Raw genomic sequence first — 57,671 nt, 5'->3', positions numbered from 1 at the left:
GGAATCTTCCAGATTCTCCCATGATGTAATATGGTTCTCATGTTTCTGAACGCTTTCCAGTGTCATATCAAAGAAATAAGCAAACTCTGTCCCTTCGGGGATATAATCCCGTGATTTCAGAAGAACTTCCCGGGCACTGTTCATGGTGAAGGCGAGGGAACTGAGTACCGCACTGTGAATTCCTCCATAGATACCGTTGGTTTCATGGGATATAGAACTGTCCATAAATGCATATTTTGCTGCCCTGAGCGGATCTCCCGGAGCCAGGTAACCGCATACCATGGTCCTCATCTGGGCGCCGATCCATTCGGAGAAGAAATTGCCCAGTTTTCCCGATAGGGGGGGATAGAATCCTCTTCTCAGGTTCTCAAGAGCAAAATATTCGGCAGACCATCCAAAAGGGATATATTGGAGCCACATATCAGCAATATCTTCGGCTGTCATATCTGATCCGGCCTTCTCTGCTGCCTTCAGAACAGCCAATTCAAAAGTAATATCATCGTTTAAGGTTTCGGGCTCCTTAATATACCCATTCAATCTCTCTCCATAGACCTTGCGAAGTGTTTTCCCCGTATACCCTTCCAGGGCCGTACCGTAAGATCCTCCGGCAATCTGACCGTTCCACCCCCGCCATATTTTCTCATTCAGGTTTTCCACGACCCCCGGGGAGGCGTTGCCAACCCGGAATGCAGAGCGGATTTCTTCCCATATTTCCGGCCGTTTGAACCGGTGAGTCGGGTGATTCGGATCAAGGGGGGCTTCTGTAAGGCGCTTCAGGATCTGACCGGTCAAGCGCTCTAAGAGGGAGAAATTCCTGTTTTTGTGTTCCTTCAACGCCGGTTCAATCAGCTTTTCAGCTTCTGTAACATCATATCCTCTGTTGTTCCAGGCTTGAATCATGGCCAGATAGAGGGATTCGGGTGCACGGGAGCCGGGAACCTGACTTGCCCAGAAAAGATCCAGAAGTCCCTGCCGGCTTTTCAGTATTTCATCCACACCGGTCCAGTCACTGGGATTCTTTTCGAAATCCACTGGTGAGGCGGTATGTAGTTTTTTATGTTCATATTCCCATGCTTTCATATGTGTCTCCCGGGATAAATATCGTTAGGAAATGAATCATCCATTCCAATGACTGAAAGAAATGATATCATGACAGACAGCAACGGTCAAAGAAGTTGTTTTTTTAATTTCTGGATATTTCTGGATATTTCTGGATATTTCAAGATATTTCAGACATCCTGAGAATTGTCTCTGAGGCCCCGGTTCCTGTTCGGAAAAATCATGGAATTCTCTGGAAATGTTCTTTATCCTAGAAGTAGTGTCATTGCCTTCGGAGAATTGGAGAAGGAATGACCATAGGGGAGGTCTATAAGATGAAAAAGATACTGATTGCCGGTGAATCCTGGATGAGTTATACCACCCATGTAAAAGGATTCGACAGTTTTACTACCTCTACATATGAAGAGGGAGTCGATGCTTTAAGGAATGCCTTTCTTAAGGGCAACTATGAAGTCGATTTTATCCCCAATCATCTGGCTCCAACCCAGTTTCCTATGACCCTGGAAGAGATGATCCCTTTCAGCTGCATTGTTTTGTCTGATATCGGTTCCAATACTCTGCTCCTGTCGGATACTGTTTTTCCAAAGGCCAACGGGAGAGCAACAGGTTGGAACTTATCCGGGAGTATGTAGCTCAGGGCGGGAGTTTTCTAATGATAGGCGGCTATATGTCTTTTACAGGGATAGATGCAAAAACACGTTATGGTGAAACCGCCATTGCCGACATCCTCCCCATAAAGATGCTGCCCTATGATGACCGGGTGGAGAAGCCTGAAGGTGTGAATCCTGCCATACTGCATCCTGAACATCCTGTTTTCGAGGGTATCGATGAAGAGTGGCCCCATTTTCTGGGTTACAATAAAACCCTTCCCCAAAGTGATTCAGGAGAGATTCTGGCGATAATTAATGGTGATCCTTTTGTGGGGATTAGAGAGTATGGGAAGGGACGGACCGGAATTTTCTCTTCCGACTGTGCTCCCCACTGGGGACCTGTCGAGTTCACATCCTGGAAATATTATGATCTGTTCTGGAAAAATCTGATGGACTGGCTTGTAGAAAGGCCGGAGGGGTGATCCTATGAAAAAACTGACCCCCCTTCAGAGGCGGGATCTGGTTGATGCCGCAATGGGACGTCGGCCATTTGATCTGCTGATCAGGAATATAAATCTGGTTAATATCTTTTCCGGAGAGATTTATCCGGCTGAGATTGGGATTTGTCATGGATATATTGCCTACATCCATGGGGGAGACCCCGATCAATTGCCTGATTCCCCTCTACCGGATAATCAAGGGATACACATTATAGATGGAGAGGGTCTCTATGCTGTCCCGGGTTATATTGATTCACATATGCATATAGAGAGCAGCATGCTCACTCCCGGTAACTTTGCCCGGGTTGTGGTACCCCGGGGAACAACGGCTATTGTGACGGATCCCCATGAAATCGCTAATGTGATGGGTATCCGGGGAGTAAAGTATATGATGGAAGCTGCACAGGGGCTTCCCATGTATCAGTTTGCACTGGCTCCTTCCTGTGTCCCCGCCGCACCGGGGTTGGAATCATCGGGTGCAGTCTTCGGCCGTGATGAGATTGAACAGCTTCTGGATATGGAGGATATCCTCGGTGTGGCCGAGGTGATGGATTACTACGGTGTTATTAATAATTCCTCCAGAATGCGCGATATTCTGGATCTGGCTCTTGAAAGGGATGTATTTATTCAGGGCCATTTCTTCAGTGAAAGTCCACGGGAACTTGCTGCTTATCTATGTGGCGGTCCCCGAAGTAATCATGAGTTTATGAAGGGGGCAGATGCCCTTCGGGCTATTCGGGCAGGTATGACTGTGGATGCCAGAGACAGCTCTTTTGAACGAAATACCCGGAGCATTGTTGAGGCCCTGGGACCCTTGGGACCTCTTCGGAACTTTACTCTATGCACCGATGACAGGGAACCGGAGGAAATCCGGGCCAAAGGGCATATTGATGATTGCATCAGGATTGCGGTTGATGCAGGGATGGCTCCCATTGAAGCTCTTAAAGCTGCTACAATCAATACGGCCGGTCTCTATGGTCTAAGAACCCTGGGTGCTCTGGCACCAGGTTACATTGCCAATATAAATCTGATTGATAATCTTGAAGATCTCAGGGTTCAAAAAGTGTTCTTTGAGGGTCAGCTGGTAGCCGAGAATGGATCGCTTACCGGAGAAGTACATCTTCTCAGTTCTGATATAGAGAAAGAGAATACTGTTTTTCTGGAAGGGTTTTCTGAAGACTTTCTATGTATTCGGGCCCCTGTGCAGGAAGGAGAGGTGAAGGTCCGTGTTATCAAACATCTTAATCTTAAGACATCCCTGACAGAAGAGAGCATCGAGTCAATTCCTGTTGAACATGGATTTCTCTCCCTGAGGAACAATAAGGATTTGAACTATATTGCTATCTTTAACCGGCATAGAGGAAATAAGGATTTCTCGACAGGGCTGATTAGAAATTTCCATCTGAAAGAGGGTGCTTTGGCTGGCACAGTCTGCCATGATTCTCACAATCTGGCTTTGGTTTATACAAATCAGGCTGATGCGCTTAGAGCAATTGAAGAGATCCGGCGGATTGGGGGAGGAATTGTCTATGTGTGCGGTGATAGAGTGGAATCTCTCGAGTTACCTATAGCGGGACTGATGTCCTGTTCTCCGGCAGAAGAGCTGACACCTCAGGTGGAAAGGATGAATCGTATTCTCGCAATGGCGGGGCTTGAAGCGGATAATCCTGTGATGCGGCTGGCAACAACATCCTTACCTGTTATTCCGGATCTTAAGATCACCGATAAAGGCCTTGTTGATACGAAAAATCAGACTTTTCTGGATCTCTTTGTTTCCTGAGTCCTGTAATTGGGAAGTCTTAGTACTTTCCACAGGTGTTACGGATAATCATGGAGTTGGGAAGGATAATCTCCTGAGGGGCAGCCTTTCGTTTGTTGATTAAATCCAGAAGGAGGAGAACAGCATTCTGGCCCATCTGATATGCTGGTTGGGAAACCGTCGTCAGAGAGAGGAGGTCAGAGAACGGGAGGTCATCGTATCCCATTACCGAAATATCTTCTGGACATCTTAATTTCTTTTGTTTGAGAGCCTTGAGAACACCGTAGGCCATCAGGTCGTCTGAAGCGAATATTGCTGTTACCTTTCTACTCTTATCCAGCCAGGAATTAACCTTTTTAAAGGCGATCTCATATGAATATCCGCAGGACAGGATATAGTCTTCATCAATATTTATATTTTCTTCATCCATAGCCCGTTTAAAGCCGGCATACCGCTCTTTTTCAGTACTGAGGACTCCCTCACCTGCCAGATAAAGAATATCCCGGTGTCCCAGGCTGAGTAAGTATCGGGTGGCATTATAAGCGCCTTCTGAATTTTCAGAGCCCACATAATTGATGATGTCAGAGTTGATTTTACGATCCAGGAACACCACAGGAATTGGGAGTTTTACCAGTTTTTCTCCTAATCCAGAATCTTCTGATGATGGGATATAAATGAGACCTCTTATATGACTGATCATCAGTTGGCGTAGTTGTGCTTCAGCCACGGATGTATCATTTTCTGAGTCACACAGGATGATATTATAATCCTGAAAATGGGCTGTGTTCTGAATTCCTTTTATAAGAGCGGGGAAAAAAGGATTCATTATATCAGGAATGATGAGACCAATCACATTATTTTCGGGTGCTTCGGTATTCTGTTTCTGAACCTTCTGATATCCCAGCTCGCCGGCAGCCTGTATTACCTTATCCCGAATCCCCTGTTTGACATTTTCTGAGTTGTTCAGAACTCTGGAAATAGTGGATGGAGACACTCCTGTGACAGCAGCAATATCCTGTAATGTGGGAGATTTTCCATTTGGAATTTTGCTGCTCATTTCTAAGTTCTCCTTTGTCAGGTTTGTAAGATATAGGGTTTTTATTGTAATACCGTTCTGAAACGGAGTAAAGAAATTTCAGAAAATTTCAGAATAAGAATGAAATTTTCAAAATATTTTTGACGCATTTTAGGGGCCATGCTATGATTATTTTTACACAACTTCAAATCTTAAAGGAGAAAATATGAAAAAGACTCTTTCTATTCTTATGACAGTTCTTCTGATCCTGTCTCTGGGACTGGTCGGCTGCAGTAAAAAGGAAGCACCCGCAGCTGCCGCTGCCGAAGAAAAAGCAGTTGAAGCTGAACCTTTGAAAGTGGTTCTTATTCTAAACGGAGTACTGGGGGATAAGTCCTTCTTTGATTCCGCTGATAACGGTATGAAAATGATCGCCAAAAAATACGGCGACAAGGTTTCAGTTAAAACAATTGAAATGACTTATGACCAGACGAAATGGGAGCCGACTCTTCAGGATGTTTCCGAAGAAGACTGGGATATCGTTATATGTGGTACCTGGCAGATGGTCGAAATGCTCCAGGATATCGCCCCCGATTATCCCGAAAAACGCTATGTTATTTTCGATTCCGGCGTAGATTACTCCCTGGGCAACCTGGGTAATGTTTACTCCATCGGATACAAACAGAATGAAGCTTCCTTTATAGCAGGCGCTCTGGCTGCCAGAATGACTTCCGGTCAAGCCCTGTCCAACGATGAGAAAATGGTCGGATTCCTGGGTGGAATGGATATTCCTGTAATCAATGACTTCCTTATCGGTTACATCGAAGGTGCTCAGTATGTTGATGCCGCCACCAAAGTGGCCATCTCCTATATCGGATCTTTCAGTGATTCCGCTAAAGGTAAAGAAATGGCTCTGGCTCAGTACAACCTGGGTGTCGACATCGGATACAATGTTGCCGGACAGGCCGGTCTCGGTCAGCTGGATGCTGCCAAGGACGTCAATCGCTACGCTATCGGTGTAGATTCTGATCAGGCTGCCATTTTTGTAGATTCTGATGCTGCCAAGGCAGAACTGATCACCACTTCAGTACTTAAAAGAGTAGATAACTCCCTTATGAGAGCTATTGATCTTCATATGGAAGGTAAGGTTCCCTATGGAGAGATGGAAGTCCTCGGATTTTCTGAAGACTGTGTCGGTCTTGCGGAAAATGACATCTATGAAAGAGTTGTCCCCGCAGATATTCGATCTGAATTAGCGGAGATTGAGAAGAAAATAGTCAGCGGAGATATTGTTGTCGGCAGTGCTTTCGGTATGACTACAGAAGATATGAACAGCCTGAGAAATGCTGTAAAACCCTGATAGTTGCATGTAATAGGAGCAGGGGTATCCGAAAGGATATCCCTGCTCTTTAAATTTCAGGAAGAGAATGAATCGGGAGTTCTTTATGCAGGAAGATTTACTGAGAATGGATAAGATTGTAAAGGTCTATCCCAACGGTATCGTCGCCAATAACAGTGTAGACTTTTCCATCAGAAAGGGAGAAATCCATGCGCTGGTGGGTGAAAATGGTGCCGGAAAGTCAACATTGATGAAAATCCTATTCGGACTGGAAAAAGCCGAAGAAGGGACAATCTCTCTGAATGGAGAGGCTATACAAATCACATCACCTAATTCTGCTATTGAGCAGGGCATCGGAATGGTGCATCAGCACTTTATGCTGGTACCGTCTCTGACTGTGGCTGAAAATATGATTCTGGGAGTCGAACCTAAAAAAGGTCTCTCAGTAGATATGAATAAAGCGGTGAAAGTGACAGAAGAACTGGCCCGAAAATATAACCTGGATGTGGATCCCAAATCCAAAGTGATGGATCTGCCTGTAGGTATCAAGCAGAAAGTTGAAATTTTAAAAGCCCTGCACAGAGGGGCGGAAATCCTGATTCTGGATGAACCCACTGCGGTATTAACTCCTCAGGAAACAAGAGAATTATTTGAGGAACTCCACCTTTTAAAGGATAAAGGGAATACCATAATTTTTATTTCCCACAAACTGCATGAGGTGAAAGAGCTGTGTGACCGCCTGACAATTATGCGGAATGGAACTCATCAGGGTGTCTTTAATACGGCGGATGTTTCCGAAGCGGACATTTCCCGGCTGATGGTAGGACGGGATGTTATTCTGACTGTCGAAAAAGAAAAAGCGGTACCCAAGAACAAATTCCTTCAGGTGAAAGACCTGACAATCGTAAACGATTTTGGTAAACCTGCTGTTAACAATATATCTTTTGATCTCCGAAAAGGAGAGATCCTGGGAATCGCCGGTGTGGAAGGGAACGGCCAGGGAGAACTGGTTGAAGCCATCACGGGGCTTAAAAAGTTTATTTACGGTGATATAGAAATAAACGGGCAGAGTATCAAGAATCTGAGTATCAAAGATATCCGGAACCTGAAAACCTGTCATATTCCCGAAGACCGCATGACCTACGGTGTGGCAGAGTCACTGAGCATTGAACAGAATCTGATGTCTGATAAACATGATTCACCGGAATTCACAGGAAAAATTCTGACTCGTGCGGCTGCCATCAAAGAAAATGGTGAAAAACTTGTCAAAGAGTACAAGATTAAATGTGATACCCCATTGCAGGATGTCAAAATGCTGTCGGGTGGAAATATCCAGAAAGTTGTCGTCGCCCGGGAATTTTCTTCAAGCCCGGAACTGATAATAGCCGACCAGCCCACAAGGGGTATCGATGTGGGTGCCACAGAGTTTATCAGGAAGCGGCTGGTGGAATTGCGGGATGACAACAGTGCCGTCCTGCTTATATCAGCAGATCTGAATGAAGTCATGGAACTGTCGGACAGCCTGATTGTTATGTATGGCGGGCAGATTACGGCGTTTATTAAGGATGCCTCCACCATATCCGAAGAGGAACTCGGATTATATATGCTGGGAGTCAAGAAACAGACCCCTGAAGAGATTGCAGGAGTTGTGTATGCGTAATCAGAAAACTATATTTGAATTTATCAGAACCTTCCTGGCAATCCTTATTGCCCTGACAGTTGCTTTGATCACAATCCTTCTGGTCAGTGATGAGCCGGGACAGGCCTTGAGTAAATTCCTGTTCGGACCCATAACCAGTGTGCGCCACTTCGGTAATGTCATTGAGATGATGATTCCTCTGATTTTTACGGGTTTGGCTATAAGCATTATGTTTTCAGCTGCCCAGTTCAATCTCGGAGCCGAAGGAGCTTTTTTCATGGGAGGTGTGGCTGCCTCGTTTATTGCTTGTAACTGGACACTCCCTCTTGTGATTCATCCAATTTTTGCCATATTGGCAGGTGGTTTAACCGGTGCGGTATTCTGCGGGATACCTGCCTTTTTAAAAACAAAATGGGGTGCATCGGAGCTCGTTTCTTCTCTAATGTTCAATTACATGGCGTTTTTTCTGGGACTCTATCTGATCAACTATTTCCTCAGGGATGTTAATGCGGGAGCCATGGTATCCTATAAATTTGCCCCCTCCGCCAAGTTGATCAAGATCATCCCTAAAACCAGAATCCACTTCGGTCTGATTGTGGCCATTGTCATGATTGTAATCTGTTATTTTTATATGTCCCGGACCCGCTGGGGCTATCGGACCAGACTAACCGGTCTGAATTCCAGCTTCGCCCGGTATTCAGGAATCCAAACGACCTCAGTCATTATTTCGTCTCAGGTACTGGGAGGAATGATTGCCGGTATGGGCGGTTCCATTGAAGTCCTGGGTATGTACCGCCGGTTTTCCTGGCAGCTCCTGCCCGGATACGGCTGGGACGGTGTTATTGTAGCCATTCTGGCCCGGAACAAACCTGCCCTGGTTCCTGTAGCAGCCTTCTTCCTGGCCTATCTGCGGATTGGTGCGGACCTGATGGCCCGGACCAGCGATGTACAGAGTGAAGTTGTGGCAATTATACAGGGTGTCATGATCGTTTTGATTGCGGCGGATAGTTTCCTTGCCACATACAGACATAAAATCGTCTTCAAGGCTGCCCGGAAGAGCAGCGCAGTGGCGGAATAAAGGATTTTTATATGCAGGGATTTTTTGATATTATCTTTTCTGTGGAATTCGGATACGCCGTTTTAAGGGTTGCAACTCCGATTCTTTTTGCAGCCATGGGCGCTTTGATATCCGATAAAGCAGGTGTGATCAACATCGCTCTTGAAGGTATCATGCTGTTTGCCGCACTGACGGGAGTTATTTTCAGCGCCCTTACTCAGAGCGCTCTTGTGGGTCTGTTGTGTGCCGTTTTTGTGGGAGCATTAGTGGGCATGGTTCTGGCGTATTTTGCCCTTAACCTGAAAACGGATGTGATCCTGTCTGCCATCGCCATCAACTTGATGGCCATGGGCGGAACTGTCTTTATCATGTTTCTGGTAGCCGGTGACAAGGGAATCTCCTCCTCATTAGCGAGTATGGTTCTGCCTAAGCTTAACCTTCCATTGATTCAGGATATACCCATTCTGGGTTCCATTCTGTCGGGACATAATGTTCTGACCTATGTGGCTATCCTGGCTGTTGTTGCGCTACAGTATTTTCTCTATAAAACCCCTCTGGGTCTGCAGATCCGGGCGGTGGGTGAAAATCCTGAAGCCGCAGATTCTGTTGGTATCAGCGTTATTAAGACCCAGTATATTGCTCTGACTCTGAGCGGCCTCCTGGCCGGTTTCGGTGGAGCCTACATGTCTATGGGGTATGTTTCCTGGTTCAGTCAGAATATGACAGCCGGCCGTGGATTTATTGCTCTGGCAGCGAATGCCATGGGCGGTGCCACTCCCATCGGGGTATTTCTGACCTCAATGCTTTTCGGATTTTTCGATGCTCTGTCCAATTCTCTCCAGTCCCTCAGGATACCGGGGGAATTCGTTCAGATGATCCCCTATGCTGCTACGGTCATCGGGCTGGTGGTCTATGCTATCAATAAATCCAATAAGATTAAGAGGATTCATTCAATGCATAATCTGGCAGGGAAAAAAGAATCAGAGGAAACTGTATGAAAAAACCAGTCATAATGGATTGCGATCCCGGGCATGATGATGCTATTGCCCTGATTCTGGCTTATGCCAGTGATGAGCTTGAGATTAAAGCAGTCACAACCGTTGCAGGCAACCAGACTGTGGAAAAAACCACCTTGAACGCCTTGAAGGTTCTGAGCTTTATCGGGGCGAAAGTGCCGGTGGCAAAGGGATGTTCCGGCCCCCTTTTCCGGGATCTGATTACAGCGGGTGAAGTACACGGAGAGTCCGGACTGGATGGTCCGGAGCTGCCGGATCCTACTTTCGCACCGGTTGCCATGAGTGCTGTGGAACTGATGGTGAAAACCATCCGGGAATCTGATGTTCCCGTAACCCTGATTCCAACGGGAGCCCTCAGCAATGTGGGACTCCTGCTTTTAACTCATCCGGAGCTGAAAGACCGGATTGAGCGGATATCCCTGATGGGCGGAGCCTGTTACGGAGGAAACTGGACTCCCGCAGCGGAGTTCAATATCCTGGTGGATCCCGAGGCGGCGGATATAGTCTTCAGTTCGGGAATCCCTATCACCATGAGCGGACTGGACGTTACCCACAAGGCTCTTATCAAAAAAGAAGATACAGAACGTTTTCGAAGCATTGGAAAAAAGACAGCTGTAATGGTTGCGGAACTTCTGGACTTCTTTGGAAAATTTCATGATGAAAATTTCGATTTCGGGGGCAGTCCCATGCACGATCCCTGTGCTGTAGCCTGGCTCCTCAAGCCATCCATGTTTACATCAAAGAAGTGTTATGTTGCAATAGAAACAGCGGGACGGTTTACTAGCGGATGTACTGTGGTGGATACCTTGGGAATACTGGGGAAAGAGCCCAATACGGATGTCCTTTTTGATATAGACCGGGATGGATTTATTGACCTTCTGGCGGATAGCCTTGAACGGCTTGACTGAATAGAGGAGCGAATGTTGAAACGACAAATTGTGATCGATTGCGATCCCGGAATAGATGATGCTCTGGCCCTGATGATGGCCTTTGCCTCTGATAAACTGAATGTGCGAGCCATAACCACAGTAGCCGGGAATGTTTCCGTTGAAAATACTGCCCGGAATGCCCTGGATCTGGCCGCTCTGGCCGGGGTGGATATAGAAGTGGCTGCGGGGGCGGCGAAACCTCTTTATGTTCCGCCGAAGCATGCGGAAAGTGTGCACGGTGCCAACGGTCTTGGAGGAGTTGTTCTTCCAAAGGGCAAATCTCTCAGCAGCCGCAGTGCCGTCGATTTGCTGCGGGATGAGGCTGGAAAGGCTGCGGGTGAGCTGGAAATTATCGCCCTGGGACCTCTGACAAATATTGCAGAATTACTGATGGTCTATCCGGATACAGCAAAACAAATTAAAAGTATTATTATGATGGGTGGAGCCGTTAACGGAGGAAATGCCACTCCCGCTGCTGAATTCAATTTCTATGCCGATCCTCATGCGGCCGCTGTGGTATTCAGGTCGGGTGTGCCCCTTTTTATGTATGGACTGGATGTGACCAACAGGGCTCTGCTCTATCCCGAAGAGGTCAGGAACATGGAACAGCTGGGAGGACCGGTTATTGAATCCCTGACGGGGATGATGGAATGGTATATGGATTTTTACCGTAGCATAGGGCATCCCGGACTGGGGATGCATGATCCCTTTGCTGTGGCCTGTGCTATCGATCCTTCTCTGGCAGGCATGGAATCTTATCATGTGGAGATTGAGACCGAAGGTTCGTTGACTCGGGGGAAATCAGTTGCGGATGTTCTGAAAGTGACAGGGAAAAAGCCGAACGCACAAGTTGCGATGACCCTGGACCGGGAGAGATTTGTAAAGCTATTTATGGACCTTATGAGAACCTATGCCTGATCTGATTCTTAAAAATGCCTCTCTTATAGACGAAACAGGTCAGATTCTTCCTGAAAGCAATGTGTCTGTTGAGAACGGTCTGATTACTCATATTTTCCGGTCAGCCGAGCATGAATCATCGATTAACATTCCTCAGGAGGGTGAAGAGATTATAGACTGCCGGGGGCTTTTTGTGTCCCCCGGGTTCGTGAATCTCCACTCCCATTCTCCCATGGCCATCTTTCGTGGTATCGCCGAGGATGTGGACGCCGACACCTGGTTCAACCGGGATATCTGGCCCTATGAGAGTAAAATGACCGCCCAGGATGTGGAGGCAGGAGCAATGCTTGCCATCATGGAGATGCTGGATAATGGTGTCTGTGCTTTTGCAGATCACTATTTTATGAGTGATCGAATCTGCCAGGCTGTTCTGAATACGGGAATAAGGGCTGATATCGCACCGACCCTCTTTGGGATGACCGGTGGATTTGAAGAACAGCTGGATGCTGCTGCCGGATTGATTGATCAATGGAACAATCAATCCCAGCGCCTGGCTCTTCGGATGGGACCCCATTCTCCCTATACCTGTTCTCCGCAGCAGCTGAAGCAAACGGCAGAGAGAGCCGCGTCTCTGGGAGTGGGCCTGCATATGCATGTGTCAGAAACAGCAGAACAGGTAAAAAAGAGCCTGATCGAATACGGTCAAACCCCATTCCAAATTTTGAAGGACGCTGGCTGTCTGGATCTACCTCTGATTGTGGCTCATGGTTTATGGATACGGGATGAAGAGAGGGCACTTATTGAAAAGGATACCCATTTTGCGGTCTGTCCTAAAACCTATATGAAACTCTCCTGCGGGCAGGGAACCCTCTGGCAGAATCCCAGAGAACTCCCCTTATGTATCGGAACAGACGGCGCTGCCAGTTCCAATTCTTTGAGTCCTCTGGAACAGGCTTCCTTATTTGCTCTGGCTGGAAAGTTTATCACCGGAGATCCCGAATCCTTTCCTCTTCGTGAAGTATGGCAGATGCTCATGAAAGGTCATGAGGCACTGGGATTTAATTCAGGCCGAATCGCCGAAGGTGCCGCTGCTGATCTATTAATATGGGACCTGAATGATATCCACACCATGCCTCTTTATAATCCCCTTGCATCAATTCTCTACAGTGCCGGAAAACAGAATATCAGGGATTCCCTGATTGCCGGGAGTTTTGTGAAACGGAACGGTAAGGTACTGGCTGATACTGATGCTGTCCGCAGGGAGGCTCAGTATCGTGCAAAGGATATTTTGAAAAGAGGAAGAGGAGAGACTCGTCTGGTGTTTTAATACCGGAACGATGTTCAAAAATTGTACAGAGCCGCCTGTTTGGTGGTTCGAAAGTAACAAATACTGGAGGAAGTATAAATGAGTACAGCACACATGGAAGCAAAGAAAGGGGATATCGCAGAATCTGTCCTTCTCCCCGGAGATCCTTTAAGAGCTAAATACATAGCTGAGAATTTTCTGGAAGATGCGGTTTGTTACAATCAGGTTCGGGGGATGCTCGGTTATACGGGTACCTATAAGGGAAAGAAAGTTTCCATACAGGGCACCGGAATGGGCATGCCCTCAATTTCTATTTACGTTAATGAGTTACTCACTGTCTATGGAGTTAAAAATCTGATCAGAATCGGTACCTGTGGTTCTATGCAGGAAGATGTAAAAATCAGGGATGTTGTTATGGCCATGAGCGCCTCAACCGATTCCTCTATGAACAGCCTCCGTTTCGGGGGCATGGATTTTGCTCCTACTGCTAATTTCGATCTCCTTCGGCGGGCCTGGGAGAAAGGTGTGGAACTGGGTGTCTCCGCCAAGGTCGGGAATGTTCTCACATCGGACACTTTTTATGCGGATGACCCCGATGGGTGGAAGAAATGGGCGGAGTACGGCGTGTTGACGGCGGAAATGGAGACTTCTGCTCTCTACACTCTGGCGGCGAAGTTTAAGGCTAATGCCCTGTCTCTTCTTACAGTGAGTGACAGTATTGTCACCAGTGAGCAGTGCAGCCCTGAAGAGAGGCAGACCACATTCAACCAGATGATCCAGATCGCTCTTGAAATCGTCTGAATCTGTGCAATATGATGTGCTTGTGCTGGGCTCCGGTCCTGCGGGCTTTTACTCTGCCTTAAGCTGTGGCAGAAATGGACTCAAGACTGCTCTTGTAGAGCGGGACATACAGGGAGGAACGGGTCTGGCAACAGGCTGTCTCCCTGTTAAGATGATCCTGGATCGCATTAAGCTTCTTCGTGAAACCGGAGTTCCTGAAAGGCTGCCCCAGGTTCTGAATGATAGCCGGGAGAGAATGAATCATCTGGGGCCGTTGATGAATCGTCGTCTGATGTCTGCGGGAGTTGATCTTTATACGGGAGAAGGTTTTTTTCTCTCTGCTGATAGCTTTAAAGTTGATGATACCATCCTCTCAGCCCGTTCTATTATTCTGGCAACGGGAACCGAACCCGGGAGTCTCCCCGGAGTATCTGACCATCCCAACTGTATTTCTCATAAAGAGGCTGTTTCACTTTCCCGGCCACCCGGTTCTCTGACGATTGTCGGGGGGGATGTGGAGGGGATCGAGTTTGCCTCACTTTTTTCTGAGTTGGGAACATCCGTAACAGTCCTTGAACAGCAGAGTGAAATTCTGACCGGGTACGATAGAGATCTTGTACAGCCTATAGCGGATCGCCTGAAGGACAATGGAGTCTCCTTCAAAATGGATACCAGGGTGACCGGTTCTGGAGAGAAGGGCGAGTTATTAACAGATTCCCAATCTATAAATCCTTCCGGGCCTGTTCTGATCACAGGCATCCGTCGTCCCTCATTTCCCGAAGGCCTTGCGGCTGCCGGGGTAGAGTGTCTGAAGGATCGAATTCCCGTCAATGGATCTCTAAGAACCAACGTTCCCCATATTTTTGCTGTGGGAGATATCAACGGTTTATTAGGGATGGGAAGTGCTGCGGTTCAGCAGGGGATGCAGATGGGAGACTTTCTGAAAGATAATATCCCCATAACCCTGGACCAGGGTGGACTTCCCAGGGCAGTCTTTTCTCTTCCTGAAATTGCCGGAGCCGGACAGCAGGAGAAAGACCTGATTGCCGCGGGAATTCCCTATGGTTCAGGACAGTTCCCTTTTAACCATACCTGGCGTGGAATGGGCAAGTGGGAAACTGGTTTTGTGAAAGTTCTTGTAACAGATAAAGATCGGCTGGCAGGTCTCTGGATGAGCGGTCAGACTGTATCAGAAACAGCAGGTTTCTGCGGACCTGTATTGGATGCCGGGATAGGACTCTCCAGCCTGAGGAAATCATTGATGATTCACCCTGTTCTGGGCGAAGCTGTTCTGGAAGCCTGTAATCAAATACATTGGGAGTAAAATGAATGAAACAACCTCATATCCTTTGCGACAAAAAAGATGTGGCCGAAAATATTCTCCTGCCGGGAGATCCTGCCCGGGTTCTCAGGGCTGCGGAGTATCTTGATTCCTGGAGTGAAATTGCATTCAACCGGGAGTTTAGAACCCTTACAGGGTCCTATAAAGGTATGCCCGTAACCATCTGTTCTACCGGTATCGGCGGTCCCTCCATGGTTATTGCTCTGGAAGAACTGATTGCCTGCGGGGCTAAGAACTTTATCCGCATAGGCAGCGCCGGTGCCAGCCGATCCGGAATTGCTCTGGGCGATTTAATCATTCCCACAGCCACGGTCCGGGAAGATGGAGCATCCAGGATGTATGCGGAAGAGGGCTATCCGGCAGCTCCCGATTATTATCTCCTGTCAGCTCTTATCGAAACCTGTAGAAAACAAAGTCTTCAATTTCATGTGGGAATTACCCGCAGTCATGATTCTTTCTATATCGATGATGAGGCTGAGCGAATGAAAAAGGCCAACAGCATGAATGTACTGGGTTCCGACATGGAGACCGCTACACTTTTCACTCTGGCCTCCCTGCGGGGGGTGAGAGCCGCAGCCGTTTTGAATAATGTGGTTCTTTATGAGAGGGATGTCAAAGAGGGAATTGGAGACTATGTGGATCAGAGTTCTCTAACCGCCAGGGGTGAGGAACTGGAAATCCAGGTTGCTCTTGAAGCACTGAAGGAGGTTCTTTTTTGAACGGGAAGACCGCATCTATACTGAACATGATCAAAGAAATGGTCCACATTCCCACCCAGGGAGGGATCGATGATACAGAGCCTATGCTCAGGTATCTGACCGACTGGTATGCCTCCCGGGGGATGAAAGGAAATATCCTGAAGGATGAAAATGGGAAAAACTGTGCCTTCATCTTTATCCTTGGAGAAGGTGATGGCCCTCTTTACTGTCTGAATGCCTGTGGCGATACCGCCGATATCGGCAATCCGGCAGAGTGGAGTCGAGACCCTTTCAGTGCGGAAGAAGAAGAGGGATGGCTCTATGGCAGAGGAAGTTGTGATTCAAGGGCGGGGGTGGCGATCTTCTCTCATATTCTCCATGATCTGTTCCTTGAGAAGAGCCTAACATCAGGCCGGCTTGCGGTCATGTTCGATGTGGATGAGCATACCGGGAATTTCGGCGGTGTCAAAGCACTGGTTCGAGAGAATCCTGATTTGGCTGGTGTGATGATCGGTTATCCGGGATTTGATGAAGTGGTCTGCGGAGCCAGGGGTTTCTACCGGGTAGAGCTGGTCGTTTCAGGTAAAAGCGGGCATACGGGAATGGCCGGAGACAATGAGCAAAACGCACTGCGTAAAGGGGCTGCTCTCATTGAAGAGCTCTACAGCCGGGAGCTCTCTGCCCTGGAGGATAAGGATTTTCCCTTCGGTCCAAAACTGACAGTTACTAAAATGAGAGGGGGAAATGGATTCTCTGTGGTTCCAGATGATTGCCGTATCCTGGTGGATGTGCGGCTGACAAATACCTTCGATGCCCAAAAGGCTTCAGGGCTGTTATGTGATGCTGCCGCTGCAGTGGATGAACGTTTTCCTTCACCCCATCCTACGGCTGTGAATGAAAAAGGGAGCTGGCCTCCTTATGTGCTGCCTTCCTCCTCAGTCGTGGCTTCCGCTCTCCATAAAGGGGCATCCTCCATCACAGGCCGGGACATTCCCCGGGTTGTCTGCGGTCCCTCCAATATCGGTAACTATCTGTTTTCCCTGGGTATTGAAGCCACCTGCGGCTTCGGTGTTAAGAACAGGAACTTTCATGGTATCGATGAATGCATCGAGATTGTTACTATTGATCCTGTCTACAGATCTTACAGGGAGGCTGTTGATATTTTATTCGGCCTTTAATCTTTTGCAGCTTTGACGTGATTTCAATACCCAAGGGTCATTTCCCTTTTCTTTTCAGAAACCCCTTGAATGAATTCAGAGTGCGCTTTGAAATATTGTTTACAGGATTACTGATTATTTTCTGTGATATATGAGTTGCTTCAAACTCCCATATACATAAATTCAGATTTCCATTCTTATCAAAAATAGGAGTGCAAATCTCAGCAGAGTTTGTCTCTCCCCTCCATATCTCCCGGTTCTTTTCCAGAAAAACCAGTATTTCAGCCAGTTTAAGATCAGGAAATATATCATTTATTTTAAGATCACTTCCAATACTCAGGTTCAGCTTGTCTGAGAGTTTCTGGCTTATACCCAGAATGCTCCCCATGGTATCAGTAATTAAGAGAGGTTCAGGGTACTCTTCACATACAATTTTTAAAACTTTGTTGAAGGCTGTTATTCGATTCAGTCTCAATTCAAGAAGCTTGTTGAAATCATTCAATATACTATAGATAACCTGTCCTATCTCATCCAGCTGATCAAGAATCTTTGCAGATTGAGGATGGTTCAAATCTTTATAGCTGGCAATCTTTTTCAAATCGGATACCAGTTTTCTCTGATCAATGAACAGGGAGAGGAAAACAAGGGTCTGGAACAGGATGGTCACGACTCCCCAGTAAACAACCTGTTGTTTCTCTATACTTATATTGAGGGGGGCTTCAGAAAATGAATCAATGCTGATCAGTAGAAAAAGAACCAAAGACCCCAATATCATCAGAAATGAAATTATTAGCCGCTTTCGTTTGACTAAAATCATGGTTGACTCCCGCTTTTCTGGAAAGACTCAAGTTTACTCTCGTCACCTACCATTATGAGTATGTCTCCTTCTTCCAGTTTTTCATCTGCCTCAGGAAAGAGTAGAACTTCTTTACGTAGACTCAATCCTTCAGCATCCATCTGGTTCAAACTTCTGCGTATAGCAACAAGCCTGATATTAAATCGGGTTTCAAACTCCATTTCCTTCACTGAGTTTTTCACAAAAGCCTGGGGTAGATAGAGCTCTGAGAGTATTATTTCTTTTGATAACTGAACTTTTTCCATTACCGAGGGAGCTACCAGGTTTAAAGCAATCCTGGTCCCCTGATCCTCTTCTATGTTGATGATTTCGTCGGCTCCGACCTTCTTTAAAACCTGATAGTGAATCTTATTTACGGATCTGGCAATTATATATTGGACGCCAAGCTGTTTTAATAGTGCGGTTGTCAGTATGCTTGCTTCAATATTATCACCAATAGCAACAATCGCTGCATCAACCGAATCCAGAGACGCTTCTGATAATGATTCTTCATCCGTTGAATCAAGCAGCACAGCCTGGCTGACAATATCTTTCACCCGGTTCACTTGTTCTGCCGTATTATCTATGGCAATCACATCCGCACCTTTGGTTGATAGTACTTCACAGACTTTTCTACCAAAAACTCCTAATCCGATGACCGCATATGTTTTATCCATGGTTCTTCCTTAATTCTTTTTTTTCAACCAATCATTATTGAAGCTTCGGGGTAGGATATCCGGCTCTGTTTTTCTTTGCCCGAAGAAGCTGTTAACAGGGTTAAAGGTCCCAGTCTCCCTAAAAACATTAGAAATATGATTCCTATCTTTCCAATTGGGGAGAGAGATCCTGTTATTCCGGCAGTTAATCCTACAGTTGCAAATGCTGAGACAGTTTCAAATAGTATTTTAATGGGTGGTGCATCTTCTGTGATAACTAATACTGAGCTGACAATGAATATTGATAGAACAGCAAATGCTATGACCGTAAATGCCTGTAGGATATTATCTTTAGGGATCTGTTGTCTGTAGAGTAGAATCTCCTGTTCCCCTCTTCTGAAAGAACGAATATAAGCCCATACGACCCCCAATGTATTGACCTTTATTCCTCCTGCAGTACTTCCGGAGGCTCCGCCAATAAACATTAAGCCCATCATAATTAAAAGAGTTCCATTTGATAATTTTTCAAAGGGTATTGTGTTAAAACCTGCGGTTCTGAGTGTTACGGACTGAAAATAAGCTGATAAGTATTGGTTCCATAGGGGGGCAGGATAGAGATTAGAAATATGCTCCAGTTTATAGATGATGAGGGTACCCGAAACTGTAAGGATAGAAGACACAATGAGGACTATTTTAGAATTAATAGATAAGGGAGCTTTCTTCTTTTTGAACCAATTGAAAAAGAGACTGTGAATATCCAGTATTACAGCAAAGCTGATTCCTCCGGCAATAATGAGGGTCGTAATGATTATATTCATCATCAGATTCTTATTGAATGACACCAGACTGTCTGAATAAAGGGCGAACCCGGCATTACAAAAGGCAGATACTGAGTGAAATATGCTGAAGAATACGGCCCTGGCAAAGGGTAAACCGCTTTTACTGAAAATGGGGAAAAGGAGTAGTGCCCCTGTTATTTCAATTAGAAAAGTAAGGAAAATGATCCTCAATACACTCCTTTTTAAGGATTGAGTATTTTTACTGCTAAGCATGTATGATAAAAGATTCTTATCTTTTACACTCAACCTCTGTTTGAACAAGAAGACCATAAAGAAAGATAGGAGCATTATTCCCAAGCCTCCTATCTGAATTAGAAGCAGGATAACGATCTTTCCAATCGGTGTGAATTGATTTGCTGTATCAATAACAGTCAGACCAGTTACACAAACTGCTGATGTAACAGTAAAGAGGGCATTTAAAGGCGTAAGAGAAACGCCTGTACTCATAACAGGCATCATCAAAATCAGTGATCCAATAAGAATTACCATTATAAAACTGAATACAACTGTCTGGGCAGGTTTGGTAATGATGGATTGAAGAAAGGTTGAGACTTTTCTGAATCTGCCGAATATTTTCAGTACAAGAAGAATGTTTCTGATAATTGTCATCAGGTTGTTATCCCGAGTCAACAGATCACTTCTCTGTTTCAGTAATAGGTTTATAATAAACAGGGATAAATAAATAATTATAAAAAGGAAAGAAAAGAGATTCTTTTTTATATAATAAGATGGTTTACTGCTGGACTTCATACCCCAAAAGAAGTCCAGTAGAAGATAGGAAACAAGGGAGTAATCAATTATGGTAACAAACCAGTTAAGAATCCCTGGAATGTTTCTATACTGTTCCAGAAATAAACCTATTATCCCCAGAATTACAAAAAAGATTAAGAATATTTTTCTCATATAGTTCCTATTTCTCCAAATTCATGAAAACCCAAGACTATGCTCAATTTTAGATTTCAGCCACCATATTGTCAGGTAGTTTTTTAACTTTTTCTCTGCGCTTTTTTCTTTTGGGAATCATGCTGCGCATTGATTCAAGGCGGCCAAAGCAAAGCAATCGGTCATTTGCTTCCAATATTCTGTTTTCCCTCGGGTTCGGGATTACCTCTGTTTCCCTGTGGAGGGTTAGAACTGTGATATCCTGATCCCTGAGACCCGATTCTGCTACAGTTTTTCCTACAATATGGCTGTCTTCCTTAACAAGTATTTCAGCAACCCCATAACCAGTGCTGATTGTTAAACGTTGTCGTACATCCAATTCAGGGAAGTCTACCTGGTTAGCAATATAATCAATAATGGAACCGGCTATATCCAGTTCGGTGGCTTTTTCAATTCCTTCCAGTCCCGGAGAAGAATTTACTTCCATTACAAGTGGGCCATCTTTACTTTCAAGCATATCAACACCTGCTACCCTGAGGCCCATGATCTGAGCAGCTCTAACAGCAGTCTGCTCATAAAGGGAGTCCAGGTTTATTGCTTCAACTGAACCACCTCTATGTACATTAGATCTGAATTCATCACCCTGAGCGCTTCGTCTCATTGCCCCTACCACTCTGTCTCCCACAACGAGAGCACGTATATCCTTCCCCTTGCTTTCAGAGATAAACTGCTGAATAAGAACATTCTGCTGAGTACTCTGCAATGTTTCAATTATGGCTTCTGCCACTTTTAGTTCCGGTGCCAGGATTACACCTATTCCCTGGGTCCCTTCTAGCAGTTTGATCACCACTGGAGCACCACCGACTCTCTGGATGGCAGAAATAACATCTTTCTGATCTCGGACAAAAGTCGTCGCAGGAATTCCTATATCATGACGGGAAAGTATTTGAGTCGCCCGAAGTTTATCTCTGGAGTTGGATATTCCGTTAGAGGTATTAGGTGTGTAGACATCCATCTGTTCAAATTGCCTGACAACAGCAGTCCCGAAATAGGTTATGGAAGCTCCAATTCTTGGCAAAATGGCATCATAATCGGAAAGTTGTTTTCCTTGAAACTGTAAATCAGGTGAATTTCCTGACAAATCAATGGCGAATCTCAATGTATTCAGTACTTTACATTGGTGCCCTCGCTCCAGTGCTGCCATTTTTAATCTTTGTGTGCTATAGGATCTTGGTGCCCTTGATAATATTGCCAGTTTCATTCGCCATTAACCTCCGCTATATGGTATAAAGCATCTCCCTGATTTACCAGGGGCTGCATGCTTCGTCCAATTATCAAACCACTGCTATGGGCTATAATACGTCCCAGCTGTTTTCCAAGAGAGTTGTGAATGAGGCCCATGGTCTGCCCTTTATTGATAAACTCTCCCAGCTCACTGCCCATTATTGCTATTCCACTTTTCTTTGCTCTCAGCCAGGAACTGTTTCTGCTTTCCAGTGACTGCATCTCATTAGGTTCAGTAAAAGTATCAGTCATTCCTTGATCTGCAAGTATTCTCATAATGCCATTTACGGCATATCTTATGGCTTCATAGTCAAAGCGATTGGCTTCTCCTCCCTCATAAAGAAGAACTTTTTTACCTCTCTCACTGGCAGCCCCTCTTAGAGAACCATCCCGGATTTTTGAATGGAGCATAATAGGGGCACCGAATACCTCACATAACCTTTTTGACTCAGGATTATCAAGATCTGATCGAATTTGAGGGTAATTTGCTCTATTATTTGAGCCTGTATGAAGGTCTATACCCATATCACATCTGCTGACAATCTCAGACATAAAGAGGTGCGCAATTCCTGCGGCAAGAGAGCCTTTGGCTGAACCGGGGAAGGATCGGTTTAGATCTCTCCTGTCAGGGAGATATCGTTCTCTATTTAAAAATCCATGCACATTAACTATGGGAACTGTAATCAGTGTACCCCTCAGCTTCTTTGGATTTATCTTTTCGATTACCTGCCTGATGATTTCCACTCCGGCTACTTCATCTCCATGTATTGCTGCACTTATCCATATCACAGGTCCCGGTTCATATCCGTTGAATATATAGAGAGGAATGGATATTTGATTACCTGTCACTAACTTTACAAGAGGTAATTCTCCTGTTGCTTTTGTGCCGGGTTTTACAAGCATATCAGCAATTTCAAAGCTGGAGTTTTTTACTCTATCGGGCATGATTAGATCTTACCCCTGTTTTTTTTTCTTATCTCTAAGCTTGGCTTTCCACCCAAGTAGGATTTTCCCGGTATTACAAAAAAGTTTTTTCTCATAGAAATTCTCCCCAAAAGCATCCGAAAACCCATCGTAGATCTGTTGCTAAGGGTCATTTCTGTTTTTACTTTTTGTCCGGCAAGTTCCAGAGTTGCCAGAATGACAGGTCTTCGTTCCTGACATCCTGAAGAACTCTTAACATATTTGAAAGAAGTCACCGGGGCAGAAATTCTCACCTTATCCATAGAAGATTCCTGCCAGGGATACACATAGAAACTGACCCATTGCTCTGTATTCTGCTCAAAATATTCCAATTCACCTACATGTAAGGAAGATGTTCTGGCACCTGTATCAACTTTGACTTTAATATAATCAATCTTCCAATCAGGGAAGGATACCCATTCTCTCCAACCAATTGCAGTAAGGTCTGAAAAATCTTTCTTCAAGTGAGTAATCCCCAACTTTTCTATTAATATGATTTCTCTTTTATTATAGATTATTCTAATAAGTAAATTTCATCAGCACGAAGAAAAGTTACATGTTTACCCGGGCGTCCCCGAAGTATCTCTTTCAGCTCCACCATTCTAGATCTGTCTTCAATGGAGCCTTCAATAATTAGTTTTGTCTTCCCATTTATATATTCTCTGGTAGACATGGTGAAGTCGTAATTGTGATTTGAGAGGGTTCTGATTAGTTCGCTTCTATCAATATCGTTTTCAAGTGATATTCTGGCATAATATTGACGCTGACCAATAAGTTTTTTATCCAGCTTCTTTTTTATGGCACTACTTAATAAACCGCCGAGAATTGAGCCTGAACCATAGATTACAACATACATGGGATTGGTCTGCATTAAATTGAGGATTATCTTGATTACAGTTATTCCATACATGGCTTCAAAAAAGTTTATTGAAAGGGAATAGTATTTATTTCCCCGGCTGAATGCATCTATTTTTGCCAGAAACAGAGTATCCTGACCAATTCTTAGCAGCAGAATCATACCTGCAATCCGGATCGTGTCTAACATACTTCACCTCAAATATAAAAGTGAGGAAAATATAGTGATTTGAGGATGATGTGTATATAGATATTGTTGAAGAAATAAAAAAAATTAAAGAGGATTCACAATTGTAATATGAGTGTAGGGAATCTCAATTCTCTCTTCTTTGAAACGATTATGAATATCCATCATCATCGTATTTTTAGTGTCAACATAACGACTTTTTTCAAACCATATACCAAAGTGTATCTGGATACCGGAGTCTGCAAATTCTTTTATCATCAGAAAAGGTTCAGGTTCATCAAGACACAATGTATTTTCAGTAGCAATTGCTTTCAAGGTCTCTATTACATGCTGAAGATTTTCCTTATAGGCTACAAGGATTTGAATATCCAGTCTTCTAATAGGAAATCTGGTAATGTTCGTTATATCTGTTGAGATAAGTGTTTCATTAGGTATACGGATGAGCAGGTTATCAAATGTTTTCAGCATTATTGATAACAGATCGATGGAATATACTACTCCGACTTTATCTCCTACCTTAACAACATCTCCAATTTCAAAGCTTTTTTCTGTTACCAGAAAGATTCCACTGATTATATTCCCCAAACTTTTCTGCGAGGCAACACCTACTGCAATACCCAGAATACCAGCTGCACCCAGAAGAGTAGAGAGTTTTATTCCAAGCTCTGCAAGAATTATCATAAGTAGAATAGAAAAACCTATGTATTCCACTACTTTTGAAATAAGCATTCTAGTCTGTTGATTGGCATTCTTCTGAAAAGATCTATTGAGAGAAAATTTTATCAGTCTTATGGTAAAAAGACCGGCAAAAAAGATCAGAAGAACAACAATTATTTTTTCAATATCAATAGTTCCGAAGATGTCACGGTGCAAGAAGTCTTTAATATTCTGCATTTTCCCTACCCATTATAAAGCGTTTTTAAAAAGAAAAAACTCTTTTTAAGTACACTTTTTTCTTCTTTTTTCCTGGGATCTGAGGCGATCCTCATTGGTGGGATTTCCTCTTGTGGTTTCTTTTTTATAATAACCTGACTGGTCTGTTCAGCTCCTTTAAAGCTGATAGTTACAGGGCTTGTAAAGATATGATCAGCGCCAAAATATAGTGTTAAAAAGGGGCCTCTCAAGATCATTCTCTCAAAATTGAGGATCTGATTTGATTTATTTATTATTGTCAAAGGACAGAGCGCCATCTTGTGTTTTGATTCAGAATCTAAAGATTTTTTTGAAAGAGAACTCACTACAGAATAACAAAGTTCACCACTATCTGGATTTCCAAAGAAACTTTGGGACAAGGGAGTAAAAGGATGCTCCCAAAGAGTCGTTCTTTTTCCCGGGGATCCGAAGGTCACAGCTATCATCAGAGGGATTTCCAAATGAACTTCCAATTTGTTCCCGGGAATGATTGATAATTCATCAATAGGTTTCACAACTATAGGAAGTTCAGGTAATGCCGGTTCCAGATAGACTGGTTGTTCTTTACCTACAATATAACGCTTAGACTCGCTATTTTTATTTTCAATGCTTATATCAATGGAGAGAATTTCTCCATCTCTCAGGATTTTAATTCTATTATTCTGATTTAGAGAAATTGATATTTCTTTTCTATTTGGAGATATCTCTCCCCATGGAATAATAAAATTTTCCAACTCGTATCACTCCTGCAAAACATTGATTTGATTCTACCTTTGTCAGTAAAAACAGTTTATCATTATTCTTGAGGTAATTATATGGCACGATTTTATAAAAAGAGAAATGTATCTTTTGGCAAAAAGCCTGGAGAAGCTGTTTATATCGGAAACAAATCGAATGAAACACCATATGTTACATGGATATCTTTTGATGTAAATAATATTGAAAGGTTTGATGAGCTGAGTAACTTTTCGGAGATCAGCTTAAAGCCAGATAAAATTAACTGGCTTAGTGTTCATGGACTTTCTGATGTTAACTTTTTAAGTGATATGAAGCTAAAGTATGATATCCCATCCCTTGTCATTGCAGATCTAATGAACACAGGTTTAAGACCTAAAATCTCTATATGGGATGAAGGGCTATTTTTATCAATGAAAAGCCTTGAATCTCCTGAAGACTCAATACAGACGAACTCTGAGCAGGTGAGTTTTCTTTTATTAGAGAACTGTCTCATAACATTTCAGGAAACAAAGTTAGATCATTTTAAGACTATCCATGAAAGGCTGGATCAAAAATTCGGTAAAGTAAGGGGGAAAACGGCTGATTATCTTCTGTACTCCCATATGGACTGCCTTGTGGATCAGTATATTTCGGTGGTCCAGAATTTGGCAGAACAAATTGAAACGCTCTGTCTGGAATTCAGAGAGACACCAGGGAAACAGACTATCCTGGCAGCAAATATTCTTAATCGGGAGTTGTTATACCTCAGGAAAACAATAAACCCTGTCAGAGAAATGATAAAAAGATTGTTTGAAACGGAAAATCAGAGTATTCAAAAATCAACAAAACCCTATATCTCTGATCTGTACTCAAGTGTTATTCAGTTATCTGAAACTATTGATATCTATAAAGATATTCTCTCCTCTGAAATGGATACATATACAGTTATGCTGAATAATAAACTGAATGAAATAATGAAGCTTATGGCGATAGTTTCGGTAATCTTTCTACCTATGACCTTAATTACCGGGATATATGGTACCAATTTTGACTTTATACCAGAATTGGGAATGAAATTCGGATATTTATATCTTTGGGCTATTCTACTTTCTATTTCTTCAGTTCTCGTTCTATATTTTAAAAAAAAGAAGTGGCTATAAGATTGTTTGCTGATGATGTCAGGAGACTCTTTATTTACAACTCTGATAAAATGACAAAGCAGTAAATAAGTGATGGGAAAGGTTATACTCTTGAGCTTACAGAATTTATAAACAGTTGAATAGTACCTTGAAATTTCTTTGATCCGTGGAATGTGCAACGGCCCATATGACTCATCTTGTCTTTTTTATCCTTTGAATAGGTTTCGACAGTTCTTTCCAAAAACTGCTGATTTTTCAATATTACTATTCTGTGAATTTTTTCAGGTTTTATGAAATAGAAAATATTTTTATACCACAAATAAACTATAATTATAGTTTATTTGTTTATAAGGATGGATTTATGAAAATAGCCTGTATAGGGAATTATCCTCCCAGAGAATGTGGGATAGCTACATTTACCAAGGATTTCATTCAATCACTTCTTGATAACAATGCAGAGGGCTCTGAGAATATCGAGGCTTACGTTATAGCCATGAATGATCAGGATCAAGAATATGAGTACCAGGATATTGTAGCAAAAACTATTAATCAGAATATTCCAAAAGATTATATTAAAGCGGTGGAATTCATAAACTTCAGTAATGCGGATGTGTGTGTTCTTCAGCATGAGTTTGGTATTTATGGTGGAAACAGCGGTGTTTACATCCTACCTCTAATTCATAGGCTGACAATTCCCCTGATTGTGATCTTCCATACGGTATTAAAAAATCCATCTTACAATGAAAGGAATATCATCGTTGAAATAGGGAAGAAGGCCTCAAAAATTGTTGTGATGAACAGCCTGGCAATAGAAATCCTTGAAGAAGGTTATGGTATTTCAAAAGATAAAATTGCTGTCATTCCCCATGGTGTACCCGTGTATGACTTCACACATAATCAGGAAGAGAAAGAGCGATTTAATGTATTGGGGAGAAAAACTCTTATAACTTTTGGATTATTAAGCCGGAATAAGGGGCTGGAAACAGTCATTAAAGCCCTCCCGGAAGTTGTAAAGAAACACCCGGATCTATTGTATATCGTTCTGGGCAAGACTCATCCTGCTGTCGTTCGTCACTCTGGAGAGGAGTACAGGAATTATCTGAAACTCCTTGTAAATGAACTTGGCCTCCTTGATAATGTTTATTTTGATGACCGTTTTGTTGATACTGATGAATTATTGGGTTATTTAGCGGCAACGGATCTTTATGTCACTCCTTATCTGAATGAGGCACAAATCACCAGTGGTACTCTTTCTTATGCTGTGGGGGCAGGAGCGGCAGTTATATCAACGCCATACTGGCATGCTAAAGAACTTCTAACTAAAGATAGAGGAATACTATTTGATTTCAATGATTCCAAAGGCTTAGCAAAGATTCTGATTGATTTACTTGACAACCCTGAAAAGCTGCAATCCTATAGAAACAATGCCTTTGAATACGGGAAAAAAACGAGTTGGCCTGAAATAGGAAGGCAATATCTCGTTCAGGCTGATGAAGCCAGAAAATCATATATAGAGGATCATCATGAGAAGGAGTGGGTTATCAAGCCCCTCCTCTTACCTCAATTCAGTATGGATCATGTTAGTAGAATGACAGATACATCAGGGATCTTACAGCATGCCAAATATAATATTCCAAAGTGGAACGATGGATACTGTGTCGATGATAATTCCCGGGCTCTTTTAATGGCATCCATGGCATACCAGCAATTTAAAGATCCGGAAGTATTAAGGTTGATGTCTTATTATCTGAGCTTTATTCAGTATATGCAGAATGATGATGGAACCATAAGAAATTTTCTAGGGTACGACAGACAATATCTTGATGAGAAGGGTTCTGAAGATTCATTCGGACGGACCATTTGGGCATTGGGTTTTTTAGTCAGATCACTGCCGAGTGATTCATATTCAGAACTGGCCAGAGAGCTCTTTTTGAATTCCTATTCCCAATTTGATGCATTAAGCTCTCTTAGAGGTATTGCAAACACTATTCTTGGTGTCTGTCACTGGCTTCATCGATATCCTGGAGATGAGGGTATGCTGCGGACACTGAAACTACTTACATCTAAAATTCTGCCCCGTTACGGTGATCATAATAAGGGTGACTGGCACTGGTTTGAACAAAGTTTATCCTATGATAATGGAATCATTCCATACGCTCTGCTGCATTCTTATGAAATCACTTCTGATGTAGAGACATTGAGTATTGCATTGGAAAGCCTTCAGTTCCTGGAAAATGTGGTTTTTAAGGAAAGTTCTCTTAGCCTTGTGGGTAGTGAAAATTGGTATACCAATGGGGAGGAATGTTCTGATTTTGATCAGCAGCCCCTGGATGCCATGTCCATTGTCCTGATGTTTCATCAGGCTTATATGGTCACAAGGGATAAGAGACATCTTCAAAAAATGTTCGATTCCTTTCTCTGGTTTCTTGGTGAGAATGACTTAAGGATTCCTCTTTATGACTTTGAAACCAAAGGTTGTAATGACGGTTTGAAAATCCATGGAGTCAACAGAAATCAGGGTGCCGAGAGTACTCTGGCCTATCTGATCTCTCATTTGACTGTAATGTCCTGTTATGAGATTTCTGTTTGACAGGCAGGGCCTTCGTTCTGGCTCGTTGATCTAATAGATATCAGGCATTACTTGTCATCACCTTCAGAACCTCATCCAAATGAAGAGAGGCAAAGGATGAGGCGGAATCAGACATCCCGTAGGGAATAATCAGTTCATTATTATGGACCATGGATCCGCAGGAATAAACGACATTCGGTACATATCCTTCCCGTTCTTCATCGTTGGGGATGAGAATCGGATGTTCATATTGGCATATCACTTTTTCAGGATGTTCCAGGTCCAGCAGGGTTAAGCCCAGGCAATATTCTCTCATGGCTCCAACTCCATGAGTTACCAATAACCATCCTTTCTCAGTTTCGATAGGAGAGCCGCAATTTCCTATCTGTACAAATTCCCAGGGGTATTTGGGTTCTTCCATTTTGATGTTTTCCTGCCAGGTCAATAAATTCTCCGAATACATCATATAGTTACAGAATCCATCAATTCTGGAGACCATCACATACTGACCTCTTATTTTCCTGGGGAAGAGGGCCATTCCCTTATTCTGGGCCGATTGACCATGAAGGGGCCTTATGGTGAAATGATAAAAGTCTTTTGTTTCAAGTATTTTTGGGAGAATCGCAAATCCGTTATAAGCAGTAAATGTCGCATAATAAGTTACCTGCCCATCATCATCTGTGAATCTTACAAACCGTGCATCCTCAATACCATTCCGTTCAGAATCAGACACTGGAAAAATCACTCTTTCTGATATTGTCGTATCTTCTGAAAAAGTGATGTCATAATGTGCATCGGCGAGCCATATAAGAGATTTAATGACATTCTTTTTAGAAAGAGAGACTTCCATGTCTTTTACACTTTCATGAATACTGCGTTGAAGATCTCCAAATGTAAAGTTATCATTCAAACGGTTCATTATCTGATCAACAATATCTTTATGGATATTCAGTTCATCCAATTTATGTATATATTGTTCTTTATTATATTCTCTCATCTTGATGACATCCGGCATTTCAACTAAATCATTTTTGTTTCTAAAGGTCAGCTTATTCTTACTGTCAATGATTCCACTTCTGAAAACTATGGATGAGATATGTCCTTCTCCTGTTGCCCTGAAGCTTACAATTATTCTTTTCTGTCCTTCTTCCAGATGATCCTGATTGGGAGCTTCCATTATGGACGGATTAAAAAAAGCAGCTGATTCTATTGAATATTCATGTGTGAAATAGGAACCTATTAACAGCTTCTTTTCCCGGGTAAGAGAATTCTCATCAATTCCAAGATCCTGAAGAAAATGGATGATATTTGAGAAGTGTTTTTCAAATATGGATGTAATATTTCTGTGTCTGTTTCCATAGGTAGATAAAATTCTTCTAAGTTTATACTTTGTATCCACTTCATTCATATTCAGAATCTTCTGAATGAGCAGTCGACTCCGTTCATCCCCTCCGGCGACAAAAAAGCGTGCGATGACTCTCTTTGAGTCAGGATAAAAGCGATTTTCGAAACGATTTATATGAATACTCATTTTTTTGGTCTCCAGATAGTAATTATAGTCTCAAACAAGTGAATGCAAGTTATAAATAATGAATAAAAAAAGCCTCTTTTTATTATTCATGCAGAGTCGGTATCAGTTCAATACGAACACTTCTTATTGTTAGTTGATCTGCCTCCAGAACTGTAAATCTAATCTGATTTTCATTGTATTCCGTGCCGGAATCAGGGATACTTCCCAGCTTTTCGCAGAGATAACCACCAAGGGTTTCATTGTTTTCTTTTTTAATTCTTTGATTAATTATGTGAGAGAGATATTCCAGGTCAGTATTTCCGGGAGCAATAAAAGTATTCTTATCCAGAGATCGGACATCCTCTTTGATGGTGTTAATATTTCCTGGTATCATTCCGAGAATTTCCGAAGCAATTTGCTGATGGGTGACAATACCCGAAATCCCTCCATATTCATCACAGAGAAAGACCACATCAAGGTTCTCTTGAACCATGGAATAGAGCAGTTCCGGAAGCTTCTTGACTTCGGGGAAAAAAACCGGCTTTAATAAAATCTGTTTTAAAGACAGGTCTCCGGATTTAAATAAATCTTCAATGTCAATGTATCCGACAATATTATCGGTTCGATTTTTATAGCATGGGAAGTATCGCTGATTAGATTGACCAGCGGCTCGTATTAACTCCAAAGGGTTTGTGTCTATATGATATATAGATTGCTTATGCAACGGAATCATAGCTTCTGAGGCAAGGGTAAGTCCAAAATCCAGTATTTCATCAATAATCCTAAAATCATCATTCCCTAAACCTGATTCCTTACTGCTTAAATGCATAAGAAGCCTGAAATCATCTCTGGACCGGGGTATTTTTTCTCCTGTGTTTTTTTGTTTCATCAGTATCATCAGTATTTTAACAATTAGATTCAACAAGAATGAAATCGGGAGAAATATGTAGAAGAATAAATGCATTGTCACTGCCAATCGTACTGTGATGGTATCAGCATTTCTTCTAAAGAAGGTTTTAGGTATTATTTCGGAGAAAAGGAGGTAGACAATGGTTAATACCATACTGCCGCTGATGGCTACGGTCAGAGAGTATTGGTTTCTTAGATAATTTGATAAAACAACAGCACTGGTGACAACAGCAACATTAGTACCGATCAGTGTGGTTGCAAGGAGTCTTTCAGGCTTTTTTAACAGAAAATGGGCAGAATTTGCCCAGATCTTACCCAGTTCTTTATTGGAGTATATTTTAAGTTTATCTGCTGACAGTAAACCCGTTTCCATTCCTGCGAAGAAAGAAGCAATAATCAAACAGGAAATCTCTATAATCAGAATCATGGTCGGTACCTTTTTTCAATCTTCAGGTTTTTGATAGTGTTTTTGTCCATCTCCAGTACTATTATATGTAGATCATGAAACAGTACCTCATCTCCCGATTCGGGAATATCGCCAAATAATTCAAGAAACAATCCTGCGATTGTCTCAACATCAAAATCAATCTCCACACCAAAGTATTCTTCGAAGTCTTCAATAGGCATAGAGGCGGGGATAACCGTTGTTCCCTGATTGTTGTCATTTTGTGTTTCCTGAATGGGGTTGTAAAAAACTCTTAAAACGTCTTCGATTATATTTTTAAACCAGATAACTCCTGCGGTTCCTCCAAATTCATCTACCAGTAGGGCTAATTCTGAGTTGTCTTCCCTCATTTCTAGGATCAGTGTGGGTAGATCCTTCGATTTAGGTACAATATGAAAGTCCCTGGATAATGTTTTTATACTTTCATTAAGATGAGATTGCTCAAATTTGCATTCCAGAAGCCGGGGTATGGGAATCCATCCAGATAGATGATCGCTGTCATTGTTCCGGAGTATGATCGATAGGTTCATTATATATTTTTTGTCTTCTGCAATGATGTCCAGAACCTCTCCGATATTCAAATCACTTGATATGGTATTAAGAACCTTTCGCTGTGTCATAACACTATAGGCAGGCTTTCCTGTGAATGCCAGATATGACTTAAAAAGTCTGTATTCAGAGTGTATTAAAATAGACTGCTTATATCCCATTTCTGCTGTGGTTAGAACTAAGCTGTGTTTTTTTTCATTTTCTATTCTCATGTCTTTTGGAAATAGATTTAAAAACCAGGTACTGATATGATTCAGAACAGACCGGACAGGAGTTAAGAATAGATGAAGATAGTACAAAGGCTTGGCAGTCAGGTTTGAAAAGCTCCTGGAGTGATTTACAGCAATCCTTTTAGGAGTGAGTTCTCCAAAAATCAAAAGCAATAATGTCATCCCAATAATCGAATATATCTCAGATTTTCCTCTGAATAATCGATCACCGATAATACTTCCGATACTTGATGCAAATATATTCACTACCATATTCCCTGTAAGTATTGTAATAAGGAGTTGTTCCTGATTTTCAAGAAGGAAGGAAAGAATAGCTTTCTTTTTTATTGACTTATTCTCTTTGAGGGAATTCCGTTCCAGGCGATTCAAGGAGAAAAATGCTGTCTCTGAACCTGAAAAAAAGAAAGAGAATAGAAGGAGAATGGCCAGGAAAATATAATTGAGGTAAAATGAATCAAATATCATATGATTTCCTTCTTATATCCATTATAAACGGCTGAATATGTTTAAAAAGACTTTTATATATGTCTTTTATTATAGACGTTTATTGTGCCTCAATAGATGAAAATCAATTTATTTCTGGTCTGAAAAGATTTAATTATCTGATTTTAATACCCCAGAAACGCTTTAATCTCAGGAATAAAAAACGGCCCATACTGTTCCAGCTTGGTCTCACCAACACCGGATACCCTCAGGAAAGCAGTGTTGTCCACAGGCTTCAGGGCGCTCATCTCCCGCAGGGTCTTATCTGAGAAAATAACATAGGGTGGAACACCTTTCTTTTTGGCCAGTTTCATACGGACATTTTTAAGAAGATCAAAAAGAGTCTCGTCATATTTACCGCTCTTGGCAAATAAGTCCTCTTCCGCTGATGGAGGGGGAGGCAGTTTATCCTCACGCTTCAGAATGTAGAAGGATTCTCTGCCGAAAAGAACACGGCGGCCCTTTTCGGTAATCTTCAGCGCATTATATGCTTCACTGTCCTGGAGGACGCCTTCCTGGCTGAGAAGCTCTTCAATTATACCCCGCCACCAATTTTTACTCTTATCTTTACCTACTCCATAGGTCTTTATCTGATCATGTCCCATGCGGCGGATTTTTTCTGTATCCGCTCCCTGAACGACATCAATCACATGGGTCAGGCCGAAACGTTCTTCTGTTCTCATGACGGCAGAGAGTATTTTCTGGGCATCCACAGAGGCATTGATCTTCTCCATTTCTCCTGTACATATATCGCAGAAGCCGCAGTCGTCGGCAGCGGGCTCATCAAAGTATTCCAGGACCTGTTTCCGCCGGCATACATTGACCGATCCGAAACGTGCCATACGGCTCAGGTTGTCCTTTGCTTTCTGCTTTTCTTCAGGATCATCTATCTGATTGATAAAATATTGCTGTTTGACCAGGTCTCCTGCAGAGTAGAGGAGGAGACAGTGAGATTCCAGGCCGTCACGTCCGGCTCTTCCTGTCTCCTGATAATAGCCTTCCATGCTTTTGGGAAGGTCTCCGTGGATCACAAAACGGATATTGGATTTATCGATACCCAAGGGGTAAGTATTATTAAGTACCTATATTTTTATATATGGAAATCGATTAGAAACTTCAAATTCTTTCCTCTGATATACAGTTCCACTCCAAGAATTACTAATTCTAGCTAAAACAAGAAGAATCTAGAAGTGCTGTTTTTTACACATTCTGATCCGTTCTGTTAGTTGTGAGATTGATATTTGGCTCCTATAATTTTTTTATCTTTAGAAGATAAATAAAGGAGTAGGAATTATGTTATTCACGAAGAAAAAGGTTCTACTAGTATTAGTTTTATCGCTTCTATGCTTTGGAACTATTTGGGCTAATGGGGATACAGAACAGACAGACACAGGTGGAAATACCGGCAGTAATGAGAAAAGTTCTGAAGTAATGACACTAAATATGTTTTATCCTGTACAGGTCGGTGGACCTCTCACAAAATTGGTTGAAAAGATCTGTGAGGATTTTACCAAAGTTAATCCAGGGATTATTGTAAAGCCAATCTACACAGGGAACTATAATGATACCGTTGTTAAAATTCAGACAGCGATTCAGGGTAAAAACCCACCTGAACTCTTTCTAAGTTTAGCTACACAGCGATTTTCATTAACCTCTACCGACTCAGTTATTGCTCTTGATGATATGATTGCTGCGGATGGTGGGGATGAGTATATAAATGACTTCCTACCTGGATTTATGGAAGATTCATTCGTGGATGGAAAAATCTGGAGTATTCCTTTTCAGAGAAGTACTCAGATCATCTATTATAATAAAGATGCCTTTAAAGAAGTTGGCTTGGATCCTGAAGCACCCCCCAAAAACTGGGATGAGCTGCTTGCATTCTCAAAAAAATTGACTAAAAAAGACAGTGATGGGAATGTTGTTAGATGGGGTGTTGGCTTAGCACAGCAGGATGGTTCTGCACAGTGGCAATTTACAGGATTCTGTCTGGAGAATAGTGTTAATGGTGAAAACCTTATGTCCGATGACGGTAAGAAAGTTTTCTTCAATACTCCTGAGAATGTTGAAGCCCTCCAGTATCAGATTGATTTACAGCAGAAACATGAAGTAATGCCTAAGGGAATTGTTCAATGGACTGACTTACCCGGTGCTTTCCTGGAAGGAAAATATGGTATCATTTACCATACAACAGGAAATCTTACCAACATATCAAAAAATGCAGACTTTGAATTTGGTACAGGTTTTATGCCCGGAAACAAGAGATATGGAGCTCCTACAGGTGGAGGAAACTTCTATATCAGCAAGGGTGTTTCTGAAGAGAAACAGAACGCTGCATGGAAATTTATCCGCTTTGCAACATCCCCAGAAAGACTGGCTCAATGGAATGTTGATACAGGATATGTAGCCCCTAGGATTTCATCTTTTGAAACTTCTATCATGAAAAATTACTATGCTAATCTACCCCAGGCCATGGTAGCTAAAGATCAGCTGAAATATGCTAAACCTGAGCTGACAACCTATGATGCATCAAAAATGTGGAGAATCTTCAATGATAACTACCAGGCTGCCATCATCGGCGACTTAACTCCTCAGGAAGCTTTGGATAAAGCTCAGAGAGAAGGTACAAGAGCCTTGGCACGATTTCAGTAATCTGAAGATTCATTTTTAAGTTCTGAACAAGGGTGTTCTATAAAAGGAGCACTCTTGGTTACAGTAAAACTGGATTTTTTAACAATTTACAATGAGGTAAATCATGATTCGTATTTCAAAAAGATTGGAAAATGATCTTCTCGCTCTGCTTTTATTATTACCATCTCTGATCTTTCTGTTTCTGTTTACAATCTTTCCTATTCTGAAAAGTATCTACATGAGTTTTATGGATATGCAATTGGGTATGAAGGAACCATTATTTTTAGGATTTGCGAATTACAAGTATCTTTTTTCAGACCCATTATTCTGGAAAATTATGGGTAATACTTTTTTCTTTGCTTTTTTAACAGTGATTCCCAGCATGATTATCGGTCTTTCTTTGGCAATGCTGCTTAATCTTAAGAGTAAAATGACCGGTTTTTTAAGGGTTTCATTTTTCTCTCCTGTTGTTATGCCAATGATCGCTGTATCAAGTATATGGATGTTTATCTATATGCCTGATGCCGGATTATTGGATCAGCTTTATAAAAGTTTCGGTTTGTCCGGACAGATATACTTACAGGAATCGAACGCTGTCCTCCCTGCACTTTCTGTTGTTTACAACTGGAAAGAAGCAGGATTCTTAATGATTTTTTTCCTATCCGGCTTACAGAGCATATCACCCCAGATGTATGAAGCGGCACGTATTGATGGAGCTAATAAAGTTAGAATCTTCTTTGGAATGACCATACCCCTACTTATGCCGACGACGATCTTTGTGGCGACTATAGCCCTTACAGATTCATTTAAATTGGTAGATCATATTGCAATGATGACAGAGGGACAACCGAATAATTCCAGTACAACTCTGCTTTATTATATATATCAGAATGGTTTTAACTACTTTGACCAGGGCCTGGCGTCTACCCTTACAGTCATTATGCTGGTCATCATGCTCTGTGCTGCATCTATTCAGTTCTTTGCTGCAGATAAACGAATCCATTACAACTAAACCAAAATGATTTAAACGCGTTTTGAAGTTCTAATTTTAGCATAAAAAGGAAGAAATATGAAAACTAGAACAGTTTTGCTTTTTACTTGTGCGGGTCTTTTCGCCCTATTGTGGCTGATTCCCCTTATTTGGCTGGTGGTCACAGCTTTTACCGAACCGACCTATCTGATGACACTCTATCCCCAAAGTGCCCTGACTCTGGGAAATATAAAATATGTCCTTACAGCTGCCCCTTTTGGTCGTTATTATATCAATACCATAATGATTGTCATCGGTACTTATGGTATGCAGTTTTTAACAGTTACCCTTGCGGCATATGCTCTTGGAGTATTAAATTTCCGTTTGGAAAAACTTGTGTTCTTTTTGATTTTTGTTCAGATCATTATTCCCAATGATGTTCTTATAATGCCCAACTACTCCACCATGTCTTTTTTTAACTTAGTTGATACCAAATTGGCTATTATGCTTCCCTTTTATTGCAGTGCCTTTGGAATCCTCTTATTACGACAGAGTTTCAAGACAATCCCAAAAGCTCTCAAAGATGCATCCATGATTGATGGATGTAACACGATGCAGACCATATGGGGAGTCTATGTCCCTTGTGCAAAACCTGCCTATGTCTCATTTGGGCTTGTTTCTATCAGTTATCACTGGAACAATTATCTTTGGCCAATGATAGTTACAAACTCAGTAGAGAACAGACCTCTTACAGTCGGTCTGGCAATCTTTGCAAAGTCAAAAGAAGCTGTAATGCAGTGGTCTAATGTAACTGCGGCTACCTTTATTATTATACTTCCCCTTCTTTTAGCTTTTTTAATCTATCAGAAACAATTTATTAATAGTTTTGTAAGTTCAGGGATTAAATAAATGATAAATCTGAAATTTTTAGGTTGCGGGAGTGGATATAACCCCCAAATGAACAACACAAATGCGTATTTTACTATTGAAGACAATTTCTATCTGATAGACTGTGGTTTTACATCTTTTCAGAATGTAATACAGCTTGATGACTTCAAGAATACTCAAACTGTGACTATCTTTGTAACCCATCTTCATGCAGATCATGCCGGCAGTCTTCCTATGCTTGTGTCCTATTGTTTAAATATTATGAAAATAAAGTGCTCCATCGTATTTCCACTTACAACAGTCAAGGATCTTCTTCTGTTGATGGGTATTCCAGATAATGAATATGATTATTACCCTAGCTGGAATCATATTGGAAAAAAGGGGAAATTAGAGGTCGAAGTATATGAAGTGGATCATACTCCATTGATGAAGTGTTTTTCTTACTCGTTTACATACGAAAAATCAACTTTTTATATTAGTGGTGATTCTGCAACCATCCCTGAGAAAGTTATATTTCAATTCAAAGAAGGCGAGATTGACAGGATATACCAGGACACCATGAGTGGAAAAGGACTGCATCCCTCTCATGGTACTTTACAAATGCTTGACAGTATATTTACACCTGATCTGCGGAATAGGGTATTCTGTACTCATTACAATAAGGATTTTCGTAGCACAATCCGAGAGCATGGCTATGGTATAATCTATGAATACTCCAAAAATTAAGGAGTGAGTATCCTTGCTGAAAGTCGTATTGGCCGATGATGAATATTTTATTCTGCATGAACTGGCAGGTCTTATAGATTGGTCTGAATATAATTGTGAAATCGTCGGGCTAGCCTCAAATGGAATAGAAGCACAGAAAATGGTTCTTCAAGAGAGTGCAGATCTATTAATCTCTGATATTAAAATGCCTGGAATGGATGGACTGACTCTTATTGATTCTTTAAGTCAGGTTCGAAATATGAATTATATTCTAATCTCTGGGTATAGTGATTTCGAATATGCTTTAAAAGCGATCAAGTTCCAGGTTGCTGACTATCTTCTGAAACCCCTAGATAAGAATGATCTACAAAATGCTCTGCTTAAATTACAGACAGAGGATCTCTCATCCTCAAAGAGTGAGGATGAGAGTATTCAAGTACGATTAAGAAATGACCCATACCTTAAACACGCCTATGAATATATAGAAAATCATTATAAAAATGCCTTTAGTTTAGAGGATATGGCGAATTCTTTGAATATCAGTCCCAGTTATTTAAGTAAACTCTTTGTCAGAAAAGTTGATATGCGTTTTAAGGAATTTGTAAATCTTTACCGTATTCGAGTGAGTCAGCAAATATTGAGTAGTACAAACAAAACAATTGAAGAGGTTTCTCTATTAGCAGGATATAGTGATTATAAATATTTCACCAGGGTTTTCAAAAAGCTCTCTTTTATGACTCCTGCACAATACCGGAAAGAGGGTGAGAATTTTATAAATAATCGGGATAAGACTTTCTAAGATGAATACTTTTGAAAAAGTAAAGATCTTTTTTTTTACACACCGATATTTTATAAAACTGCTAACAGTCTATTTTCTGACTTCATTACTTGTTTTATGTACATTTATTATTGTTTTTGATCGTCTTTTTGAATCCATTTCTAATAATTACATTTATAAGAAAGAAAAAGAATGGGCCATAAAGACAGGCAATAGTATTGAAGTAATGATGGGAGACTACAGTTCATTATTACAAGATCTTGCAAAAAATAAAGGAATTCAGGATTTCTTTCTTCAGAAGGAAACAGATCTAGAAGCCAGATCCCTGATTGAACAGACGATTAATGATTATATCCTTTTTAATAAAGGTTTTGAAGAAATCCATATAATCGGAATAGATATTTCTAGAAGGATTTCCTCCGGTTATATTCCTAATATCTATCTGTACAGGAATTGGGGAATTCTATACAACATGACCAAGGACGAGCAGCGGAATAACTTTTTCTTTGCCAGTCGTTATAGAGGAATTAATGGAGAATATACATGCCTCTCAGTTGCTACAAAGGTATTTTCACCAGAGGGAAAACTAATTGCCTATATCATTTTAGATGTGTATACAAGCAGGATTACAGCCCTGCTCAATCAGGCCAATCCCAGCCAGGGTAATATCAATTTAACAGATCAGAACAACTATATTCAATATAGCAATTCTAATCAGTTTGAGGAGGGGCAGATCTATCAAAGACCCTCTGAACAGGATTATAACTATCATTTTGAGGTCCCTCTCATTCAGGATAAATTCACCTTCAATTATGATATTAAAAACTCCTATTTCAAGCTATTGAACAGAGAGCTTGGGAAAATGAGTTTTATCCTTCTTCTCTTGAGTATGCTTATCTCCATTCTCATTGCATCATTTTTTTCATCAAATTTACAGAAACCTATTAATAAGCTGATTAATGCTATGAAGATAGTGGGGAAAGGGGATCTCAATGTTCAATTAGATCTTCGTAAAAGAAATGATCTCCATGAGCTTGAAACTGAATTTAATCTCCTGGTTCGACGGTTTAAAAATCTTAATGAAGAGAATCTTGAGAGTGAACGTCTTATGCATCAGGCCCAGATCTCCAGTCTTCAGGCTCAGATTAAACCCCATTTTATATATAATATATTGGCGACTCTCAGAGGAATGGTTTATTACAGCAGTCCTGATGATGTTGCAGAGCTGATAACCAACCTTACAAAATTACTCCGTAATACCTTCGATTTTTCAAATAAACTAAAAACTCTGGAATGGCATCTCTCTATTGTTCAGTGCTATGTTGATATTCAGAATAAACGGTTTTCAGACAAGTTCAACCTGATAATCGAGAGTGACCAAAAAAGCCTTTCCTGCCTTATGCTTCCTCTATTGATACAACCCATTGTAGAAAATTCAATTTCTCATGGACTTGAGGATAAGATTGGAGATTGCCATATCTCAATCCAAACATGGGTGAAGGAAGACTATCTTTTTATAAAAATAGAGGATAATGGAACTGGTATTGATCCGGAAACTGTCAGAAGAATAAACGAGGGTGATACTACATTTTTCCAAAATCACATAGGCTTTGGTAATGTAAAGAAAAGGCTTGCCTATTTCTATGATCAGGAATGCTATATTTCACTAGAGAGTAAAGTTGGAGAAGGAACTACAGTTAAATTAAAAATTCAATATTTTCAGAATTAATGTAAAATCAGTATCCCAGAAATTCCTTAATCTTAGGGATAAAAAAAGGCCCGTATTGCTCCAGCTTGGTCTCACCAACACCGGATACCCTCAAGAAAGCAGTATTGTCCACAGGCTTGAGAGCACTCATCTCCCGCAGGGTTTTATCTGAGAAGATAACATAGGGAGGAACACCTTTTTTCCTGGCCAGTTCCATACGGACATTTTTAAGAAGATCAAACAGAGTTTCATTATATTTCCCGCTCTTGGCAAATAAGTCCTCTTCCGCTGATGGAGGGGGAGGCAGTTTATCCTCACGCTTCAGAATATAGAAGGATTCTTTGCCGAAAAGAACCCGGCGGCCTTTTTCGGTAATCTTCAGGGCATTGTAGGCTTCACTGTCCTGCAGGATGCCTTCTTGGCTGAGAAGTTCTTCGACGATTCCCCTCCACCAGTTTTTACTCTTATCTTTACCTACTCCATAGGTCTTTATCTGATCATGTCCCATGCGGCGGATCTTTTCTGTATCCGCTCCCTGAACGATATCAATCACATGGGTCAGGCCGAAACGTTCTTCTGTCCTCATGACGGCAGAGAGTATTTTCTGGGCATCCACAGAGGCATTGATCTTCTCCATCTCTCCTGTACATATATCGCAGAAGCCGCAATCGTCGGCAGCGGGCTCATCAAAATATTCCAGGACCTGTTTTCGCCGGCATACATTGACCGATCCGAAACGGGCCATACGGCTCAGGTTGTCCTTGGCTTTCTGCTTTTCTTCAGGATCATCTATCTGATTGATAAAATATTGCTGCTTGACCAGGTCTCCCGCGGAGTAGAGGAGGAGGCAGTGAGATTCAAGGCCGTCTCGTCCGGCTCTTCCTGTCTCCTGGTAATAGCCTTCCATGCTTTTGGGAAGGTCTCCGTGGATCACAAAACGGATATTGGATTTATCGATACCCATAGGGTAAGTATGATTAAAGTATAATATGTGTTTTTAATGTTGAGGGTTCATTTATCCCTCTGTATTGTTTATTTTGCTTGTAATTAACTTTATGAGAACATAAACTAAAATCTCTGTTTTTCCTTTCCTGAATTAGGTATTAGATGATGTATTAGTGGAGAATATGAGTGTTTAAGCAACAATCAGCGATCTTAGATAATAAGGCCCTTGGCAATGTAATTGATGTTCTCAAAGATGAAATCAAACCTGAATCAAACTTATCAGTGATTTCCGCGTTCTTTTCCATTTTTGCATATGAAGAACTAAAAAAAGAGCTTTCAAAAATTGATGACTTTAAGCTGTTGCTGCCTACCCATCCAGGTACAGAAACTTTCAAAATGAATGTTTCTGGTACTCCCTTAGACCGACGGTTACGAAATAGACTAAATATGGCATATATAGCTCGAAGTTGTGCAGACTGGCTGAATAAGAAGTGTTCAACTAAATATATTCCTTCTCCCATAGGGCAAAATTTAATCCACATTAAAAATGGGGATGAAAACTCGGCCATAATGGGGAGTGCATCATTTACAACAGAGGGTCTGGGGATAACAACGTCTAAATCCTATCACATGAACTCTTATTATAAGCACAATGAAGAAGTTAGCTCACTGGTCAAATGGTTTAATGAGCTCTGGGCAAGTACAGCCGAATCAAAAGATATAAAGGACAGCATACGAAGCTCATTGGAGCTAATCTATTCAGAGAAAACACCTCAGCAGATTTACTTCATAACTCTATACAATCTATTCAAGGATTTTCTTGAAGAACTGGATGAAGAGAAGATAATTAAGACTCAGACAGGCATTAAAAGTACGACTGTCTGGCAAAAGCTTTATAAGTTCCAGAGAGACGGAGTCCTTGGAGCAATAGATAAAATTGAGAAATATAATGGTTGCATTATTGCAGACAGTGTCGGTCTCGGTAAAACTTTTGAAGCATTGGCTATCATTAAATACTATGAACTCCGAAATGACAGAGTCCTTGTTCTTTGTCCTAAAAAACTACGTGAAAACTGGACCCTGTATACAGTAAATGATAAGAGAAATATCCTTTCTTCTGATCGTTTAAACTACGATGTTCTCAATCATACCGACCTATCCAGATCCAGGGGAATGTCAGGAGAAATCAATCTTGCATCCCTCAATTGGGGGAATTATGACCTTATTGTCATAGATGAGTCCCATAACTTCAGAAATAATCCTGCAAGAAAAGATGAGTCTGTAACCAGGTACTCAAAACTGATGGATGACATCATTAAAGCAGGTGTTAAGACCAAAGTTCTTATGCTTTCTGCTACTCCTGTGAATAACAGAATGAATGACTTGAAGAACCAGGTGGCATTTATTGTTGAAGCCAAAGATGATGCATTGGAAAGCAATGGGATAGTAAGCATAGAACAGACTCTAAAGCTGGCACAGGCTAAGTTCAACACCTGGTTGAAACTGGATGATGAGCATCGAACTACTGCATCACTTCTTGAAACCCTGAACTTTGATTATTTCAAGCTGTTGGATTTACTTACGATTGCTCGTTCAAGAAAACATATTGAGAAATACTATGATATATCTGAGATTGGAAAGTTTCCTGAACGACTTCCTCCTTTCAATATAAAAACAGGAATTGAAATCACTGGTCAGTTTCCTCCATTAGAGCAGATCAATAAAGACATTCGTTTTCTTAATCTCAGTGCTTATGCTCCTTTGAAGTACATTCTACCAAACAAAACAGAAGAATATAGCCGAAAATATGACCGAAAGTTGGCTGGTGGTTCCACTTTTAGACAGGTAGACCGGGAACAGAGCCTTATTCACTTGATGAGAGTAAATCTGTTCAAGAGGATGGAAAGTTCAATCAACTCATTCTCCATGACTCTTGCAAAGCTTCTTGGTGAAGTAAACACTCTTCTTTCCAAGATTGACAGCCATGAAAGCAGTGGGGATTTAGAAGAGTTCGACATTGAAGATATTGAGATTGAAGATGATGCTTTCTCTCCATATGTGGTAGGTAAAAAAATCAAGGTTCTAATTCAGGATATGGACACCGTCCGTTGGCGACAGGAGTTGGAAGAAGATAGGATTATTCTTGAAACCCTTCTTACATCAGCTGAATCTGTTGATGCCAGTCAGGATGAAAAATTAAGGCAATTAAAAGAATTGATAAAGAACAAAGTTCAGAATCCTATTAATAGCGGGAATAAGAAAATTATTGTTTTCACTGCTTTTGCGGATACAGCAAAATACCTTTATACCAATATAGCCAAATGGGCTTTGTCTGACCTTGGAATAAACTCAGCTCTTGTTACGGGTTCAGGAGATAATAAAACTGAGATGCCAGGTATCAAGAAAGACTTGGCTTCAATCATTACATCCTTCTCCCCAATTTCAAAAGAAAGGAGCAAGGTCGACTCGACATTAACTGAAGTGATTGATCTTCTTATTGCAACAGACTGTATCTCAGAAGGTCAAAACCTTCAGGATTGTGATTATCTGATAAACTACGATATCCACTGGAATCCTGTCCGTATCATTCAACGTTTTGGACGTGTTGACCGTCTTGGCTCCAGAAACGACTGTATCCAGTTAGTCAATTTCTGGCCCAATATGGAACTTGATGAATACATCAATCTGGAGGCACGTGTCTCAGGCCGAATGGTATTGCTGGATATATCCGCAACAGGTGAAGAAAATGTAATTGAGTTTACTGACTCAGGTACAATGAATGACCTGGATTATAGACGAAAACAACTGGAACGACTCCAAAACGAAGTTATTGATATTGAAGATGTGGAAGGCGGAATATCCATCACAGATTTAACATTGAATGACTTCCGTATGGACCTTACAGAATACATGAAACAGAACAATATACCTCTTTCAGACTTTCCCTTCGGGGCTTTTGCCATAGCTGATGTTTCTGGGGAACCAGAGATAGTTCCCGGTGTTATATTCTGTCTGAAGAATGAAGGGAGTCAAACAGTCTCCGATACAACTTATGCTCTCTCTCCGTTATATCTTATCTATGTATCAGATGATGGTTCCGTAATATTACAGTTCACTCAGGTCAGGAAAATACTCGATCTTCTGAAAAAGAAAGGCATAGAAGGAAAAGTATTGAACCCTGAAAACCTGGACGCTTTCCATTCAAGAACACGTAAGGGAAAAGATATGTCCCATTACCAAAACCTTCTATCCAAGGCCATTCAGGCATTAACCGGAGCAGCAGAAGAGCGTGGCGTTGAAAGCCTCTTCACGCCTGGAGGAACTGTAATCAGTAAGGATAGTTTTAAAGGAATCGATGATTTTGAAGTGGTCAGTTATCTTGTTTTGATGTCAGGGGGTGATTCCCATGTCTGATTATTTGAACAAAATATGGAATATCCTATCCTTTCCTGAAAAGGCATTACTGGAAAAACGGATTCCCAAAAAACAGTTCCTGGAAAGCGGTCGATTAACCGGGAACGATAAGAAACTCTTCAGGGATAATGTGAAGAATGTTTATTGGCAATACACCCTAAAGCCCTCTACCTGTCCGGTTTTACCCTATCGGGATAATGACCGGGAATACCTTGAGGTCGCCATTCTCCATGTGGAATTAGTGTCCCAAAAGGGGCTGCCTCGTATTGCCGAGATTATTCACCGGACAATTCCCTATCCTATGAAGTTGGTTTTCACAAATAATGAAGAGAACCTTGCTTTCAGTATAGCACCTAAAAGGTTCAGCCAGGCTGAGCAAGGTGCTTTTGTTGTCGAGTCATTTTTTACAACCACCTGGCTGGATGATATTTCTTTTTCTCCTGCATCAGAATTTATAGCCTCATTAAACTGGAATGTGCTTTCACTCAGCAATTTTGGTGTCTTATATAGAGAATGGATAGATCGATTTATTGCTTTTGAAAGTGCCCTAAAGTCAGGTGCTTTTCGGTTAGGAAATACCGAATCTCGACAGGAGACCCTTGAGAGTTATAAAGATTTAGAATATCAGATTGTAGAACTGAAGTCACAAATAAAAAAGGCTGCTTTTAATAAGCAAGTTGAATTAAATACCGAATTAAAGAAAAAAGAACAAGAGCTCAAGCACCTTGCTACGAGCCTTACATAGGAGGAAACTCATGGACAAAATGAATGGAACAACAATGGATATCGTAGCAGAGAATGTTGAAAAACTAAAAGAACTCTTCCCTGAAGCTTTTACTGAGGGAAAGGTTGATTTCGAAGCTTTAAAAGAGGTTCTGGGGGATTATACAGAAGGAAAAGAAGAAAGATATAGCTTCTCCTGGAATGGTAAGAGCAAGTCAAGAATGCTTGCTCAAACACCAAGTACTGGAACTCTACGTCCTTGCCAGAAAGAATCCGTAAGTTGGGAAGAAACTAAGAATATATTTATTGAAGGAGACAATCTTGAAGTCCTAAAACTCCTTCAAAAGTCTTATTATAAAAAATTCAAAATGATCTATATCGACCCTCCTTATAATACAGGCAAGGATTTTGTATATAGAGATAATTTTAAGGATAATATAAAAAACTACAAAGAGATTACAGGTCAAATTGATAGCCAAGGCCGTAATAAATCCAGCAACCCTGAAACCAGTGGTCGTTACCACACTGACTGGTTGAATATGATTTATCCACGCTTAAAGTTAGCACGTAATCTTATCAAAGATGATGGAGTAATTTTTATCTCAATTGATGGAAATGAAATAGCGAACTTAATCAAGTTAGGTAACGAAGTATTTGGTGAAGAAAATTTCATTTCTACTATTGCTAATATTAATAATCCAAAAGGTAGGTCTGATGACAAGTTTATTGCCACTGCTCATGAGTACATTGTGATCTATGCAAAATCTATTAGTCAAACAAATATATATGGATTTGAACCTGATGAAAAAATAATTAGGCGTTATAACAAAGAAGATAGCCAAGGCAAAGTTTATCGTGAAATGGATTTGAGGAAAACTGGTGACTCTGATAGAAGAGAGGACCGTCCTGATATGTTTTACTACTTTTATTTTAACGAAAATAAGGACACTCTTAGGGTTTCAAAAGAAAAGGATTTAAAAACTGGTGAGATAGAAATTTTCCCACAAAAAGATGATGGATCAGATGGACGATGGAGATGGGGATTTCAAACAGCGCTTGATAAGATCGAAACAGTATATGCAAAGTTTATGCCCACCAGGCAAATCTGGGGTATTTTTGAAATGGATTACCTTGAAGGTAGGCCACCTGTTAAATCAACAAGTTCTTGGACATTTAAAGATGTAAATAGTGAGAGAGGGAGTGAACAGTTTATAGAACTTGGCTTTGATAAAGAAGTTTTCCAAAGACCTAAACCTGTTGGAACATTAAAGAGGATATTAGAAGTTGGTACTCTACCTCATGAGGAGTCATACATTCTTGATTTTTTTGCTGGTTCTTGTGGAATATCTCAGGCAATCTTTGAACTAAATGCCAATCATAACAGGAATATTCACTTTGTTGCTGTTCAATTACCTGAAATATGTGATTCTGGATCTCAAGCATATAAAGATGGATTCAAATACATTTCTGATATAAGTAAAGAAAGAATCCGAAGGGCAGCTATTAAAACCAATGGAGAAGGATCCCAAAGTGACTTAGATACAGGTTTTAAGGTTTTCAAACTTGATTCTTCTAATATTAAAACTTGGGATGTAGATTTTGATTCCCTTGATGAATCTCTTCTTAATGGAATGGTTGAAAACATCAAAGATGGTCGATCAGAAGAAGATGTACTCTATGAAATCCTTATCAAATACGGCCTTGATCTTACTTTGCCTATCACAGAACACAACCTCGCTGGTAAAAAAGTCTTTGATATCGGGATGGGGGCATTGATAATTTGTCTCTCCGATTCAATCACTTTGGATGTTGTAGAAGGAATTGCGAAACTCAAAGATCAGCTCAACCCAGAAATAATGAGAGTTGTATTCAAGGATTCCGGGTTTAAAGATGATGTCGTTAAAACCAATGCTGTTCAGATTCTTAAACAGGCTGGAATTGAAGATGTAAGGAGTCTGTAGGATGAAATTACAATTCAATCCAAACCTGGAATACCAGAAAGACGCCATAGATGCCATAACCGGTATTTTTGATGGACAGGAAATCTGCCAGACCAATTTTACCGTAGTTCCAATGAAGGTTTATGAGGACAGCCATCTCTTCGAAGGGCAGGAGATGAATCAGTTGGGATATGGAAACAGGTTGCGTCTGCTCGACGAAGATATCCATAAAAACATTCGCAATATTCAGTTGAAGAATGGTTTAGCTCCCTCAGAAAGTCTGTCATCCATGGATTTTACCGTGGAGATGGAAACCGGAACCGGAAAAACCTATGTCTATCTCCGCTCTGTTTTCGAAATGAATAGACTGTATGGATTTACCAAATTCATCATCGTTGTTCCGTCTATTGCAATTAAAGAGGGGGTCTATAAATCCCTTCAGATAACAGCGGACCACTTCAAGGAACTCTATGAGAATGTTCCCTTTGATTACTTTGTATATGATTCAAGCAAACTCTCCGATGTACGGAGCTTTGCCACAAGCCCTGATATTCAAATTATGGTGATTAACATCGACGCCTTTAGAAAGAGTTTCTCAGACCCTGAAAAAGAAAACACTGCAAATATCATCCATCGGGCTCACGACAGAATGACTGGAGCAAAACCCATAGAGTACATCCAGGAAACCAATCCCATTGTTATTGTGGATGAACCTCAGAGTGTAGATACTACGGCGAAAAGTAAAGATGCCATAGCCTCACTTAATCCTCTCTGTACTCTCAGATATTCAGCGACACATATTGATAAACACCACATGCTCTATAAACTGGACTCTGTTGATGCCTATGAACAGAAGCTGGTAAAGCAGATTGAAGTAGCCGGGATTGAAGTCAAGGATGGACACAATAAGGCCTATATAAAACTACTAAGTGTGGATAATAAGAAAAGCCCTATTACAGCAAAAGTGGAGATTGATTCAAGGAATGCTTCCGGTGCTATCAAACGTAAGACGGTGACAGTGACAAGTGGAGATGATCTTCTTGAAAAGAAATTCAGCGGCGGAAGAGAGATCTACGATGGCTTTATTATCGAGGAAATCTACTGTGAGAAAGGTTATGAGTCTATCAGCTTCACCAGTAAACAGGAAGTATTAAAACTTGGGGAAGCTATTGGGGAAGTAGACCCTGATGAGTATAAACGTCTTCAGATCCGTAAAACCATTGAAGAGCATTTAGACAAGGAGATGCGCTTACGGCCTCAAGGTATAAAGGTATTGAGTCTGTTCTTCATTGATAAAGTTGCAAATTACCGTTCATACGATGAAGATGGAAATCCCGTAAAAGGGAAATTCGCTTTAATGTTTGAAGAAGAATACGCCAGAGCTGTTAGAAAGCCTAAATATCATACTCTCTTTGACGGGGCTGACCTGGAAACGGTAGCAGAAGGTGTTCATAACGGTTATTTTGCGATCGACAAAAAGAAGGACTCTAAAGGTGATGAAATATTTAAAGACTCATCAGGTAAAACAGCAGCGGATGAAAGTGCCTACAACCTCATAATGAAAGAAAAGGAAAAGCTGTTATCCTTTGACTCCAAGCTAAAGTTTATCTTCTCCCATTCTGCATTAAAAGAGGGATGGGATAATCCCAATGTATTCCAGATTTGTACCCTGAATGAAACCAACTCGGTTATCAAAAAAAGACAGGAAATCGGACGAGGATTACGAATCGCTGTTAACCAGGAAGGAGAACGGGTTCATGGATTTGAAGTAAATACACTAACGGTAATGGCAAATGAATCCTATGAGGAGTTTGCAGAAGCCCTCCAGAAAGAAATAGAACAGGAAGAAGGAATCAAGTTCGGTGTTGTAGAAGAGCACCTCTTTGCCAACATTGTAATTCCCATCGATGACCATACACACGAATATCTTGGCGTTGATGCTTCCCGAGAACTATGGAATTACCTCAAAGATGAAGGTCATATCGACTCGCGGGGTAAAGTTCAGGACTCTCTGAAGAATGCTCTTAAAACAGGAACACTTCAGTTACCTGATGAATACCAGGAGCATAGTCCTCAAATCAATGCAGTCCTGAAGAAAGTTGCAGGAAATCTTAATATCAAGAATCATGATGATAAGAAAAAGGTGACTTTGAATAAAGCTGTATTTCTCAGCCCTGAATTCAAAGAACTCTGGGACAGAATTAAATTCCGAACAACTTTCCGGGTTGATTTTGATGTGGATGACCTTGTATCAAAGTGTGCCGAAGAAATTAAGAATAACCTGCAAGTTGGTAAAGCTCGATTTATTTACCGCAAAGCCAAAGCAGAAATAGATCGTGGAGGGGTGCATGCTGAACAAGTCCAGGAAACCGCCAGTGTGTATGAAGCCCGGTCCTTCGAATTACCTGATCTGATTACATATCTCCAGAATGAAACGAATCTCACTCGTCGAACAATAGTCAGGATTATCAATGATAGCGGAAAGTTGGAGTCCTTTAAGAATAATCCGCAGAAATTCATTGAGCAGGTTGCTGAGATCATTAAGAAGCAGATGAGACTCTTTGTTGTGGATGGTATCAAATATCACAAAATTGGAGATGAGCATTTCTTTGCCCAGGAGCTGTTTGAGGAAAATGAGCTGTTCGGTTATCTTCAAAAAAATATGCTGGAGAGCCAGAAATCTGTCTTTGATCATGTTGTCTATGATTCAGATGTAGAGCTGCAATTCGCTTCCTCCTTTGAAAGGAGTGATGATATTAAACTGTATGCAAAGCTCCCTGATTGGTTCAAAATTGATACACCACTGGGAACTTATAACCCAGACTGGGCTGTTCTTGTTGAAGCCGATGGACGAGAAAAGCTGTACTTTGTTGTAGAGACTAAGGGATCATTATTTACCGATGCATTGAGACCTACGGAACAGGCAAAGATTGATTGTGGGAAGGCTCATTTTAAAGCTCTTGGAGATGATGTGGAATTTACTGTTTCCAATGGGTTTGAGCATTTTTCTGGGAAGTATGTGTAATTAGGAGAACAAAAAGATGGGACAGATATCAATAGATTTATCAGGAAAATGGATCAGCTGTGTGACCCTTGAAAATCACTTAAACCTGGTTCAAGATACTACGATAAAAGATTGTTCTGATTTTTTGATAACTGTTCCTAACGGTGGAAATATTATGGTAGACGCAGGAGTGCGTCTATTAAGCTACCTCAACCAATTAAGCAAATTAGGGAAAAAAGTCTGCCTCAATTTCGAAGATGGTGAAGATGGAGCATTTGGATATTTGAATAGAATAGGTTTTTTTGATCATTTAGAAGATGATATAACAACGATCCCTGAAAGGCCTAACTTTTCAAGTGCAGATATTTTCCGAGGTAACAACTCCGGTGTTCTTGAGATAATTCCGATTGATCCAATAAATTTACCAAGAGATTCTTCCTTACCTACAACCTTAGCTAACAAACTATTATCAAATATTATAGATGAGGAGATTAAAGCCTCTTTTGATACTCCTTGTTATACATTCTTTGCTGAATTGGTAGAAAATATCTATTTACATAGTCAAACCAAACTCAAAGGATTTATTGCTTTTCAAGTATATAAAAAAGGTACTTCTGTCAAAGTAACAGTATCAGATAGTGGCATTGGATTACTGACTTCTCTTCGATCAAAGATAGAAGATCATTATCCTCAGTATAAAGATGTGGACGATGCAAAGTTGATTGAGCTGATGTTTTCCGAAGGTCTTTCAAAAGATGGTGTTGATAAAGGTTGTGGGCTAAAAACTTGTGCAAAGCATGCTTTAAAATTCCATGCGACCTTGGATGTACGTCTACCTCACTCAAGATTTCACCTCACACCTCTGGATTCAAGGATTTTTGGTTATGAAGCACAAGGTTCAATAACTAAAACTACACTGGACTTTGACGGAACTCATATCACATTAGATATCAGTCTTGACAAATAGATTATTTTCTGTTTCAATAGAAACAATGAAGCAGAAAATAGAAACAATACTACTTCGTAGTCTCATGGAATCAGATGATGGCCATGGTCGAGAACAAGGCATTGCTGTTCACACAAAACTTCTCGCATTAATTGAACAATCCTCATCTCTTTTATTTTCAGTTTCACTAAAAAATGTCAGAAGATTGGATGCATCTTTTCCTCGTGAGAGTATTATGGAAATTGTTAGACGCTACAAGGGAGATAGGGGAATATGTCTAACAGAAGTTACAAATCCTGATTTAATCGATAATCTTGATGCTGCTGCACTAAAAAAAGAGATTCCAATGTTTATCTGGAATGATAATGAGTACCAGATAATTGGGAAAGAACCTAAACTGGGACTAAAAGCGGTATTGGAACTTGCTCTTTCTAAACCTTCAATAACTGCTGCTGAAGTAGCAAAAGAGTTGGAATTGAAATTGAATAACGCGAGTATGAAACTAAAGCAACTGGTAACAGAAGGGTTATTAGTAAGACAGGAAGAAATAGCTCCAAGTGGAGGAAAGGAATTCTATTACTATAGGATTAAGTAATTTTTTTTGATCATTCTCGTTCATCTGATTCATTGAACGAGAAAAAGGAGGCCAATATGGCAAAGGGAAAGAATCAACATGTTGTAAAACATGAAGACGGATGGGCGGTTAAAGGTGCAGGGAATAGCAAAGCGACTAAAGTGACCTCTACCCAAAAAGAAGCAATTGAGATTGCTCAGGATATTGCCCGAAACCAAAAATCTGATACCAAGATCCATGGTAGAGATGGGAAAATTCGTGGAGGGAACAGTTATGGAAATGATCCATGTCCTCCAAAGGATGAGAAATAGGAATGTATTCTATGGAGACAGATGATATTAAAGAGATAAAAATAACCCGTAGTATCAAAAAAGAAGTAGAAAGAGAATTATGGGCTCGAGCAGCTGGTAGATGTCAATTTAGTGATTGCAATAGAATTCTTTACAAGTCTCCAGTTACTCAAGAACGTGTCAACATATCGGAAAAAGCTCATATTTACTCTTTCTCAAAGGATGGACCCCGCGGATGGGGTCCCTTTCAAAAAAAAACGCAACAACTGAATGAGGTAGAAAACCTAATGCTTGTATGCCATGACTGTCATAAAACCATTGATCAAGACAAAGAAGGTAATAAATATTCTGCGTCACTACTTCAACAATGGAAAAGAGAGCATGAATACAGGGTTTTAACTGTTACAGGAATAGTCGCGGATAAGAAATCTCATATAATTTTTTATGGTAGTAATATCGGTGAACAACGATCTCCGCTACAGAAGAATGAAGCCATAGAAGCAATGTTTCCAGAACACTATCCAGTCTCAGAAAAATCAATTGATTTATCAATGTTATGTTCTCATGAGGACAAAAGTTCAATATTTTGGGAATCTGAATTATCTCATCAAAAAAAGATGTTTAACCAGAGAATTAATCCTCTTATTGAAAGAGATCAGACAAAACACTTCTCTCTATTTTGTTTGGCAGATATTCCTTTATTGATTCATCTTGGAGCATTATTTACTGACAAAGTATCTGTAGATACCTATCAACTATTAAGAGAACCCAAGGGTTGGTACTGGCAAGAATTCCCAGAAGGATTCGAATTCATTATAAAAAGGCCAGAAAACATAGACGGACAACCAGTACTCATAATTTCTTTAAGTGATTACGTACATCATGATCGAATTAAATCTGTATTAGGGGATAACGTTTCTATATGGGAATTAACGGTTCCTGGTTCTCATATTGGCAATGACAATATACGTAACAAGGCTCAACTTTCTATGATGCGAACTGCCATTAGGGATTTAATGATTCAAATTAAGAAAATTCATGGTCAGAAGGAATTATCAGTTTTTCCTGCTATGGGAATCTCCTGTTCTATTGAAATGGGGCGAGCCAGAATGCCCAAAGCAGAAATGCCTTGGATAATATATGACCAGAATAACAAATTAGAAAAATTTGTGAAGACACTCACAATCGGAGGAAAAGATGACTGAATCACAGAAGGAAACGATACTTTCGAATTTAATCGAACAACTGGAATTGCCTGATCATGCTTACGAAAAAGCAAAAAGAAGATATGAAGACCTGGGAAAATGGTTTGATAGAGAAGACTCGTTACTTGAGAATAACGATCCCCATATTTTCCCTCAGGGGTCTTTTAGGCTTGGTACTGCAATACGTCCTATAAATGAAAGAGACGAGTATGATCTCGATCTCGCCTGCAAACTGCGAAGCGGGTTTGATAAAAGGAATGTAACTCAAGAGGAACTAAAAAAAATTGTTGGGTCTGAATTGGAATTATATAGAACAGCAAGAGGAATTCAAAAAAAACTTGAACCTAAACATAGATGTTGGCGACTCGAATATCAGGATGAAATCAGTTTTCATATGGATATTGTCCCTTGTATACCAGCAGAAAGCATTAAGCGAGAGGCTATATTAAAATCCATTCGATCAACCGGGCTTGAAGATTCATTGGCTGTTTCCGCTGCTCATACAACTATTGCCATCACAGATGATCGTCATATATCATTCAATAAGATCACCGAAGATTGGAATATTAGTAATCCTGAAGGTTACGCAAAATGGTTTGGATATAGAATGCAATCCTTACCTTCGGAATATAGGATGGAGAAAGCTCAAGTTGATGATGTTCCTCAGTACAAGATAAAGTCGCCTTTACAAAGAGTAGTTCAATTACTCAAAAGGCATCGAGACTGTTGGAGTATACAAAATCCTGAATCTAAGCCTATATCAATTATTATTACTACATTGGCAGCACGAGCTTATCAAGGCGAAACAAATCTTCAATTAGCTCTAAATAATGTTATAGGTAAGATGGAGAGCTATATAAATGCATCCATTCCTCGCGTACCAAACCCTGTTGATCCAGGTGAAGACTTTGCGGATCGTTGGTACAGACCTGATAGTCTTCATCTGAGGCTTGAAGAGACATTCCATTTATGGCTAATGCAAGTCAAAAAGGATTTTCAACATATTACGTCAACAACTGATACAGAATTTATCCGAGAGATGGCCGAGAATAAATTCTCAGTAAAAATCAACTCTGATATTTTAAAGAAAGGTCTTGGCGTGGAACAAAAACCTGTGCATATTATTCCTATAAAACACCATCTTGAGGAATCAAATCCACCAAAACCATGGCGAATATAAGATGCTCGAAAAGTATGAACAGTTTGGAATTGAAAAATTTCTCTTCGAATATCCTGGAATTTCCACTACTCCATCATCTGTATTGGGAATATTCCTAAGAGGAACATTTAATTTCACAGCTGAAACAGACAAAAGAGGAACTATTAGTGATCAATATGAGATAGAAATCTTAGTTCCATTCAATTTTCCACGCTCCGTTCCGGTAGTCAGAGAAATAAGAGGAAAGATTCCAAAGAATGGAGATTTTCACGTTAACCCTGATGGCTCACTCTGTCTTGGCTCTCCTCTCCGGTTGCTATCATTAGTTAATAGCAATCCTAACTTGGTTGCTTTTGCAGAGAAGTGCTTAATCCCATATTTTTATGCTGTTTCCATAAAACTAAATTATGGTGATGATTTTATGTTTGGAGAACTGGACCACGGTAATGTAGGGGCTTTGGAAGATTATTCTCTATTATTAGGTTTAGAAGAAGATTCCCAGATAATTCAGGCCTTTCAATTAATGGGACTAAAGAAAAGAGTCGGAAATAAAAAAGCTTGCCCATGTGGATGTGGAAAAAGACTGGTGCGCATTCCGGTGAAAGTTGCCACCTGTTCCGGACGAAAGTTGCCACTTCATAGGCATCATCCAACCTGTTAATTCTTCTTACATCAAGTGGCAACTTTCAGTCAAGATTTGTTGCCTTTTTCTTCCGGAAAGAGTCTCCTTCCAGTTCAATTCTGTACGATTCATATACAATCCGATCCATAATTGCATCAGCTATAGTCGATTCACCAATAACACCGTGCCAGGCAGATACCGGCAGCTGTGAAATGATGATGGTAGATTTTCTACCATGTCGATCTTCTAGAATGTCCAGAAGTTCTAATCGTTTTTCCTGAGTGAATGGGGCCAAACCAAAATCTTCTAGAATTAGAACATCTGCTCTGTAGATTTTAGCTAGCTCCTTTAAATACTTACCCTCTTTTTTTGCCAGATTCAGTTCCTGAAACAGTCTACTGGTGAGCCTATATACAGTCCGGTATCCGAGACTACATGCTCTGTTCCCCAGTGCACTACCAATGAAACTTTTGCCGGTGCCAGTGGGTCCGGTGATAAGAATGTCTTTACTCTGTTCTATCCAACTTCCATCAGATAACCTTAAAATCATATTCTTATCTAAATTGCGATCCTTCCGGTAATCTAACTCTTCAATAGATGCTTGATACCGAAAACCAGCTGCTTTGATCAGTCGCTCCTGTTTTCTGATAATCCGATCTTCCCATTCCGTGTCTACCAGTTGGGTGAGAAGCTCATCTATTGTAAACTTCTGATTCATCCCGGTTTCCAGAATACTCTGAAAAGCTCTGGACATGCCGTGCAACCTCATTTCATCCAATTTTGACAGGGTAGCTTGGTTGTTGTTCATACTCTTTTCTCCTATTGATAATATTTTTCTCCACGTATGTTGGGGTGATTGTCTGGAATTAGACACAGCTGAGCATCATCTGCAACAGCTTCTAATTCCTCCTGTATTCGATGTGCTTCCTGGGCAATACTCTTGTAGCCGATCCAATCCATATTCCAACTGCTCCTACAGGCTTGATTCACCACAGAGTGAGGATATTTATTTGTTAGATTTAAAATCCCAATTGAAGTTCTGAACGCCTGCTCAGGATGAGGTTTGGATTCAAGAAGATAGTTTATGACTCGCAAAGTGTCTTCTCCGACATTCCCAGCCCACCAACGGAACTTTTCAGGACTCCATTCCTTGAAGTAGCGATGCTTTGCAGGCATATGGTCAGCTACCGTCGTGTAACCATTACGGCGACGCTCTCTTCGATGTTGCCAAATCCTGATATTATCGTGATATAGAGCAACATGGGTGTCGTCATAGATGATTCGTACTTTCTTCCCTTTTAATAGATATGGTGCACTGTAGTAATGACCATCCTCCTTGAGGTAGAAGTGATAATTGAATCCAACTAATGTATTATCCTGGAAGTATTTCAATGGATATTTTTCTACAGGAAGTGACCGTAATTCACATCGTTCTACGTCCTCAAAGAGCTCGCGTCTGGAAACTGTCATGCGGGTGAGTTTTGTCTCGTTATGCTCTTTCAGCTTTTCCCACATAGCCTGATTCAAGGACTCTGTCGAATGAAACGACTGGTTTCTTAGAGGGGCAATGATTCGCCGGTAGGCAATCTTTACTGCGTTTTCGACATGTGCCTTATCCTGAGGTCTACCAGATCGGGCAGGAAGTATTGCAGTACAATAATAGTCAGCAAAATCCTCTAACAACGGATTTATTTCTGGTTCATAAAAATTAGCCTTCACCACTGCGGATTTCAGATTGTCCGGAACAATAGCAGCTGTTACACCTCCGAAGAAATGGATAGCTCTTTCAAGAGACCTGATAAAGGACTCCTTTTTTTGATTATCAGAGGCTTCAATGTAGGTTAGTTGACTAGACGGTAGAATAGCTACAAATATCTCTTTTGGGACAATTTCTCCTGTAATTGGATTAACAATCTCTCTCTTCTTACCTGCGTAATCAACGAATAACTTTTCACCGGCCTTGTGCTCCAAATGCATTGATATATTCTCATCTGCCTTCCATTGTTGAAAATGATAACAGAATTGTGTGTACTTCAATCCATCTGGATTGTCTATGCGATATTCTTCCCAAAGCAGCTGAAGAGTAACTCCTGTTTTCTTCAATTCTTTTGCGAATTGTGGA

48 protein-coding genes and 2 pseudogenes (1 of these 50 running past the window's edge) are annotated in these 57,671 nt (G+C 41.0%); 31 read left to right on the top strand and 19 right to left on the bottom strand.

Annotated features, from left to right (window positions below; genetic code table 11):
- Positions 1-1,080, bottom strand: partial view of an ADP-ribosylglycohydrolase family protein gene (locus DV872_RS08005; RefSeq protein WP_114629346.1) — the 5' portion only. It extends 294 nt beyond the left edge of the window; only the first 1,080 of its 1,374 coding nucleotides appear in the window; its start codon is at positions 1,078-1,080; the stop codon falls past the left edge of the window.
- A gap of 269 nt (positions 1,081-1,349) precedes the next feature.
- Between DV872_RS08005 and DV872_RS27260 the strand changes: the two are divergent.
- Both DV872_RS27260 and ade read left to right on the top strand, forming a co-directional pair.
- A pseudogene (locus tag DV872_RS27260) lies at positions 1,350-2,131 on the top strand (glutamine amidotransferase).
- A gap of 4 nt (positions 2,132-2,135) precedes the next feature.
- Positions 2,136-3,929 (top strand): adenine deaminase, encoded by a 1,794-nt coding sequence (gene ade, locus DV872_RS07995; RefSeq protein WP_114629345.1) that lies wholly within the window; start codon positions 2,136-2,138, stop codon positions 3,927-3,929.
- A gap of 19 nt (positions 3,930-3,948) precedes the next feature.
- On the opposite strand, the gene DV872_RS07990 is transcribed toward ade, so the two are convergent.
- Positions 3,949-4,965: a LacI family DNA-binding transcriptional regulator gene (locus DV872_RS07990; protein WP_114629344.1), complete on the bottom strand. Its 1,017-nt coding sequence runs from the start codon at positions 4,963-4,965 to the stop codon at positions 3,949-3,951.
- Positions 4,966-5,149: 184 nt separating this feature from the next.
- On the opposite strand from DV872_RS07990, the gene DV872_RS07985 reads away from it, so the two are divergent.
- The 11 genes from DV872_RS07985 to DV872_RS07935 all read left to right on the top strand — a co-directional run bounded on the left by DV872_RS07985 (position 5,150) and on the right by DV872_RS07935 (position 17,104).
- Positions 5,150-6,283 carry a BMP family ABC transporter substrate-binding protein gene (locus DV872_RS07985; RefSeq protein WP_114629343.1) on the top strand — a complete coding sequence of 378 codons (1,134 nt, stop codon included), beginning with the start codon at positions 5,150-5,152 and terminating at the stop codon, positions 6,281-6,283.
- 85 nt (positions 6,284-6,368) lie between these two features.
- Positions 6,369-7,922, top strand: coding sequence for an ABC transporter ATP-binding protein (locus DV872_RS07980; protein ID WP_114629342.1), 1,554 nt, complete (start codon positions 6,369-6,371; stop codon positions 7,920-7,922).
- Positions 7,915-8,979: an ABC transporter permease gene (locus DV872_RS07975; protein ID WP_114629341.1), complete on the top strand. Its 1,065-nt coding sequence runs from the start codon at positions 7,915-7,917 to the stop codon at positions 8,977-8,979. The genes DV872_RS07980 and DV872_RS07975 overlap by 8 nt, the downstream gene beginning before the upstream one ends.
- Positions 8,980-8,990: 11 nt before the next feature.
- Complete coding sequence (locus tag DV872_RS07970; RefSeq protein ID WP_114629340.1) at positions 8,991-9,956, top strand: ABC transporter permease; 966 nt, start codon at positions 8,991-8,993, stop codon at positions 9,954-9,956.
- Positions 9,953-10,882: a pyrimidine-specific ribonucleoside hydrolase RihA gene (gene rihA, locus DV872_RS07965; protein WP_114629339.1), complete on the top strand. Its 930-nt coding sequence runs from the start codon at positions 9,953-9,955 to the stop codon at positions 10,880-10,882. Before DV872_RS07970 ends, rihA begins: the two co-directional genes overlap by 4 nt.
- Positions 10,883-10,897: 15 nt before the next feature.
- Entirely contained in the window at positions 10,898-11,821 is a 924-nt protein-coding gene (locus DV872_RS07960; protein WP_158546883.1) for a nucleoside hydrolase, read from the top strand.
- Positions 11,814-13,127, top strand: coding sequence for an amidohydrolase family protein (locus tag DV872_RS07955; protein WP_114629337.1), 1,314 nt, complete (start codon positions 11,814-11,816; stop codon positions 13,125-13,127). Before DV872_RS07960 ends, DV872_RS07955 begins: the two co-directional genes overlap by 8 nt.
- Before the next feature lie 78 nt (positions 13,128-13,205).
- Positions 13,206-13,907: a purine-nucleoside phosphorylase gene (gene deoD, locus DV872_RS07950; protein ID WP_114629336.1), complete on the top strand. Its 702-nt coding sequence runs from the start codon at positions 13,206-13,208 to the stop codon at positions 13,905-13,907.
- A 4-nt stretch (positions 13,908-13,911) separates the two neighbouring features.
- Positions 13,912-15,210 (top strand): NAD(P)/FAD-dependent oxidoreductase, encoded by a 1,299-nt coding sequence (locus DV872_RS07945; RefSeq protein WP_158546882.1) that lies wholly within the window; start codon positions 13,912-13,914, stop codon positions 15,208-15,210.
- Between the two features lie 5 nt (positions 15,211-15,215).
- A complete protein-coding gene (locus DV872_RS07940) occupies positions 15,216-15,947 on the top strand; it encodes a nucleoside phosphorylase (protein WP_114629334.1) in 732 nt (243 codons plus the stop codon).
- The gene (locus tag DV872_RS07935; RefSeq protein ID WP_114629333.1) at positions 15,944-17,104 is read left to right on the top strand and encodes a M20 family metallopeptidase; all 1,161 of its coding nucleotides are present in this window, start codon (positions 15,944-15,946) and stop codon (positions 17,102-17,104) included. Before DV872_RS07940 ends, DV872_RS07935 begins: the two co-directional genes overlap by 4 nt.
- A 37-nt stretch (positions 17,105-17,141) precedes the next feature.
- Here the strand turns inward: DV872_RS07935 and DV872_RS07930 are convergent, their stop codons facing one another.
- The 10 genes and pseudogenes from DV872_RS07930 to DV872_RS07890 form a co-directional block, all read right to left on the bottom strand.
- On the bottom strand, positions 17,142-17,900 hold the full coding sequence (locus DV872_RS07930) for a hypothetical protein (protein WP_114629332.1): 759 nt from the start codon (positions 17,898-17,900) through the stop codon (positions 17,142-17,144).
- Positions 17,897-18,595: a TrkA family potassium uptake protein gene (locus DV872_RS07925; RefSeq protein ID WP_114629331.1), complete on the bottom strand. Its 699-nt coding sequence runs from the start codon at positions 18,593-18,595 to the stop codon at positions 17,897-17,899. The genes DV872_RS07930 and DV872_RS07925 overlap by 4 nt, the downstream gene beginning before the upstream one ends.
- Positions 18,596-18,618: 23 nt before the next feature.
- Complete coding sequence (locus DV872_RS07920; RefSeq protein ID WP_114629330.1) at positions 18,619-20,316, bottom strand: TrkH family potassium uptake protein; 1,698 nt, start codon at positions 20,314-20,316, stop codon at positions 18,619-18,621.
- A gap of 49 nt (positions 20,317-20,365) precedes the next feature.
- Positions 20,366-20,674 carry a cation:proton antiporter regulatory subunit gene (locus DV872_RS27255; protein ID WP_370446653.1) on the bottom strand — a complete coding sequence of 103 codons (309 nt, stop codon included), beginning with the start codon at positions 20,672-20,674 and terminating at the stop codon, positions 20,366-20,368.
- A gap of 9 nt (positions 20,675-20,683) precedes the next feature.
- A pseudogene (locus DV872_RS07915) lies at positions 20,684-21,556 on the bottom strand (RimK family alpha-L-glutamate ligase); the annotation flags it as partial.
- Positions 21,553-22,524 carry a succinylglutamate desuccinylase/aspartoacylase family protein gene (locus DV872_RS07910; protein WP_114629328.1) on the bottom strand — a complete coding sequence of 324 codons (972 nt, stop codon included), beginning with the start codon at positions 22,522-22,524 and terminating at the stop codon, positions 21,553-21,555. The pseudogene DV872_RS07915 and the gene DV872_RS07910, both read right to left, overlap by 4 nt.
- A gap of 2 nt (positions 22,525-22,526) precedes the next feature.
- Positions 22,527-23,006 (bottom strand): RimK/LysX family protein, encoded by a 480-nt coding sequence (locus DV872_RS07905; RefSeq protein ID WP_114629327.1) that lies wholly within the window; start codon positions 23,004-23,006, stop codon positions 22,527-22,529.
- Positions 23,007-23,056: 50 nt separating this feature from the next.
- The gene (locus DV872_RS07900; RefSeq protein ID WP_147283126.1) at positions 23,057-23,587 is read right to left on the bottom strand and encodes a hypothetical protein; all 531 of its coding nucleotides are present in this window, start codon (positions 23,585-23,587) and stop codon (positions 23,057-23,059) included.
- Between the two features lie 84 nt (positions 23,588-23,671).
- On the bottom strand, positions 23,672-24,478 hold the full coding sequence (locus tag DV872_RS07895; RefSeq protein ID WP_114629325.1) for a mechanosensitive ion channel family protein: 807 nt from the start codon (positions 24,476-24,478) through the stop codon (positions 23,672-23,674).
- A gap of 5 nt (positions 24,479-24,483) precedes the next feature.
- Complete coding sequence (locus DV872_RS07890) at positions 24,484-25,230, bottom strand: DUF432 domain-containing protein (RefSeq protein WP_114629324.1); 747 nt, start codon at positions 25,228-25,230, stop codon at positions 24,484-24,486.
- Between the two features lie 81 nt (positions 25,231-25,311).
- On the opposite strand from DV872_RS07890, the gene corA reads away from it, so the two are divergent.
- Positions 25,312-26,373, top strand: coding sequence for a magnesium/cobalt transporter CorA (gene corA / locus DV872_RS07885; protein ID WP_114629323.1), 1,062 nt, complete (start codon positions 25,312-25,314; stop codon positions 26,371-26,373).
- A gap of 340 nt (positions 26,374-26,713) precedes the next feature.
- Positions 26,714-28,942 (top strand): glycosyltransferase family 4 protein, encoded by a 2,229-nt coding sequence (locus DV872_RS07880; protein WP_114629322.1) that lies wholly within the window; start codon positions 26,714-26,716, stop codon positions 28,940-28,942.
- A gap of 40 nt (positions 28,943-28,982) precedes the next feature.
- On the opposite strand, the gene DV872_RS07875 is transcribed toward DV872_RS07880, so the two are convergent.
- From DV872_RS07875 to DV872_RS07860, 4 genes are all read right to left on the bottom strand, one after another.
- Positions 28,983-30,452: a glycoside hydrolase family 130 protein gene (locus DV872_RS07875; protein ID WP_114629321.1), complete on the bottom strand. Its 1,470-nt coding sequence runs from the start codon at positions 30,450-30,452 to the stop codon at positions 28,983-28,985.
- Positions 30,453-30,534: 82 nt separating this feature from the next.
- Positions 30,535-31,767 carry a hemolysin family protein gene (locus DV872_RS07870; protein ID WP_114629320.1) on the bottom strand — a complete coding sequence of 411 codons (1,233 nt, stop codon included), beginning with the start codon at positions 31,765-31,767 and terminating at the stop codon, positions 30,535-30,537.
- A complete protein-coding gene (locus DV872_RS07865) occupies positions 31,764-33,029 on the bottom strand; it encodes a hemolysin family protein (RefSeq protein WP_114629319.1) in 1,266 nt (421 codons plus the stop codon). The genes DV872_RS07870 and DV872_RS07865 overlap by 4 nt, the downstream gene beginning before the upstream one ends.
- 143 nt (positions 33,030-33,172) lie before the next feature.
- Positions 33,173-34,108, bottom strand: a complete 936-nt coding sequence (locus tag DV872_RS07860) for an RQC domain-containing protein (RefSeq protein ID WP_114629318.1) — start codon at positions 34,106-34,108, stop codon at positions 33,173-33,175.
- Between the two features lie 232 nt (positions 34,109-34,340).
- On the opposite strand from DV872_RS07860, the gene DV872_RS07855 reads away from it, so the two are divergent.
- From DV872_RS07855 to DV872_RS07830, 6 genes are all read left to right on the top strand, one after another.
- Complete coding sequence (locus DV872_RS07855) at positions 34,341-35,699, top strand: ABC transporter substrate-binding protein (RefSeq protein ID WP_114629317.1); 1,359 nt, start codon at positions 34,341-34,343, stop codon at positions 35,697-35,699.
- A gap of 103 nt (positions 35,700-35,802) precedes the next feature.
- Positions 35,803-36,690 carry a carbohydrate ABC transporter permease gene (locus tag DV872_RS07850; RefSeq protein ID WP_114629316.1) on the top strand — a complete coding sequence of 296 codons (888 nt, stop codon included), beginning with the start codon at positions 35,803-35,805 and terminating at the stop codon, positions 36,688-36,690.
- Between the two features lie 57 nt (positions 36,691-36,747).
- Positions 36,748-37,557: a carbohydrate ABC transporter permease gene (locus tag DV872_RS07845; RefSeq protein ID WP_114629315.1), complete on the top strand. Its 810-nt coding sequence runs from the start codon at positions 36,748-36,750 to the stop codon at positions 37,555-37,557.
- Positions 37,558-37,605: 48 nt separating this feature from the next.
- On the top strand, positions 37,606-38,262 hold the full coding sequence (locus DV872_RS07840) for an MBL fold metallo-hydrolase (protein ID WP_158546881.1): 657 nt from the start codon (positions 37,606-37,608) through the stop codon (positions 38,260-38,262).
- A 13-nt stretch (positions 38,263-38,275) separates the two neighbouring features.
- Complete coding sequence (locus DV872_RS07835) at positions 38,276-39,040, top strand: response regulator (RefSeq protein WP_114629313.1); 765 nt, start codon at positions 38,276-38,278, stop codon at positions 39,038-39,040.
- Between the two features lies 1 nt (position 39,041).
- A complete protein-coding gene (locus DV872_RS07830; RefSeq protein ID WP_114629312.1) occupies positions 39,042-40,748 on the top strand; it encodes a sensor histidine kinase in 1,707 nt (568 codons plus the stop codon).
- Positions 40,749-40,755: 7 nt separating this feature from the next.
- On the opposite strand, the gene DV872_RS07825 is transcribed toward DV872_RS07830, so the two are convergent.
- Positions 40,756-41,691: an RQC domain-containing protein gene (locus tag DV872_RS07825; RefSeq protein WP_114629311.1), complete on the bottom strand. Its 936-nt coding sequence runs from the start codon at positions 41,689-41,691 to the stop codon at positions 40,756-40,758.
- 167 nt (positions 41,692-41,858) lie between these two features.
- Here DV872_RS07825 and DV872_RS07820 point away from each other — a divergent pair, with 167 nt between their 5' ends.
- The 10 genes from DV872_RS07820 to DV872_RS07775 are packed head-to-tail and all read left to right on the top strand — an operon-like array spanning position 41,859 to position 55,588.
- Positions 41,859-45,086, top strand: a complete 3,228-nt coding sequence (locus tag DV872_RS07820) for a helicase-related protein (RefSeq protein ID WP_114629310.1) — start codon at positions 41,859-41,861, stop codon at positions 45,084-45,086.
- Positions 45,079-45,831, top strand: a complete 753-nt coding sequence (locus tag DV872_RS07815) for a DUF4391 domain-containing protein (protein WP_114629309.1) — start codon at positions 45,079-45,081, stop codon at positions 45,829-45,831. The genes DV872_RS07820 and DV872_RS07815 overlap by 8 nt, the downstream gene beginning before the upstream one ends.
- 10 nt (positions 45,832-45,841) lie before the next feature.
- Complete coding sequence (locus DV872_RS07810) at positions 45,842-47,770, top strand: site-specific DNA-methyltransferase (protein WP_114629308.1); 1,929 nt, start codon at positions 45,842-45,844, stop codon at positions 47,768-47,770.
- Between the two features lies 1 nt (position 47,771).
- Entirely contained in the window at positions 47,772-50,774 is a 3,003-nt protein-coding gene (locus tag DV872_RS07805; protein WP_114629307.1) for a type III restriction-modification system endonuclease, read from the top strand.
- A gap of 16 nt (positions 50,775-50,790) precedes the next feature.
- A complete protein-coding gene (locus DV872_RS07800; RefSeq protein WP_114629306.1) occupies positions 50,791-51,720 on the top strand; it encodes a hypothetical protein in 930 nt (309 codons plus the stop codon).
- A gap of 25 nt (positions 51,721-51,745) precedes the next feature.
- Entirely contained in the window at positions 51,746-52,294 is a 549-nt protein-coding gene (locus DV872_RS07795; RefSeq protein WP_147283125.1) for a DNA-binding protein, read from the top strand.
- Positions 52,295-52,350: 56 nt separating this feature from the next.
- Positions 52,351-52,584: a DUF2188 domain-containing protein gene (locus DV872_RS07790; protein ID WP_114629304.1), complete on the top strand. Its 234-nt coding sequence runs from the start codon at positions 52,351-52,353 to the stop codon at positions 52,582-52,584.
- 11 nt (positions 52,585-52,595) lie between these two features.
- Positions 52,596-53,768, top strand: coding sequence for an HNH endonuclease (locus DV872_RS07785; RefSeq protein WP_114629475.1), 1,173 nt, complete (start codon positions 52,596-52,598; stop codon positions 53,766-53,768).
- Positions 53,761-54,948, top strand: coding sequence for a nucleotidyltransferase (locus DV872_RS07780; protein ID WP_114629303.1), 1,188 nt, complete (start codon positions 53,761-53,763; stop codon positions 54,946-54,948). Before DV872_RS07785 ends, DV872_RS07780 begins: the two co-directional genes overlap by 8 nt.
- Before the next feature lies 1 nt (position 54,949).
- On the top strand, positions 54,950-55,588 hold the full coding sequence (locus DV872_RS07775; RefSeq protein ID WP_114629302.1) for a hypothetical protein: 639 nt from the start codon (positions 54,950-54,952) through the stop codon (positions 55,586-55,588).
- Between the two features lie 25 nt (positions 55,589-55,613).
- Here DV872_RS07775 and istB read toward each other — a convergent pair whose 3' ends face one another.
- Positions 55,614-56,357, bottom strand: coding sequence for an IS21-like element helper ATPase IstB (gene istB, locus DV872_RS07770; protein WP_114629301.1), 744 nt, complete (start codon positions 56,355-56,357; stop codon positions 55,614-55,616).
- A gap of 11 nt (positions 56,358-56,368) precedes the next feature.
- The coding region (gene istA, locus DV872_RS07765) for an IS21 family transposase (protein ID WP_114629300.1) at positions 56,369-57,671 on the bottom strand (1,303 nt) is incomplete at its 5' end.

The organism is Oceanispirochaeta sp. M1, from assembly GCF_003346715.1.
Classification (GTDB): domain Bacteria; phylum Spirochaetota; class Spirochaetia; order DSM-2461; family DSM-2461; genus Oceanispirochaeta.
This window is presented reverse-complemented; position numbering and strand designations above follow the sequence as displayed.

Coding starts and splice junctions, on each gene's coding strand:
- ade (WP_114629345.1), top strand. CDS start 2,136: ATGAAAAAACTGACCCCCCTTCAGAGGCGGGATCTGGTTGATGCCGCA.
- DV872_RS07990 (WP_114629344.1), bottom strand. CDS start 4,965: ATGAGCAGCAAAATTCCAAATGGAAAATCTCCCACATTACAGGATATT.
- DV872_RS07985 (WP_114629343.1), top strand. CDS start 5,150: ATGAAAAAGACTCTTTCTATTCTTATGACAGTTCTTCTGATCCTGTCT.
- DV872_RS07980 (WP_114629342.1), top strand. CDS start 6,369: ATGCAGGAAGATTTACTGAGAATGGATAAGATTGTAAAGGTCTATCCC.
- DV872_RS07975 (WP_114629341.1), top strand. CDS start 7,915: ATGCGTAATCAGAAAACTATATTTGAATTTATCAGAACCTTCCTGGCA.
- DV872_RS07970 (WP_114629340.1), top strand. CDS start 8,991: ATGCAGGGATTTTTTGATATTATCTTTTCTGTGGAATTCGGATACGCC.
- rihA (WP_114629339.1), top strand. CDS start 9,953: ATGAAAAAACCAGTCATAATGGATTGCGATCCCGGGCATGATGATGCT.
- DV872_RS07955 (WP_114629337.1), top strand. CDS start 11,814: ATGCCTGATCTGATTCTTAAAAATGCCTCTCTTATAGACGAAACAGGT.
- deoD (WP_114629336.1), top strand. CDS start 13,206: ATGAGTACAGCACACATGGAAGCAAAGAAAGGGGATATCGCAGAATCT.
- DV872_RS07940 (WP_114629334.1), top strand. CDS start 15,216: ATGAAACAACCTCATATCCTTTGCGACAAAAAAGATGTGGCCGAAAAT.
- DV872_RS07930 (WP_114629332.1), bottom strand. CDS start 17,900: ATGATTTTAGTCAAACGAAAGCGGCTAATAATTTCATTTCTGATGATA.
- DV872_RS07925 (WP_114629331.1), bottom strand. CDS start 18,595: ATGGATAAAACATATGCGGTCATCGGATTAGGAGTTTTTGGTAGAAAA.
- DV872_RS07920 (WP_114629330.1), bottom strand. CDS start 20,316: ATGAGAAAAATATTCTTAATCTTTTTTGTAATTCTGGGGATAATAGGT.
- DV872_RS07910 (WP_114629328.1), bottom strand. CDS start 22,524: ATGCCCGATAGAGTAAAAAACTCCAGCTTTGAAATTGCTGATATGCTT.
- DV872_RS07900 (WP_147283126.1), bottom strand. CDS start 23,587: ATGTTAGACACGATCCGGATTGCAGGTATGATTCTGCTGCTAAGAATT.
- DV872_RS07895 (WP_114629325.1), bottom strand. CDS start 24,478: ATGCAGAATATTAAAGACTTCTTGCACCGTGACATCTTCGGAACTATT.
- corA (WP_114629323.1), top strand. CDS start 25,312: ATGGCACGATTTTATAAAAAGAGAAATGTATCTTTTGGCAAAAAGCCT.
- DV872_RS07880 (WP_114629322.1), top strand. CDS start 26,714: ATGAAAATAGCCTGTATAGGGAATTATCCTCCCAGAGAATGTGGGATA.
- DV872_RS07875 (WP_114629321.1), bottom strand. CDS start 30,452: ATGAGTATTCATATAAATCGTTTCGAAAATCGCTTTTATCCTGACTCA.
- DV872_RS07870 (WP_114629320.1), bottom strand. CDS start 31,767: ATGATTCTGATTATAGAGATTTCCTGTTTGATTATTGCTTCTTTCTTC.
- DV872_RS07865 (WP_114629319.1), bottom strand. CDS start 33,029: ATGATATTTGATTCATTTTACCTCAATTATATTTTCCTGGCCATTCTC.
- DV872_RS07855 (WP_114629317.1), top strand. CDS start 34,341: ATGTTATTCACGAAGAAAAAGGTTCTACTAGTATTAGTTTTATCGCTT.
- DV872_RS07850 (WP_114629316.1), top strand. CDS start 35,803: ATGATTCGTATTTCAAAAAGATTGGAAAATGATCTTCTCGCTCTGCTT.
- DV872_RS07845 (WP_114629315.1), top strand. CDS start 36,748: ATGAAAACTAGAACAGTTTTGCTTTTTACTTGTGCGGGTCTTTTCGCC.
- DV872_RS07840 (WP_158546881.1), top strand. CDS start 37,606: ATGAACAACACAAATGCGTATTTTACTATTGAAGACAATTTCTATCTG.
- DV872_RS07830 (WP_114629312.1), top strand. CDS start 39,042: ATGAATACTTTTGAAAAAGTAAAGATCTTTTTTTTTACACACCGATAT.
- DV872_RS07825 (WP_114629311.1), bottom strand. CDS start 41,691: ATGGGTATCGATAAATCCAATATCCGTTTTGTGATCCACGGAGACCTT.
- DV872_RS07815 (WP_114629309.1), top strand. CDS start 45,079: ATGTCTGATTATTTGAACAAAATATGGAATATCCTATCCTTTCCTGAA.
- DV872_RS07810 (WP_114629308.1), top strand. CDS start 45,842: ATGGACAAAATGAATGGAACAACAATGGATATCGTAGCAGAGAATGTT.
- DV872_RS07805 (WP_114629307.1), top strand. CDS start 47,772: ATGAAATTACAATTCAATCCAAACCTGGAATACCAGAAAGACGCCATA.
- DV872_RS07800 (WP_114629306.1), top strand. CDS start 50,791: ATGGGACAGATATCAATAGATTTATCAGGAAAATGGATCAGCTGTGTG.
- DV872_RS07795 (WP_147283125.1), top strand. CDS start 51,746: ATGAAGCAGAAAATAGAAACAATACTACTTCGTAGTCTCATGGAATCA.
- DV872_RS07790 (WP_114629304.1), top strand. CDS start 52,351: ATGGCAAAGGGAAAGAATCAACATGTTGTAAAACATGAAGACGGATGG.
- DV872_RS07785 (WP_114629475.1), top strand. CDS start 52,596: ATGGAGACAGATGATATTAAAGAGATAAAAATAACCCGTAGTATCAAA.
- DV872_RS07780 (WP_114629303.1), top strand. CDS start 53,761: ATGACTGAATCACAGAAGGAAACGATACTTTCGAATTTAATCGAACAA.
- DV872_RS07775 (WP_114629302.1), top strand. CDS start 54,950: ATGCTCGAAAAGTATGAACAGTTTGGAATTGAAAAATTTCTCTTCGAA.
- istB (WP_114629301.1), bottom strand. CDS start 56,357: ATGAACAACAACCAAGCTACCCTGTCAAAATTGGATGAAATGAGGTTG.